We start from the raw sequence: 57,671 nt of genomic DNA, 5'->3' as shown, positions 1-57,671 counted from the left end.
ATGAACCCCCAAATCGTTGTGACAATCAACACGGTAACCACGAATATGCCGAAGTAGGTAGCACGTCGCCCACGCTGACCGCCCTTGGTCTTAACATCGTAGAGTGGAATTAGAAACCAGAGAACAAGTCCCAGTGTAAAGAGCGTCATCCCTAACGCCTCTCCTGCATAACCAGGAACCAACTTACCGACAATCTTCAGCGTTTGGAACTGGCTCATGAAGTACCACTCTGGGTGGATTCCAACTGGCGCTGACTTAAGCGCGTCGGCAGGAGGACCCAGCTGCATTGGGAATAGCGCCGACAAAACGGCAATCACATTGAGTGTGATCAGCCACATTGCAAGATCCTTGGCCAAGAAGTTCGGGAAGAACGGCATCGATTTGCGTTCAGCAATAGGAGTCTCTTCCTCTTTAGGAGGGAGAGCATTACCGTGAACCTGAACCAACCAGAGGTGAAGGCCCAGTAACGGAATATAGATCAACGGAAGGATAACAACGTGAAGAGCGAAGAATCTTTGAACGGTGAATTCAGAGACATCTAGTCCACCACGAAGCAAGTTTGCAATCGGAGGTCCAATTACGGGGATCGTGTTGGGAATCTCCATTCCGACCTTGGTCGCAAAGTAGGAGAGGTCGTCCATCGGGAGCAGATAGCCGCTGAAACCGAAGGTTAAACCCAGAAGTAGCAGTACGATTCCTGAATACCAACCCAGCTCTCTAGGTGCCCGGTACGCCTTCATGAAGAACACCGAGAACATGTGAACAAACACTGAGAGAAGGAAGATCGTGGCCGACCAGTTGTGGACGGATCGGACCAACCAACCGAAGTGGATCACATTAGTGATCTGCCTAACGGACTCATACGACTCGGAGCCCGACCGATAGTAGATCATTAGGAGAATGCCTGTGACCGCTTGGATGATGAAGGCGAAGAGGGATATGCCACCCCAGTAATACCAGCCGCTTTGGCTGTGGAGTGGAACGGTCTTCTTCTTTGCAACCTTGATGATCTCGGCAGCGCCGAGTCGATCGATGAGGAAATTGCTGATCTTCGACATGGCTAAGCTCTCTTCACCGTAACCCCGCCCGCTGCGACCGTCACAGCAAACTTCTGAAGTGGTCTAGGAGGTGGACCCGATACGTTCTCGCCAGTCTTCGCGTCGTAAACACCGCCATGACACTCGCAAACGATTGCGGATTTGACAGGGTTATAGGCCACCGTGCATCCCATATGTGTGCAGACAGCAGTCATTGCAACCCAAGTGTTGTCGGCGTGATGAATCAGAAGTGCTGGCGAAACTCCAAACTTGAAGATCAGGGCAGATCCTGGCGGAATCTTCTCTGCATCCTTGAGATTCACTTCCTTAACAGCGGCGGCTGCCATTGCTGTCTCGACGGGAGAGTTCAGGTACCGATAGATCGGATACCCAATTGCGGCTGCATACGCAAGTCCACTCCCGCCAATCGCAATCTTGACAAAGCTTCGACGAGAGACATCCTCGGTTTCTGGTTCGTGAGTGATGACTTCATTGGATAGTTCATGTTCGCTCATTGAGGTATCTGCTCCTGTGGTGGTGTGGCCTGTCTCATGACCGAAAGCAACCAAACAATGGCGCCGATCATGACCACGAATAAGAAGAGGAAGATGCCGATGACTCCCCAGTTGCTCACTTCGGTTCGGTCCCAAACATTGAAGCCCTTGGGCTTGAGCGTTAAGTCTCGAATACCGTCGCGAACGATCACTGCGCCTGCATTCCCAAGGAACGCGAACAGTGCTCCAATTAGCGACAGTCCGAAGGTTGCTCGTGACCGTACTCCCTGATACCCGCCGATCACAGCAGCCAAAGCTAGCCCAGCAAGGCACAAGTAAGAGCTGATCTTCAGCAGCGGTGAGTCTCCCAATCCTGCCTGCACTTGGGCTGGTTGCGCGTTTACCACCATGTACCCACACGCGAGTTGAATCATCCCGCCGATTGCCGCCATGAGTCCGCCCGACTTGGCAAGCTTCTGCTTAATGGCCAGGTCCAGATGCTTCATGTTTGAGTGCATCACTGCCCAAGTTCCCCCAAAGACAAGTCCTCCGGTAAGAACAAACATGAGCCGTGGCCCCATCGTGGGATCTCCCTTGGCTCCTTGCAATCCGCTAGGGCTGTGCGCGTACATTGCCTGCCAGACTTCGGGCCTCAACATGAGGGTCATGTTCATGGAGTAGATTTGCCCGATGCTCATGACGACCAGGAGGGAAATGAGAGCCGGTATCCAAGCTGCTTTGCCCTTCTCAAGCCATGCTTGCGTTCGGTAGATGAGCCAGTAGGCCAGCATGAGCTGGAAAATCACGGAAATCCACAACGCACCGATGAGCACGCTACTTGAGTAGATTGCTCGTCCATAAAGCACTTGCGCGAACAACAGAGGCGGCACGCCCAGGTTGATCACGAACGTCATGGTTGTGGGGAGCCTCCGAGCCAGAACCGATGCCACAGCTCGGTCGACCGGAGTCTTCTTAAACGCATGAATGACGACGAGCAAAAGGCTGCCAACCAGAATCATAACCGCCGCAAAATGCAGTGCTAGCGTGACGAGACTCAGAAGCTTCATCAGCCAAACCGGGGCGGGGATAGGGATTGGATCTACATGGGGAAATTTCATCCGATGTTTTGTCTCCCTGAAAAAGAAAAAGACCCGGTTGATCGGAGTCGATTCAACCGGGATGGCAAGGCAAAACGTGCGGAATGACAGCTAAACCAACAACTGCTTAGGGCTAGAAGTACCCGCAGCGACTGTGCTTGCCTGCTTCTCTTCATAGGTCAAAGCTACCTATGAGCGGGCTGGGCTGTCTGTGGTCTTTTTTCTGGACACGGGACTCAGGACTAAGCAGTCTTGATGAGCAGCAAAAGGCTTAGGGCGATTCGAATCGTGGTGTCTAAGTGATTCAAAACGACACGAATAATCGTAGCGATCTTGCAAGAGTTCTCTGGTTTGCGTTAGTTCGAGGAAACTAGGTGGTAGCGGGCTTACCCATCAAAAATCAAGGCATTAAATTCACGCGAGTTTGGGGGCACCAGGAAGTGCCCCGACGTTACTTCAACCCTTCTTCAACTTTGCGGAAAGTTCTTTCTGGATCTTTACCAATTCATCCTTCAAACCAGTGTTGCTTTTGAACTCAGAATCAGGAAGAACCGCGAGTGCCTTGGTTACCAAGTCCAAGGATCGCTTTTCGTCTCCGAGATTTTTAGCAATCATTTGACCGTAAAACAGAACCACGACATCCTTCTCTTCTGTAATGGTCAGTGCTTTATCGAGAGCACTTTTAGCGAGCGGCTGATCATCTTTGGATGTAGAAAGTCGCTGTGCGAACATCATCACTTGAAAGATCTTCTGAAGATCTTTGCTCTTCAATAGCTCCGTAGTTTTTGTATCCCAAGCTGCAGGATCCTCTTTTGCAAGCCACTCATACTGTAAACCCTCAGCATCTCGAGCCAATTCAGGGTGCTTAGTTACGAGATCTGCAAGCTTAGCCTTGGCCTCTACTCGCTTTCCGGTGCTGAATAACTTTGCGCAAGATTGAAGCTCCTTAGCGGCTTCCTGCTGAGCTTTTGCTTGCTGCGCATCTTTTTCAAACTTGGCCTTGAATTTCTTAAGATCGAACTTGCCGCTCTTTACTTCCGCTAGAGGCGTCTCAAGCTCCATCGGATGACCAATCCACTGAATCTGATTGTTCTTGACGATGAAGGCACTTGGAATACCGTTTTGTCCAGCAGCTTCCATCCAAGTTTTGGACATGCCATCTTTGTTTCCACCATAGGCAACGGTGTAATCCATCTTGCCGCCCATCTCTTTGACGAACTTTGCAACAGAGTTATTGGTGTCGTCTTCCCAAATGCTAACACCGACGAATTGAACATCTTTGTTTTTCTTTGCAAGCTCTGTGAGGTGAGGAATGCTCTGCTTGCAAGGTCCACACCACGTTGCCCAGAACTCGACAACGTAGATCTTGTCTTTTGCGAAGGACTTAACAGGCGTGCCCTTGATCCAGCTTTTAACCGTGAGCGCTGGGGCTGGTAAACCTGGACCAAGATCTGCAGCAAAAGCCGACGCGCCCAGCTGGAGAGCAAGGGCTGTTAGAAGAAGAATTCTGGTGTATTTCACCCAGCAATTATAGGCAGGTTCAGGACCTCAAGGAAGAAAATCTCATCACATCCGAAGTTTTGCTTCAAGTTCTTGCCGCATTCTCTGTAGGTTTTCTGTGTTGAATTGATCGAACTTGTTGTTCGATTTTGGAAAAACCTCTAAGCACTTATTCACTATGTGAAGAGCTCGCTTATCATCTCCCGATCTCAAAAAGATATTAAGTGCGGTAGCTAACACTTCCTTGTCTTTCTCCTCCGTAGACTTCAATGCAAACTCCACGATGCGAAAAGAAAGAGTTCTATTCGACTTAAAGAGGGTTTGAGCCAGCACTGTTAGACGTGGAAATACAAGCGCATCTTTGGACTTAAGCCAAACAGCTGCCTTCATCTGATAAGCAGACCTATCCTCTCTGGCCAGCCACTCATCGGACAGCAGATCCACCTCGTAGTGATCTCGCGGATACTTCCTCCTAAATGTCTCTAGTTGTCGCTTAGCTTCCGCAGTCTTACCTGCGTTGAAGAGCAAGCGGCAGTTCTCGAACGATTTCCGTCGCACGAGATCCTCGCGATCGGCCGCCCTATTTTTATCGAACTCAGCCTTATGCTTGGTGAAATAGAACTTGCCAGAACTTATTTCCTTCAGAGATCGGTCAACGTCCCGCTCAGGGCCAATCCATAAGATTCTCCCGCTTTTTACGACGAAATAGCTGATATCCTCTTCGCCTGCAGCCTTGAGCCACGTATTGCCCATCACCGATCGTCTCCCTCCGAATCCGACTATGAAGACGACTTTGGATCCAAGGCTGTGCACAACACCTCGGACTTCGTTTTCACTATCCGGGGACCACACATTTACCGCAATGAACCTTGCCGGTCTATTCTTTCGGGCTAGTTCAGATATGTCAAGGAGAACACGTTTGGTGTTGCTCGGTCTGAAGCTACTCTAAAAGCAGACGACATAGGTCTTGTGATCGTCCAAGCGGGAGACAGGAGGCCCCTTTATCCAACTTTCAACTTCAACAAGCGGCGCCTTCGATCCAGGACTCAGATCTTCAGCCCTTCCAACCCCTTGCAATAAAACACAGAAGACCTAACAGAAAAGGAGCCTAGAAACAGTCACTGGTCGATTATAGAATAGTGAAGGTCAAGGGGGTCTAAATAGGACCGTTAGGCTCAGTGTGTGCCGCTAAAACATCACTCTTGGGCCCACGGAATTTGGGTTGGCGATTGATCAGATGCAAATCAATCCAAACTAACGAACGTGCACCGAGTTCTCGCAGGTAGGTTTTCGGAGAAACAGAAGGTGCAAGAGGCGCTGTCTGGTAGCCGATCGCCTCAATGTTCCTTTCGGATGCAATATAGAGAGCTCTTGGTAGGTGGAAGTCGTCTGTGATGATGGTGCACTTTTGCACGCCAAACACTTCCCTTGCTCTCACAACTGAATCCAGGGTGCGAAATCCAGCAAAGTCAGAAACGATGCAACGCTCTGGCACTCCGCGGCCTACAAGCGCTTTTCTCATGGCATTCGGCTCATTGTAGTAGGCCGAACTGTTGGCTCCGCTTACGAGGAGCTTTTTTACTTTCCCCGCCTTGAAAAGAGCAGCAGCAGCGTCCATCCTGCGCTCGAAGAAGAGATTTTTTTGACCGTGTGTACGTGGCGAAGTCCCTAAAACGAGACCGATTGGCTCTTCTGGGATACCACTAAGGTTGGTATATATCTTCCCTTGCGCCTGGCTTAAGATAAGCCCGTTTGTGGCGACCAAGAACAACGGGCCGGCAGCGAGGCAAGCAACGATTATCCGCTTCCACCTCTTAGCTCGCCCCTTGTTTTTCACAGGGACAGTGTACGTCCATACAAGCCATTACTTGGGGCCATTGGCACGAATATGATGTAAAAATATCACTTTGGGAACAGATGGCTTGCGAGTTCTAAAGCCACTTCCTCTTTATCTCGTTTGCGATTCCCTTGCACCCAGTTTTGAGCAATTCCAAAGACACTCCAACTGATCAGAACAGCATGCGTCTCCGAGGCGGTTTTGTTTTTTAGCGCGTGACGAACGAGATCAAAAATTTCAGACTGTAGCGAGCTCACCAACAGATGCTCAAACTCCTTCGCAGCTGCGGGACATTTGCCATTCACGTCGGCTAAGAAGTCACACAATCCCACCGTAAGAGCCACCGCAAATTGGGCGTTCATCTCGCCTTCGGCTGGCAGGCGGCTGCATAGAAACTTTCTGAGATCGCTCTTGAGAACAGCGACCATGATCGCCTGCTTATCTGGATAGTGCGCGTAAAACGTGGCTCGATTCACAGTTGCCCTTTCGGCAATATCCAGAACCGAGATGGAATTGAATCTCTTCTCACGCATCAACTCGCGCATCGCTTCTTCTAGGAGAAGGCGCGTTCGTTTGACACGCGGGTCAATATGCTCGTCAGAATTTTTCATCGCTCACACTTTTCCGCAACACATCAAAGGTTCTGTTGTCTACACAACGGATCGTCTTGTTTGCCTATTGACTCACTGCACTACAGATGGTAAGTATACAACATCTGTCGCTTACACATCAAGTGACATCCAGGCAACCACTCATGAGAAAAATTCTATTAATCACTTCCAGCCCCAGAGCCGACGCGTCCTACTCAAAGAAAGTTGGCCACAAGATTGCCGAGAAGCTCTTGGCCCTTCACCCCAGCTCAACCCTGACGGTTCGGGACTTGAACAGCGAGCCACTTCATCAGATCAACGAGAAATTCGTCCAAGCAGTCTATACACCAATCGCTGAAAGAACGTCAGAGCAGAGTAAGACACTGGAGGCATCGGCCAAGCTTATCGAGGAGCTGGTTGAGGCTGACTTCGTCGTGATCGCTTCAGGAATGATCAATTTCAGCATTCCATCGACTCTTAAGACTTGGATCGACCACATCTGCAGAGCAGGAGTCACGTTCAAAGTCAGCCCAGCTGGATACGAAGGATTGGTTAAAGGAAAGAAGGTCTATCTGGCACTAGCGTCGGGCGGAGTGTATTCCACCCCCGAGATGCAGTCTTACAACTTCCAAGAGCCATATCTCCGCGCCGTTCTCGGATTTCTTGGGATGACCGATGTGGATTCGATTGTTGTCGAAGGCGTATCTTACGGAGCTGAAGCTGCTGAGAAGGCCTATGCAGCCGCTCTGGAACAAGTCGAAGCCCTGGGCTAATACTTCTATCAGGCCGTTATTGGCCCAAACCAGGAAGGACAATTCTATGCAAGTAGAGAATCCATACACGTCCTTCCTGGACAAGATCCTCTCCTCCGTCTTCGCTCCTCTGATTCACTGGTTTGAAGCGATCGTCCGATGACCCGCAGGCAGGAGCTGAATCGTGGACCTCGATAGTCCACTCATGATCTTCCTCAACGTATTCCTCTCGGCAGCTTGCTTTGCGCTGGTTCGCTGGGCAAAGAAATCTAGGGAGTAAACGCAAAAAAACGCCGTGTGGGAAAACCCACACGGCTTTTTCAGTAGTTTTGAAACTACTCTTAGTAGTCCATACCGCCCATGCCGTCCATGCCGTGGCTGTGTCCGGCACCGCCGGCAGCCTTCTTCTCTGGCTTCTCTACCACGAGAGTCTCGGTGGTGAGAACCAGGCTTGCGATGGATGCAGCGTTCTGGATGGTGCTTCGGGTTACCTTAGCTGGGTCGACGATACCGGCCTTGACCATATCGACGATCTCTCCGGTTACCGCGTTGAGGCCGAAGCCCTTCTTGGCTTCCTTAACCTTTCCGACGATAACTGAACCTTCGAGGCCAGCGTTCTTAGCGATCTGTCGCATTGGCTCTTCGAGCGCGCGCTTCACAATGAGAAGGCCAGTGAGCTCGTCGCCCGTGAATCCTTCTGTCTTGAGAGCTTCTGCTGCTCGAAGAAGAGTGCTTCCGCCGCCAGGGACGATGCCCTCTTCGACAGCCGCACGAGTTGCGCTGAGAGCGTCCTCGTATCGGTGCTTCTTCTCTTTGAGCTCGGTCTCGGTGCTTGCGCCGACCTTGATCACTGCAACGCCGCCGCTAAGCTTAGCAAGTCGCTCCTGGAGCTTTTCCTTGTCGTAGTTGCTGTCTGTCTTGTCGATCTGCGCTCGGATGAGGTTGATTCGGCCAAGAACTTCTTCCTTGCTTCCTGCACCTTCGATGATGGTGGTCTCTTCCTTGGAAATGACAACCTTCTTTGCGGTACCCAGCATGTCGACCGTTACGTTGTCCAGCTTAACGCCGAGGTCTTCGCTAACGAACTGCCCCTTGGTGAGGATAGCGATATCCTCGAGCATGGCCTTTCGTCGATCGCCAAAGCCTGGAGCCTTAACTGCTGCGATCTGAAGAACGCCACGGATCTTGTTAACAACGATGGTGGCAAGTGCTTCGCCTTCGATATCCTCTGCGATGAGCAGGACTGGTCTGCGAGCTGCAGCAGCCTTCTCAAGGAATGGAAGGAACTCTTGTGCGTTGCTGATCTTCTTCTCGAAGATGAGGATGAGCGGGTTGTCGAAAATGACTTCCATGCGCTCTGGATCGGTTACGAAGTAAGGGGAGATGTAACCGCGGTCGAACTGCATACCCTCGACAACATCAAGCTGTGTGTCGCGGCCCTTGCTCTCTTCGACGGTGATAACTCCGTCCTTGCCAACCTTGTCCATTGCCTCGGCAACGTGCTTGCCGATCTCGTTGTCGTTACCTGCGATGGTAGCAACGAACTCGACCTGCTCTTTATCCTTAATTGGCTGCGCAGTTGCCTTGATGGTGGCGATGACCTGCTCAACTGCGAGGTCGATGCCGCGCTTCACTGCGATTGGGTTACCGCCTGCTGCTACGTATCGAAGGCCTTCGTTAACGATTGCCTGTGCGAGTACGGTTGCAGTGGTGGTGCCGTCGCCAGCAACGTCGTTTGTTTTGCTAGCAACTTCTTTGCAGAGCTGAGCGCCCATGTTCTCGTATGGATCTTCGAGCTCGATTTCCTTAGCAACGGTTACGCCGTCCTTGGTAATGGTTGGGCTGCCCCACTTCTTATCAAGTACAACGTTTCGGCCCTTGGGTCCGAGGGTTACCTTAACGGCGTCTGCGACCTTGTTGACGCCACGCTCTAGTGCACGACGTGCGTTCTCATCGTAAAGTAGGTTCTTTGCTGCCATGTTTTTTAGTTTCCTGTTTGCTTTGAAGCGGATCTCGCTTCAGTAATTCGTGTGGTGGTTTAGCTGAGGATTGCGTAGATCTGGTCTTCGTCGAGGATGGTGTATTCCTCGGTACCGACCATTACTTCGTTTCCGCCGTACTTGCTGAAGAGCACCTTGTCTCCAACCTTTACGTTGAGAGTGTTGCGCTGACCATTGTCAAGAACGCGGCCCTCGCCAATAGCGATGACTTTGCCTTCTTGTGGCTTCTTCTTAGCTGTGTCTGGTAGGTAGATGCCGGAAGCGGTCTTCTCTTCCTGCTCCAGAACCTGAACAACGACCTTGTCGCCGAGTGGCTTGATGTTTGCCATAAGTTTTTTCTCCGATCACGCGTTATGTGTGATTAGCAGTCTTTCGACTGGTTTGCTAAATTGTACTGCGCAAGAGCGTGCGGATGTCAACCGAAATTAGCAGACTAGGGCCAAGAGTGCCAAAAACGTTCTGGGAATGCCTCGTGTTCTAACCCCGAAGCCGGCCTAATACTTCCTGGATCTCGTTGCGCGAGCTAATGCGAGTTGCTGGAAGTCTGTTCAAGAGCCTTTCAAACCGATCAATCCATGCAGGATACGATTCAGGAACCAGCCCGGATGGGATTGCAGCTAAATAGCTCACCTCTATGTCCAATATCGAAGACGACGAGTCAATGAGCTTATCCATGGCAGATTCTAATTCGGGACTGAGTTCAATCTGGAGGTCCTCGTCATTGGAACCGTGACTGATCCAGGACAACGCCAACAGAGCGGTCCACCGATCAGCCCCATACAAAAGATGACACAGCCCATCGAAGGTGATTTACGGACGCTGATACATCCACTCCACCAAAACGACGGCCCATGCATATTTTCTATCTTTACGATCCATATCATTATCAACATCAATCCCCTGCTCCCATGGTCGGAGCGCAAGGAGATCGGCTAGCACTTGATCTGAAGATTCTCGTACGTGATTTTTTAGCCAAGCCCTGCACCAGTAAATTGCTTCTTCGTCCCAACCAGCGATCGAAGGTGGAGTTGCAAATAGCGCGACATACTCAAATACAAATTGCCACTCCTCCACTGCTCTACACATCATTTTCACCGCACTTCAGGTCCGTATTCGGCAACAGTGATTGTCACTTTTGCTGGCTTCTGAAGAAGCAAATATTGGCTCCGTGCAAGTATGCGACATTACTTGCTCTGGGTAGGAGACACGAGCTCAGGTGCAGGAACGCTTTTCCTCTCGCTTCGGAACGGTCAGGGTAACGGTCTCGTCGCACTCTAAGTCTTGAAGAGTCTAGAGGCTCGGATAAAGGAAAGCGATATGAGTATCTTCACCACAAAAGACGGAACCGACATTTTCTACAAAGACTGGGGCACTGGGCCTGCCGTTGTGTTCTCTCACGGTTGGCCATTAAGCGCCGATGCATGGGATGCGCAAATGCTATTTCTCGGTCAGCACGGCTACCGAGTGATCGCACACGACCGACGGGGTCATGGACGATCCAGCCAGACATGGTTCGGCAACGACATGGACACGTATGCAGACGACCTAGCGCAGCTGATCGAAGAACTGGATCTCAAGGACATCGTCATGGTCGGTCACTCGACAGGTGGTGGAGAGGTCACTCGCTACATCGGCCGACATGGCACGAGCCGTGTAGCCAAGGCTGTTCTGCTTGGCGCAATCCCCCCGATCATGCTGAAGACCGAAAACTATCCAGGTGGTCTACCGATTGAGGTGTTTGATGACATTCGAAAGAACACGTTTGATGACAGGTCTCAGTTCTTTAAAGATCTCACGATGCCGTTCTATGGTTATAACCGCGAGGGTGCAAAGATATCGGAAGGTGCGCGGGATTCGTTCTGGCTCCAGGGCATGATGGCTGGAATCAAGAGCGTGTACGACTGCATCAAGCAGTTCTCAGAGACTGACTTCACGGAAGATCTTAAGAAGTTCGATATCCCAACGTTGATCGCGCATGGCGATGACGACCAGATCGTTCCAATCGATGCGTCGGCGAAGCTCTCTGCGAAGCTGATCCCTGGTGCGACTCTCAAGATCTACCCAGGCGGCCCACATGGACTTGCAACGACGATGCAAGACGAATTTAACGCGGATCTCCTCGCGTTCATAAAATCTTGATCGACTAATACAGAAAGCCGTTGACCTCATGGTCAACGGCTTTCCCCTTCTAAAGTAGAACCACCTAGCTTTAGCGGATGTAGTGAATTTGTGGCTTCTCGTAGTCATCGAGAAGCATGAGGGAAACGACAGGCAGAGGCCGGTCCTTAGCCACTTCTCGGGCTTCCTCAAAAGAAAGCTCCCTTGTGCACATGCCACTGAGGTCGATCCATTCTGCGAAACGGAATGCACCGGACTCAGAGCTGAAGCAAGCAAGGCCGTGAACGCCCTCGTGGCAGAAGCACCCGTATCGGTTGCTGGCTGCATGATGTAGCACAAACAACCGATCTGGAAATGTCTCGTCTAGTCCTAGAATCGGGGTTGTTAGCGTCTGGTTCATATCTGGTTCCTTTTGGCTCGAATACTTATAACTAGATCGTTGGCATTCCCTGCCGTCTATTAAGGCTGATTCTTGACGTTTTGAGCACACGAAACCCTAGCCAGCAAAAGGAATGGCACGTAATTTCCGCATTGTTTTCCCTGAAACCACGTCAAGAGCCGTCAGACTGTAGCCTAAACCGAGATTCCTTGGGGTATAGTTTTAACCCGTAACCGGACGTAGCTCAATGGATAGAGCATCAGTCTTCGGAACTGAGGGTTGGGGGTTCGAATCCCTTCGTCCGGGCCAAATCCCCGCCATGATACGTGTGTGGCATTCTCCGTCCACCTCCGAATATTAAGGACATGGAGTCCCTCTGGCCCCTCGGATACATCAGCTTTGCTGCCTTTTTCTATGCGTTCAGCATGCGTAATGCGCCTGTGATGAACCATATGGAAGACGAACTGGCGCCCCTTCAGCTTAGTTCAGCAGAGATTATTGAACTCTTCCCTGCTGTTGCTGAAGAGCGAAAAGCTGCTTAGCGCTGAATTTTGACGGTGCCCTTACGCTCAAGCTTGCCCCACCCTTGCCGACCGCCACGCAATGCACGGCCAATGGATTTGTAGATGACTCCGTACATCATCTGGCGATAAGCAAATCGCTGGAAGAAGAGCCACCAGAGAAGCTTAAGTGAACGACCTTCAAGCTTAAGGGCAATTGCACTGCTCAGCAGCTCCACGCCAAAGAACAGAAGGTAGAAGGCTCCCACTGAAACGAACGTTGCATTGGCATTGGCAAATGCTTGGGACGCGTTCTCTCCACCACCTGCGCCCGTAATCAATGAGAAGAGGAAGGCGAGCAAGGATAGGAAGATCTGGAGATCTACCATTGGTGCGATCGCTTGAAAAACGATCTGGAAGAGCCACAGGGTTGGAAGCGCAAACCAACCAAACCATCCCGATGAAAATAACGCACGCTTGTGCTTGCACAAGCACTGCAAGGTTCCATATGCCCATCGGAACCGCTGGTTGAAGAATCCTCTAAAAGAGTCTGGGGCTTCGGTAAAGGCAAGGGCCCTTGGTTCGTTGACCTGTCTGAACCCAGCACGCCGTAAGCGCCATGTGAGATCCATATCCTCTGCCAGTGTGTCAGTCAAATAGCCACCGACTTCGCTGACGGCAGTACGCCTCCAGGCTCCGATGGCTCCTGGCACAACTGTAATTGCATTCACCAAAGAGTAGGCCCGTCGGTCGAGGTTCTGACTTGTGGCGTACTCAAGTGACTGCCATCGAGTGATGATGTTGACTTCGTTTCCAACACGCACACTTCCTGCAACGGCTCCCACCTTAGGATCTGCGAAATGGTGGACCAAGTGCTTCAGGGAATCAGGATGAAGCTGAGTGTCAGCATCGATGCACAGGAGTATTTCCCCAACCGAGAGAGAGATCCCGTTATTTAATGCCGATGCTTTGCCACCATTTGGCTGATCGACAATTCGGACAATCGGATTATGGTTGAATGCCTCAACCAGAACCCTACCAGTCTCATCTTGCGACCCATCATTGACAACGATAATCTCCGTGATTGGATATGACATTTCGAGGATTGACTCGATGGTCCGAACGATCACGTTCTGTTCGTTGTAAGCGGCAATGATGACGGACACGGTAGGGCTGAATTCCGCATCCACAACTTTTCCTTCTTCACGACGTTGTAAGAGCGCCAACGGCACCATGAGCGCTACACGTGCGACGCCAAGATAGATTGCCAATGTGAAGCAGGTTGCTATAACGGAGAGAGCGGTATAGGCCGTGCCCATCACTGCCTTGCTGACGTAGTACATCAGCCGATCCTGCGGGCGGATCTCCGGCATCAGCTTGTCGCGGGTCGTGTCCATGAGGTCGGAAACTTGGACGAATTCGTACCCTCTATCTCGCAGCCTCGGGACCATCATCTTAAGCGCGTCAACGGTGGCCGAACGGTCTCCGCCTGCGTCGTGCAATAGGATGACGTTGCCTTCCTCTTCCGTACCCTGTCTGGTCTCAATGTCGTTTATAACATAGTCGGCAATGTCCTGTGCAGTCTTCCTACGATATAAACCGTCACCTACCGGCACCTTTAGATCCCAGTCAGTCGGATCAATGTTCTCAGCCACCGTGACATAGCCCATCTCATCCGCCAGAATGACAGGACGAACTTGGACATCCGTTTCTGGCTGGCTGTCGGCGTTGTAAGGCGGACGAAAAAGTATCGTGGAGCGACCAATGATGCTCTCGATCGCCATCTGGGTTAAATTTAGTTCGAGCTTGGCGCGCGTTGTCGAGATCGTTCCCATGTTTGGGTGCAGGAACGAATGGCTGCCAACTTCATGTCCCTCTCGATACATGCGAGCCACCAAGCCAGGGTGCTGCTCCGCGGCGTCGCCCAATACGAAAAAGGTGGCTTTGACGTTTAGCTCCTTCAGTGTGTCCAAGATCTTCGGACTCCACTGCGGATCCGGGCCATCGTCCAGAGTTAGACAAAGCTTTTTCGGCTTGAAGCCTCTTTTTTGAAGCACGTAAGGAAAGGCGTATTTGTCATAAATGCAATCCCCTATCAGCCCAGAAGCCGGATCCACCTGAATCGTGCGCTGTCCTTCCTGGGGGGTGCTCTTTACCGTTAGGATCTCACCCTTTCCAGTAAAACTAATTTGATACGGGAACTGAATCGTCTCAAGCCGTTTGGGATCGTAATCTCGTGGTTTAGCAGAGTGATCTAGAAAGGTCCATACGCTTGGATCTTCTGCTCCTAGCACCCACAGCGCGCTTCCCCTTACGCCAAATTCCTGACCAATCCGCCATTGGTTGAATGCAGACACCCCATCGAGCATCCATACCACATGCCGTTTTTCGTCATCGTCGTCGTACTCAAACCAGTTGTTGAAGCTTTCCGGATCGAACTGAATCACCTTCCGAGGCTCGTCGTTTCGGTACCCGTGAGCAGCGGTTAGTGCGTCCTGGTAGCTAAGATTCTCGGCCCCTGGCTTCCCTTCTATCCAGTCATAGGCATAACTTCCGATGCCCATGACCAGCTTCTCTTTCGGCAGGCGAGAAAGAGATTGCCGCACTGTCTTTTCGCCCCAACTGGCAGGAGAGATGGGGCCAGGCATACCATCTTCAGAATGATAGTCATACACCATCAAGACGATCAGATCACAGATACTCCCGATCTCTTTGATGGGCAGTTCATCGTTGGTGGCTTCGATGTCGATACTGATCTCTAACTTACTAGACCGGAACTGTTTTTGGAGGATCTCTAGAAATCCACCCAGCTTCTTAGACGCATCCCCATCCAGATTCTCAAAATCTAGATTGATGCCCGAAAAGCCATGATCAAGCACCCACTTTTTAAGTGCCGTAGCCACCTTGGTCTGACGTTCGACTGATGAAAACATCTTTTTGAGTCGAACAAGGTCAAATTTGCCGTTTTCACCGTTACTAAAAATGGGGATGATCTTGACGCCGTTTTGTCGCGCAATCTCGATGACCTCTACGTTTTTCGGATTCTTTGAAAGGTCAAAATCCGAGAAATCGAGACCTTCTCCCGTTGAAGTTAGGTGGAGCCACTCTGGAGCAACATGGGTCATCTTGCTCGCGTTTTGGCGTAACGAGCTGAGTCCAGCTTCCTCCCAGGGTGCGTAGAACCCCATCACGATGTTCTGAGAATTGGAAGATGGCACCTTCGTCGCTAGGCGATCTTTGGCTATTTGCTCGTTGAGAAGTTTCCTATTTGACGCGGCAAGCAGGTTTGCCCTGCGGGTGTCTTGTTTTGTGATGAACGGCGTAGGACTGGGTCGCCGCTTGTCCTGTAGATCGGGTGTTGATAGGAGTGCTCCCAAGAAGAAAACAGTCGCCAGAATGGAAAAGATAATTCCGATTACGGCTCCCCAACGGGCTATCCGAGGGCCACGACGCCCCTCGGGATCGTAAAAGACAGGTTGGGAATCCGGTTGTTTGTTCACTTGAGAGCCACTTATATACTGTCAAAAATCCGGTTATCCCTTAGACGGTTCTTTGAAATTTATTCAAAAGCGCAACCGGAGGTCTTCTTCTGAGGGGAATACTGCGGATCGAACTTCGTCTCTTTGACATCAGCGGCCTTGCTAATCAGAGCATTCATCTCTTTTATCATGTCTGACGAGTAACCTGGCCACATTTTGACGATATGGCCATTTCTGGCTACTAAGACGCTGTAGACGGATGCCAAAGCCTCGTATTTGTGAACGATGGCAAGCTTTTTATCTGGCACGATTGGGAAGGCTGCCAGAAATTGAGTCGAATAATCGTTGACCTTTGATGGAATCTGATCCATTACACCAACAAAATCCACCTTCCCAGCGAACTTCCTCGACAGAGAGTTAAAGATAGGTTGCGCATCAATACTACAGGGACAACCATCCTTTATGAAAAGAATGAACTGTGGATGAGGTGCGTTAGGTGATCCGAGGACGATCTTCTTTCCAACAGAATCCTCCGTCTCAAAAAAGGGCGCAACACGGTTGGACATAACCGATGTCTCAAGCTCCATCTGCTTCGTCACTGGGTGCTTGGGCTGTTCGAAATCGATTCCTAGATCTTCTTTTGACTTACCCGAACTCGGCTTGAACGCCACTAGCAGCGCGCAGGCAATCAAGGCGGCGACAAGTGGATAAACAAACCGAAACTTGTGATTCATCAACTTTAAATTGTATTCGATTGACCGCCTTGGAAGTTTGTCGGCTTCGCCTGCGTCCTAATAAAACCCTTCACTGGGTCCAATCCGGTTCGGTGTATCCTCTACTCATGATTGAGGGCACCTTCCCTGCACTGGAACACGACCTAGAACAGCTGATCGCAAAACATCAGCGTGAACAACATGGTCATGCACCTGAATCTTGCGAGGCCACCCTTCTGCCAGACAAGGCCATTATTATTAGCCGAGGAATATTCACTCCAACAGAACGACACCTTTGCGAGACGAACGAAGGCCGAAAGCTGGTCCAAGGAGCCCGACGAGAACTGCGCGCACTGACTCGTAAACAGATTGAGTCGGACGTTTCAAAGTGCATCAACCGACAAGTATTGAGAAGCTATTACGACCTCGATGTGCGCTCCGGTGAGCAGTGCGAAGTCTACATGCTGGCCTAACTCATGCGAAGCCTGCGTACACAGCTCTTTCTCAGTCACCTGTTTCTTGTATTGCTAATGGCTGCCGTTACCGGTGCAGCCATCTATAATTTCGTGTTTCTTGGGCGTAGCATCGGCATTTCGTTAGAAGGCAATTTCGCCACCGTCGATGGAGCTCACGAACTTAAAATCGCAACCCAAGAACAACGGACCGCGTTTTCTTTGCTACTTGCCGGCGAAGGTCCAGCCGCAATCTCAAACTATAAGCAAAGTTGGAGGCGCTGGGATGCCGCCTTTCTGGAAATAGAGCGTACGGTAACCGAGCCGGACGAAAGAAACGTTGCCGCAACGTTGCAGAAGCGTGCCTCTGCATACCGGACAATAGCCGGCCGAGCGATGAACACACAACCTTCTCCTAATCGAGAAGAGGTTCGGCGATTCATCAAGCAACAGATCGAACCTTCGCTTCTCGAAATAGAAGGTGAAGCCAATCACTTGGCGGCTATCAATCAAACAGCTATCTTTCAAGATCACGAAACGGCCAGATTAGACGCCCAAAACGCGATCAAGAGGACAATTTTCGTAACGGCAATCTCAATTGTTCTTGCGATCTTGCTCGCTATCAGAATCGTTCGAATGGCACTTCTGCCATTAGCTGCGTTAGCCAAGCGCGCGGAAACTATAGCCGGCGGCGATCTCACGCCGGGCCCAGTAGCAACTCGCAACGACGAAATAGGACGCCTTGTTGACTCGTTCGAAGAAATGGCCGCGAAATTGGCGGAATCTAGGAGAAGTTCTGTCCGGCGCTTGCAACGTGCAGAAAGAATGTCCGACGCAGCTCTTGAACATCTTTATGATCCGGTGATTGTGGTGGATGCCAAGAACCGCATTGTGCATCTTAATCAAGCAGCCATCCAGGTCCTTGGCCCAATTCCCGACGGGCGAAGGGTGCCCATTCAGGACCACATCAAGGACCATAGGCTCCTGGCTGCACTCGAAAAGTCGACTCATAGTGAAGAAATAGCAGCGTCTGAGGATGAAAATGCGTTCGTGCAGATCAACGTGGGCGGGTCTCAAAAGACCTATAGACTTCGAGCAACGCCAATGCGTTCAGACGACGGAAGCATGCTGGGTAGTGTTGCAATCTTAGAGGACATCACCCACATGCGCGAGGTGGACGCCCTTAAAACAGAATTCATTGGCGTTGCGTCTCATGAGCTTCGCACACCTGTCAGCAGCTTGCTTTTAAGTGCACAACTGCTTCAAGAAGGAGCCGCTGGACCACTTACAGAAGCTCAGGCACATGTAGTCGATTTGCAACTGCAAGACCTTATTCGTTTGGAGAAGCTCATGCAGGATCTTCTTGACGTAACTAAACTTGAGGCCGGTTCAAATAGACCGCGACTTGAACGGGTACAGGCAGAAGTCCTCACTAGAGGAGCAACCGAGGGTTTAAGGGCCCAAGCAAGCAAAAAGAACATCCAATTAATCGTCGAGGACAGTCATAAAGATGTAGAGGTCCGCGTAGATCGAGGACAAGTTGGACGTGTGCTTACAAACCTGATTTCTAACGCAATTCGCCATACACCTTCGGGTGGAAAGGTCACAGTCAGAGCAATGCCAACGCCCAATGAAGTAACCTTTTTTGTGGAAGATACGGGAGAGGGAATTCCTAAGGAATACATCGACCGAATCTTCGACCGCTTCGTTCAAGTGCCCGGAGCCACCCAGGGGGGTGCAGGCCTAGGTCTCTCGATAGCGAACAACATTGTGCGTGCGCATGGTGGAAGAATGCATGTAGAGAGTGAATTAGGTAAAGGCAGCGTGTTTAGCTTCACGCTTCCAAGGGAAACTAAGGCGCACGACGGGGATAAAACAGTTTGAGTGCTCGAATTCTTGTAATCGACGACGAAACGAATGTCCGCACCATGGTCAAATTGGCCTTGGAACACGCTGGATATTACGTAGACGCAGCAGCAGACGGACACGAGGGTCTGGAGAAATACGGAACAGGTTCCGGATACGACCTCGTTCTTCTTGATCAGCGAATGCCAGGTATGCCAGGAATCGAAGTTCAAAAAGAGATTTACAATCGCCGATCCGATGCTCGTTTGATTTTGATCACCGCATTTGGAACGATCGACCTTGCCCTTGAAGCAATTCAGGCAGGTGCATCAGATTTCTTAAGAAAGCCATTCACGGCAGAAACTTTGCGACTCGCTGCAAAGTCTGCACTTGAACGGCCTGTCACGCACGAAGCAGCCGTCCCTGTGAAGATGGTTTGCCGTGAATTCACTAGAACTACCTTCAACGGCTTTAGTTTTGAACTAGAGCATGAAGAGACCGAGGAAAAGACAGGCGAAGTCATCTGTATCTTCGTTGTCCACCGCGCAACGGAGCGGACGGGAACGGTCAAGGTTCTGTTACCTGCGTACGTGCAGGAACTTGTAAAAGCTTACACTGACTCGGAATGTGTCCCCGGAGGACGCAGTTTCTGGGTAGCCATGTGCGAAGAAGCTCTGGCAAACTACCTTTGGCAACACGCTACACCACCGAGTGAAGGCTTGTTGCGAATTGAAGACCTTAGCTCGGGACTCCAGCGCTGGCTCGATTCAGTGCTGACTGTCTCTACTACTCAAAACGATCATGGCCGATAGCCAATCTTCATCAACCCAACCGGCCACTAAGCCGAACCCTGAAAAGGGCACACTTAAGATTTTCTTAGGCTTTGCACCTGGCGTTGGCAAAACGTTTGCCATGCTAGACGAAGCTCATCGCCGAAGACGACGTGGACAAGACGTCGTCATTGGAGTCGTTGACACACGAAACCGACCCGACACTGCGGCAGAAATTGGTGATCTCGAAGTCATTCCCGCCAAAAATGGAGGGATTGATGTTGAAGCCATCATTTCTAGAAACCCGAGCGCTGTGCTTGTGGATGACCTTGAAGCGGCGAACCCAGAAGGCTCCCGTAGAGAGAAGCGATGGATGGAAGTGCAAGACCTTCTCCAAGCTGGCATTAGCGTTATCACCACAGTCAACGTCCAAAATCTGGAAAGCCTCAACGACAAGATTCGTGACATTACTGGAGTGACTGTTCAGGAGACTGTTCCCGATCAGATCCTACACGGCGCTGACGAAATCGAGTTAGTTGACCTTACTCCAAGGGCTCTGATTAACCGACTTGAACGTGGTGCGGTCTATCCAGGAGAAGAAATTGACCAGGAGAAGTCCGACTTCTTCCGCGAAGGAAATCTAAATGCACTCCGTGAAATCGCGATGCGTGAAGCAGCCGGACGCGTTGATGAGGACCTTACCGAGTATCGCCGCGAAAAGAATATTGAAAAGCCGTGGGCAACTTCTGACCGCGTCATGATCTGTATCTCACCAAACCGCAACTCTCTGCGACTCATCCGAAAGGGTTGGAGAATCGGACAGCGACTCCGTGGTGACGTGGTCGCAGTTCATGTTGAAGAAGGTCACTTGTCGGACGCTGAGAAGAAGATTCTAAAAGATGACTTTGCTCTCGCCGAGCGCCTCGGTATCAAAACGGTCATTCTGAAGGGTGAGGTTAGCCAGCAGATCATTCGATATGCGACTGAAAACAACATCACTCAAGTTCTCTTGGGACACCCAGAACGAAGTAGATTCCAAGAGATCCTCAAGGCCAGTCTTGTGAGTGAGCTCGCCCGAGCCCTCAAGACGGTCGATATTCTGCTCATTGCCGCAGAACCTCCGACAGGTGGACACTAACTAGAGGCATCAAGCCTGATAACGGCTATTCGCGTGTCAAATATGGTGGATTCTCCTGGAATCCACCTCGTTCGATGCGCAAAGCCGTCAGAATTCTGATGAATAATAGCCAAGCAGATTCTGTCTGAGGGCAGTCCCACGCATAGCCATGAGCGCACTTAAAGCAGTATCACCATTTCAGCGAGCCAAGCGACTCCTTCTAGGCGCTCCCATTCCAAGTTCAAAGGCTCACCATGAGAGACTTTCGCCTTGGCTTGGTCTCCCCGTTTTTAGCTCAGATGCGCTCAGCTCGGTCGCTTATGCAACTGAAGCCATCCTCCAGGTCCTGATTCGCAAATCCTCTGCTGTCCTTATGGACCAGATCTGGATCTCGGCAGCGATTGTTGCGCTGATCATCATTATCACGTTCTCATACAAGCAGACAATTACGGCATACCCGAGCGGTGGTGGCTCTTACATTGTTGCTAGCGAGAACTTAGGTGAAACTCCGGGGTTGATTGCAGGTGCAGCACTCCTGATCGACTACATCCTAACGGTGTCGGTCTCGATTGCGGCGGGTGTTCAAGCAATTATTTCTGCCTTACCATCGCTCAAAGACCACATTCCCAACGCGCCAGTTTCGCTGTCCCTACTTTTCATCGGACTCGTGGCCTTTGCAAACCTAAGAGGCATGAGAGAATCTGGAGTTCTGTTCGCAATCCCAACATACGGATTTATTTTCTCGATGTTCGCGGTGATTGCGTTTGGAATCTGGAAAGTAGCCACAACACCCGTTATCGGCCACCACGTCTATGCAGAAGGGCTCCTCGAAACAGAAAAAAACTTCGCGATGACATTTATCGTGCTAAGAGCCTTTGCAGCAGGCTGTACAGCGCTCACTGGCATTGAGGCGGTTAGTAACGGTGTGCAGGCATTTAAAGCTCCAGAAGCAAAAAATGCCACGAAGACTCTCTTCATCATGTCGGCTCTTTTGACCTTCATGTTCTTGGGGCTCGGCTACCTCGCTCTGCAGCTTCCGCAGCATTATTCAAACTTCAGCATCTTAGAAGGCACCAACCCTCAGTACATCACACTGACCGCGCAAGTCGCCGCGTTTGCATTTGGCCCAGGCTCCGTTCCCTTCTACATAGTTCAGGGATCGGTCGCTGCAATCTTGATCTTGGCTGCTAACACTGCTTTTGCCGACTTCCCACGCCTAGCAAGTCTTATCGCTCGCGATGGATACCTTCCACGCTATCTTTCAAGACAAGGAGACCGCTTAGTCTTCCACAACGGAATCATCGTTCTCGCTTTCGCAGCAGGACTGTTGATCGTGAAGTACAACGGGCTTCTGGATAACCTGCTGCCACTGTATGCGGTCGGTGTGTTTACTGCCTTCTCCCTTTCCCAGGGTGGAATGGTGAAGCACTGGATCAAGGAACAAGGACCAGGCTGGAAGCAAAGTGCAGTTATCAACTTCATCGGCATGCTGCTCTGCATCGGTGTTCTAGGAATCATCGGAGTTACCAAGTTCGCTGAAGGTGCATGGTTGGTAATGATCCTGATCCCCATGATCTATGCCTTGTTCATGGCGATCAAGCTTCGATATCGTTCAATGGCTGCCCAGCTTGAAGTCACAAGTGCACTTCCCAAGCACGAGAGTTCCGAACATTTTGTTCTTGTTTTGGTACCGCGCGTCCACCGTGGAATCCTCTCAGCCGTCGAGTACGCAAAGCAGCTCACCGGGACATACCAGGCAGTCCATGTGACGATCAACGAGAAAGCACTGCCAGATCTTCAACGAAACTGGGAGAACTTCGGCTCAGATGTGCCTCTGGTCGTCTTGCCTTCTCCCTATCGCTCTCTGATCGCTCCAGTATTGGACTATGTCGATAAAATCCGGGCGGAAAACCCAGGGGCTACGATCACAGTCATTGTCACGGAGGCCGTTAGCACGAAGTGGTACCAGAAGCTTCTCACGGAGAACGTAGCTCAGCAGCTAAAAATGTCACTTGCTCGACGAAGTCGCGTTGTCGTGGCAAATGTTCGCTACTTCCTTAACTAACGTTATCAAGTGGGCTAATCTAGATATCCATGCCCGCTTTTGCAAGATATGGATGATCCGCAATCCGAAGTCGGGGAGAGGTGCTGGAACAAGGCTCTGGTCCGAACTTGCACCTCGACTTCAGCCTAAGAGAGACACAATCCACGTTGTTTCGACAGAGTATCCCGGGCATGCCACCTTGCTCGCCAAAGAAGCCGTAGGTGCAGGGGCGGAGATTGTTGTCGCATGTGGAGGTGACGGGACGATAACAGAAGTCCTCAATGGAATCGTTGGGACAGATGCAACTCTTGGCATCGTTCCAATGGGAACCGGAAATGACATCAGCCGCCATCTTGGGATAGGCCAAGACATCCAGAAGGCCTGGGACACGATCGAGGGTGGAACCACCGCTCTCGTGGACGTCGGAGTTTGGAACTGCTCGGGACGTGAGGGCTTTTTCATCAATGTCCTAGGGTGCGGGTTCGATGCAGTTGTAGCGAGGCGAATCAACGAAGGCTTCAGGGCCCTGCGAGGGACATACGCTTACATCGCAGCAGTCATCGTAACCCTGCTCAAGCACAAAGCGGTTACGATGTTCATCCAAGTAGATCAAGAGAAGCATGAGACCTCAGCAATGCTCTGCTCCGTTGCAAACTCTTCCAGCTACGGAGGCGGAATGCTCATCTCACCTCACTCCTCGCTCACAGATGAGCATCTTGACGTCGTCGTCGTAGGAAACGTATCAAGACTCGAGTTCCTACGAACCTTTCCAAAGGTATTCAAAGGAACTCACTTATCTCATCCAAAGGTTACGCACGCGAAAGGCTCTACGATTTCTATCGATTGTCAAACGGCTCAACCTGTTTTGGCTGACGGAGAAATCGTAGGGGAGACGCCAGTCCGATGCCACATACTTCCCCATCACCTCAAGCTCCTAGTGCCGTTAGAGCAACTCGAGCGTTTATGATCAATTCGTCCAGTCCGAGATAAGTTGGACCTCGTTTTGATGGACGCGTGTGGGATACTTCTCAGATCCGTGATGACGTACGACGTAATTTTGCCTGCTGGTGGGCGAATCGACCCTAAACTGGCAAACGAAGCCGGTACCGATATCAAGGCACTCATCAAGTTTGGGGATCAAACCATCCTTGAACGAACCCTAAATGCATTGCAGGCCTCGGGCAGAGTCCGCCGGACAGTCGTGATTGGGGCCGAAGAAGTAAGAAGCAGTAGGGGTGGCCAAATGGCAACGATGACTCTGCATGAAGGCAAGAGCGGTCCAGAGAACATCCTGAACGGCTTGAAGGCACTATTGAACACTGAGGATCCCCCTTCCAAAGTAATTGTCGCAACCAGCGACCTACCATTCCTCACTCCTGAGATCATTCAGAACTTTATCGATCTGTGCCCTCAAGATCGGGACATAGCAGTGCCTCTGATCAGCCGTAAGGAGTGGAATGCAACCTACCCCAACTCATCGGCAACGTTTGTAAAATTAGCTGATGATGAGTGGACCACAGGTTGTGTTTACATTCTCGACGCGATAGCACTGCAAAAGGCGATGCCCCAAATTGAGCAGGTTTTCAACAATCGAAAGAGCCCGCTCGGCATGGCAAAATTGCTTGGACCCAAGTTCCTCTATCTCTTCTTGACAAAACGACTCACCGTGGCCGACATAGAAGTTAAAATCGAGGGGATGCTGGGGGTGACCGGCGCAGCAGTAAGACACTCTCCTCCTGAACTTGCTTACGATATCGACTTTCTCGACGACTACCAATACGCTGTCCAACACGTGCTGAAAACTTCATGAGCGACGCATCTAACTATCCGCGCCCCCACATGCCATCTCCATACGGAGACAGCAAAATAACTACAGGGCAACACCTTGCAATCAGTGCTTTCTGGTTCGCCACGAACTTCCTCTGGGGAGCTTTGTTGACCATCATGTTGCCGCATGAGATTGCATTACTTGCCCCAAAGTACAAGGTGCCAGCACTAAGTCTTTTCACTGGTTTGGCAGCGATTGTGGCCCTCACCGTCCCGCTCGTATCGGGAGCACTCAGTGATCGGTGCACACACAGACTTGGTCGTCGACGCCCGTTCATGATCGTTGGACTCATCATCAACGTGGTGGGACTGCTTCTTATGGGCCTGGCCGTCAGTGTTGGAAAGCCTATTCCAGCGATGACCGATCCAGATCCAGGATTCTTCGCAATTGTTCTGTATCTCATCGCCAGCCCAGCATTTCTCACCTTCCTTTTTGCGTACATCGTGGTTCAGCTTGGTAACAACATCGCGACGGCCGCCTATAGTGGAATCATTCCTGACCTGGTTCCCCACGAGCAACGAGGAACGGCCAGCGGATTCATGGCGCTCATGTCTCAAATGGGCACGCTATTCGGCGCCATCGGTTGCGGCGTGCTTCTCGGCCATTTCTCCGAGTTTGTCAAATACCTGGTGCTTCTCGTGGTACTCGTTGGCGTAGGTCTCATCACTATCCTGGGCATTCGTGAGACACCACTCACCATCAAACCCGAGCCGATAAACTGGCTAACCTATCTCAAGAGCTTGTGGATCGACCCCAAGAAATATCCGGACTTTGCCTGGGTATGGATCACGCGAGCGCTCGTGATGCTTGGGTTCTACGCAGTGCTTCCCTACATCAACTACTTCTTGGGCGATGTCATCGGCGTAAAGAACCCCGAAGGCGACGCGGCCATGCTAATTGGGATCATCCTGATCTTCTCATCTATTAGCGGAATCTATGGTGGCCACCTTTCGGACAAGATTGGAAGAAAGAAGGTTGTGTACGCCGCAAACGCTCTCATCGCCGTGATGGCGCTTTCGTTTGTCTTCTGCCACACACTTATTCAAGTTATTCTCTGTGGTGTACTCTTCGGCATTGGCTTGGGTGCCTACACCAGTGTCGACTGGGCTCTAGGAACGGATGTTCTTCCAAGCAAAGACGATGCTGCAAAAGAGATGGCAGTGTGGCACATCGCCATGACACTCCCCCAGACACTGGCAGCGCCAATCGCTGGCATTCTAATCGCTAGCTACGGGGTGACGACAAGCTTTAAGGATGGCGAGAAGGTCTACCACTATTCGCACACTGGCTATGCAGCAGTATTCATCCTCTGCTCAGTGTGCTTCGCACTAGGTGCTTATCTGTTAAAGAATGTCCGCGGCGTGAAGTAAATCTGTTAAGCGATTGTAAAGTTGGTCCAAAGTAGGGAGATGCAACTCTCCCGCCGCCAACTGCTCGCGGCATCTGCAGCCACAGGGCTTACTAGCCTTCTAAAACCTGCAGATGCCATCATCAGTCCGTTCAAAAAGAGGTTCCGATTTGTGCACCTCACAGACTTGCATATCCAGCCAGAGCTGGGGGCCGCAGATGGGGTCTCCGCCGCAATCAAGAAGATCTTGTCCCTGAAGCAAAGACCAGACTTCATCTTGACGGGAGGCGACCATTACATGGATCTGCTCAATGTCAACCGAGGGCGGGCGGACCTGCAAACCAGCCTCTTGACTGAGAGATTTAAACAGCTAGAGATGCCTGTTCGCTGTGCGATTGGCAATCATGATGTCTTCGGGTGGGGCAAAAGGGATGCAGACCAGAAGGATGCTCTTTACGGTAAAGGCATGATCGAAGAACGGCTCATCAAAGATAAAAGCTATCGCTCCTTCGACTTTCTCGGCTGGCACTTCATCACACTGGACTCAATCCAACCTAAGGAAGGAGGTTGGCATGGCAGGATTGATGACGATCAGATGAACTGGCTAAGTTCAGACCTGGAAAAGGTGGGCAAGTCCCCTACTGTCATCGTAACGCACATGCCGATTGTCACCGCATTCAACCAATACAACGAGTCAAGCACTTCTGCAGCGTCCGACACATTGATTCTAGGAAATGGAAAAGAAGTTGTCGACCTGATTGCAAAACACAATGTAAAAGCCGTTCTTCAAGGACATACCCATGTGATCGAGAACTGCATTTACAACGGGACCGAATACATGACTTGTGGAGCCATTTGTGGCGATTGGTGGAAGGGACCTCGACTGGGCATTCACCCTGAAGGTTTCACCGTCTTTGATATAGACGGTGATAAGATCTCCCACCAATACGTCACGTACGGTTGGACAGCCCGTAAGTAACTTAACGAACGATGACACCACTGAGTGTCTTCTCGGAAGGAAGAAGACACTCAGAATCGGTGCAGGGCTGGTAACTCACCTTGACTTCAAACTCTGCTCCACTCTCGCCTTTAGGCAAGCTGACCGTAAAAGGAATTGTGAGATTGCCGGTGTAAGCGTAATTTTCGCCGAGTGGATAATCCACCTTTGCCTCCAGCGGTTTCACGACAACCTGTGTTGCCGTAAGCCATCTGGCTGGTGGATCAAAGCTATTTAAGTGAACACCTTCTGGGATGGAGAAAAGCACATTAAACGTCGCTTTGCCTGAAGCGTCGGCGACTAGTTCCTTCTTATCTAAGTGAATCGAGACTTCCGTGGATATAGGCTTAGCAACTTCTGGAGCTGCTTCTTCCAGCTGTACGTACGGCATTGCTGAAAGATAGATCGCTTCAGTGGCCTGAGGCGCCCGTTCCATCCATCCTACAAGCGACTGAACGCTTTTCATGGCTCGCTCGTGATCCCCAAGTGCGGTCAGTGAGCGAATAGCGATGGCGTTAGCACTCGGCGCTGGTTGATCAAAGACCGGCTTGGTCTTACCAAAGAGGAACTCGTGGTTATCAGACGTGCCATAGAAGCCACCCTGTTCATCGTCATAAAACAGCTCCACCATCCGTTCTTTTAGTCGGATTGCCTGTCCTACCCATTCTTCGGCAGTAATAGGTCCTGGGACCTCCGTGCCCTGGTTGCTCTCAATGAAACTTCTAAATCGGGCTATCTTGATGAGACCATCAATGAAATATGCGTAGTCCTCTAAGAATCCTTTGCCGCTTATCACGCCTTGGGCTATCTGGTGAGGCAGTTCGCCGAAGCGCGCTTCAGCCTCCAGCAAAGCCATAGCAGCTCTCTCAGCCAAGTTAAGAATTCCAGCGTCCGCCAACGCTCCGATCATGAGGCCGTTCCATCCAATGAGAGCCTTATTGTCCAGCCCAGGATGAGTGCGCGGCGTTCGTGCCTCTAGCAACTTATGAAGGTGTGCGTCGAACTGGTCTCCTTGATCTTCTTTGAGATGAAGGATGTTGCTGCCAGTTCTTTGCTGGGTAGCTTCGTCAAGGAAATTCCCTTCCTCAGTCACGCCATAAATGGCGCAAAATCTTCCAGATTCTTCTCCTAAAACTGCATCGATTTCGGCTTTGGTCCAGACGTAGAACTTCCCTTCTTCCCCTTCACTATCCGCGTCCAGAGCTGAGTAGAAGTAGCCTTCTGGAGCGGTCATCTCACGCTCTAGCCAATTGACGATTCCGCTTGCTGCGCTGACAAAAAGACTCTCCAGTTGCGGTTCAACACTATGAGCCATCGCAGCTGCACGCGAGAAATTAGTTAGCAGGAGCGCGTTGTCGTACAACATTTTCTCGAAGTGAGGAACAAGCCACTCACGATCAGTGCTGTAGCGATGGAAGCCGCCGCCAACATGATCGTGAATACCGCCTAACGCCATGCGCTGCAAAGTGAAGAGCACCATGCCAAGTGCCGCTTCTCTCACTTCAAGTTCGGCATCATCGGCGTAGACGTACGCCGTGAGCATTTCTATCGCAGTATGTGGCGGAAACTTGGGTGCACCACCAAAACCACCGAATTCGCTGTCAAAGCTCTGGGCTTGAACCTGGATGCCCTGCCGAATCAAAGCGCCATCCAATTTAGTGAAGGTGTTTGGGGCACGCGTTCCACGTGCTTCGCCAAGCGCCGTGGCATACTTCTCGCCGCTCTCAATAATGTCTGCTTTCTTAGACTTCCATGCATCAGCGAGCCGCGCACAAATAGTCATAAATCCGAAATGGTTGTCACGATCATCCTTGGGCCAGTAAGTGCCACCAAAGAAGGGCTTCTTGTCTGGGGTTAAGAAGACACTCATCGGCCAGCCACCACGCCCAGAGGAGAGTTGCACGAAGGTCATATACGCTTCGTCGATGTCCGGACGCTCTTCCCGATCAACCTTCACGCATATGAAGTTGTCGTTGAGCACTTTTGCAACTTCATCACTCTCAAAGCTCTCATGAGCCATCACGTGACACCAGTGACACGAGCTATACCCGACGCTTAGGAAAACAGGTTTGTTTTCGGACTTGGCTTTTTCAAACGCCTCTTCCCCCCACGGATACCATTCGACAGGATTATCTTGGTGCTGAAGGAGATAAGGACTCGTCTCACTTGAGAGGCGGTTAGGCATACTACAGTGTAGAAGGTTTTGCTACACCATGATTCGTCTACCGTTTTGGTCATTCGACCTGGCGATGGAATGTGTGTAGCGCAATCTTTTACCTAGCTAATCTGTATCGGAGTTGGAAGCAGTGTTTGAACTATTGTTCTTGGTTGGATTCTTTGGATTTCTTGGGATGGTTGGGCTTAGTTTTTCTGACTCAGGCCACCATCGAATCTCGGCTGGAAATTCGGGCGGACACTCCCATACTGGACATGGTCCGCATGCACATGGACCCGCTCACTATAGCGGCGGCATCAAGGGCTTCAAACTTCCGAACGTCCGATCCTTGCTTATCCTCACGCCACTTGACATCTTTTCCATCTGCCTCGGCGCCGGCGCAGCAGGCATTTTGACAAAGGGTGGCCCGTACGCTGCCTATGCAATCTACTTTGCAGTGCTAGGTGGAATCGTCTTGAACTACGGGATTATCAAACCACTCATGTCCCAATTACTGAAATTTGCTAGCAACCCTAGTGAGGGACTGGAGGGCACCATTGCAAAGCAGGCTGTCGCAACCTCACGCTTTGATTCTCATGGCCAAGGAATAGTCCAGATCGAAATGGATGGGCAAATCGTTCAAGTTCTCGCTACCCTCGAGCAGGACGAGTGTCTTCGAGGTGTTGAAGTCAAAAAGGGGGACATGCTCCTCATCATCGACGTTGACTCGAAACGCAACCAGTGCCGGGTCACTCGCGAATTGAGTTCATGAAACCTCACTTCGTCACTCTCCGTATCGTTAGAACCAGCTTCTAGAGGCCAAATTAAATATGTTAGAGAATGGATTCGTCTTACCGATCATCATCGTTGTTGTTGTACTCTTCATTCCGATCCTTGTAAGCCGCTTACTTCGGACCGTGGATGCCGGAACTATCCGCATCGTGAGTTGGCTAACAGGTGGTACCAAGATCTACAAGGGCCCTGGTAAATCGATGGAATTGCCGCTCCTCACAACCGGAACAACTCTTCCAAGCAAGGCCATCAACATCGATCTGGACATTTCTGACCAAACTGCGGACGTCGATCGATCGGGGCAACCTCGCCCCATCAAGGTTCGAGTGCTAGCCAGCGCGATCGTCTCCGTCGGAGACAGCAATGAGTCAATTCGAACCGCGGCAAACCGGTTCTTCGCAATGCCTCAACCGGTCCAAAATTCCACGCTCACGGACCTCTTAACGTCAACAGGGCGTCGTGCCATCAACCTGTTGCACCACGACGAACTTTTCAACGCAAAGGCAAACATTCAGCCCAGTCCGGGTGAAGAAGCCGCTCTAGCTAAGGCGATGAGCGCTTATCCTTCTATTCCGGTGGAAGATGACGACCGCCTAGCCATCATTATCAAGAGCGCATGTTCTCGTGAGCTCCAAGACCTTGGCTTAGTGTTCAACTCTTTGAACATCAAGGAAGTACAAAGCGAAGTCGCGGATGCGCGCCGAAGACAGTCGGCCGTCGAAGCGAAAGCAAATGCGGACATTGTTCAAGCTGATCAAGAGCGACGCTCTAAGGAAGCTCAGTTAGGCGCCGAGCAAGCAGTCAACGACAAACAACGTGACCTAGAGCAAAGACGTGCGGAGAACGCTGCGGTCATTGCAGAAGCAGAGGCCAAGAAACAACAAGCTCTACAATCATTACGAGAAGCTGAGTTACGAGCAACACAAATTGCTCAGTCGCTTGCCGATGCCGAAAAGCTCAAGATCAACGCCGAGGCGCAAGCGGAAGCGGAAGCAATTCGGCTTCGAAAAGTCGCATCAGCACAAGCAGAAGCGATTCGCGAAGTTAACTCCGCCATCGCAGAAGGTGGAGATGCCTACCTGGCACTACGTCAGTTGGAGATGTTGCCCCAAATCGCACCAGTCATTGCCAACGCGCTAGCCAACGCAAAGATGGTGAATATATCAAGTGACGGACGTGGCGCAGCGGGTGGTACCACGGACCAGATCGTCTCGGTGATCCAAACGGTGATGGCAGCGCAACTCGTGAACAACTCAGTTCATCTCGGCCCGGACAACTCTAAGCCGGTGATTACTCAAGCGCCAGCCCCCGCACCAACGCCAACACCGGCTTCTAGCACTTTCGAGACAACAGCACCAAGAGTCATCAAGCCGCCGAAACAGCAGTAGCATCGATGCGGTTATTGATATAACGAAGCGACTCGTCGATCTTCTTAAGCTCCACTTCCTTCTCAGCGAGAATGGAGTGGAGCCCTTCGATCTGTTCTTTATAGGTCGCGTCGGCTGAAGCCACAGCCTCGTCAAATACTCGCTTGGCTTCTGCCACCTCAACTCCAATCTGCGCATCAATTGCCGATCGACGCATATGGTAGGTCAGCTGAATACATAGACCGATAAAGACTGGAATCGCCGTTCCGATGAGTGCAATTTTGCCAAAGAACGTCTCAACTCCCAGTTTCAGGCCGTTGAATCCCAAAACCACGAATGCAACAACATAGAGGGTAAACGCGCCACAGCCTGTTCCGACCCCCATTAGGCAGCCTCTCTGAGCAACTTCCCCCTTCCCTTCCTCTTGCACCATAGATTGTCTGGCCAGGTTAACGGTTTGCTGCTGAATTGCTCGAGCTTGTCTTACAAGATCTTGGCGCGCTTCCCAAGCTGCCTCTACCGACTTTCGTGCGTTCACAAGCGCTTCATGACGCCTTTTGTGCTCCGACTTGATCGACTTCGCTGAACTCGTGAGGAGGTTGGCTCGTGAGTGGTCCGCCAACCAGGTTGCATATGAAGAGATGATCAAATCCGCTTTGTCTAAATACGCTAGAGTTGGCTGAGCATCGTCGATAAGTCCGCGATCGATATGAAGCTCCATGTCTCCAAGAGATTCTGCCTCTAAAACTTTCTTAGTATCCTGAACCCAAAGTTCACACTTTTTGAAGGCACTCTTTCTTTCGCGAAGTTGAAGCTTTACAACAACGTCAAGCAAGTCCAATCCAATGCTAAGAATGATCGGATTGTTTAGCATGGATATGATCGAGGAAGGACGAACATTCAAGGCAGATTCAATATGCCGCTTAGCGGATTCAAAATCTCCTATTGCAACTGCGTACGTCGCAGCTTCAACATGGGTTGAAGCTGTCTTCTTGATATCAAGTGCCGCTTGGACCAGTTTGTAAGACTCATTGTAAACGCCATCTAATGAGTAGAGATGGGCCAACATTCGACAAGTGAAATGCGTGCAGTTAGGCTGTCTATGAGTGCAGTCATTTGCGCGCCGAAGAAGAATGACAGTTTCATCACGGCTACCCGTCAGTGCCCATGTGGTCATCGCATAGGCAAGCAGCGAACTCGGGAAGTTCAAACCAGACTCATTGTTGATGTCCACGAACTGGTGACGTACCTCTCTGAGGAGGGAGCCGCGTTCCGTGTCCTCTTCTCTCATGGCATGGATTAGGTTTGGTAGAACGGCAACCAGTCGCCGCGCAAGAAAGTCATCCAAACCTTGCGTGCAGAAGGAAAATTCTCTCTTGAATCCCGCCCTTTCGTCCAAGATTTCCGAGGTCTCGTCATCCAACTCGTCCCAAATGGCATCTGAAGGATGTATGTGGACGTCAGATCGGGCTTGCTTATCCTTTGGAGCCTTGAGAAGGTTCAAACTATCTTCAAGACATTGAATTTCGGCCCGAAAAGCTGCAGGACGTTCTGCTGCTAAGTCCTTGAGGTGCTTTAGATTAACAAGGGCATTGGGTGCTAAGCTGCGTAGCCGTTCCATCTCGAACCGAACGGTATCGTGCTTATTGGTCTCCAAGAACAATAGGGCGAGCCGGTACTGTATCCCGACCATCCACTCATTGGGTTCAGGCTGTTTACCAAAAATTTGGTGACTAATAATATGTTCTGGCTTTTCGACCGAATCCATGTAGGCGAGAAACTCCTATGAGGGTTATTGGCAAATTTTGCTGGGATAACAACCCTAAAGACATGGAAGTGCTGATTTCCCACTAATCCACCGCTCCGAACCCACTCTTAAACGTTTAATAACAGTGGGCAAAACTCTAGTACAAATGCCTATTTAGTCAAATCTTCGGATGGTCTGCTTTTCTCCTCGAAGCCAATCAGGTTCAAAGAACACCTAAGTTCTCCTGCGAGCCGCCTCCCAACCGGAAGCACCAAGGAGGATAGATTCAGTACTTTTGCTAGACTGGATGTAATTGACTGAATACAAGCCTTGTTGTAACGCCATTTCTACAAGTAAAGTTGAGTGGTATTTGGAGAAAAGGATGATTCGAAAATCTTGTTTCACACTCGCACTTGCTCTGGTTGGCACCAGTTCAGTGTTTGCAATCGGCCTGCCAAACGTATTGAAGGGTCAGCCAGTTACCGGGTTCGGTACCGTCACCGGGACACTTCCAAGCGTCACTGACGAAGTATTCGGTGCTCGTGGGAGCGATCCTATGCAGGGAACAGCTTGCTGGACCGACCTTCGGTCTGGCGTGGAGATCACCTTGGATAGAAGCTACGAGATCTCATCAATGATCTTCCAAGGCGAAGGGACTTCAGGGTTCCACATTAGCTACCTGGGAAGCGACCTAAACTGGCACACCGCTTGGGATATCGCTCCGTCAACGGAGACCGGACTGATCACACGACCCGACGCTTCCGATAACACGGCAAAGTACCTCTTGCCTTCCCCCATCACGACCAACTTGATCCGAATCACTGGCATTACGGGTAACGATTTCTGCGTTTCAGAACTGCAGGGATTCGGTAAACCAACCCCAGAGCCAGCAACAATGGCTGCTCTAGGGTTGGGTGCTCTGGCCCTCGTGCGACGACGACGAGCCAGCAAGTAATACCAAGAACAGCTTAGGCGCTGTGTATCACGAACCTGGAGCATAGAGCGACTACATCGCTCTTTACTGCCTCCAGGTTCTTTTCGTTTTGAGGGTCAACAAGCACTCGATTGATTAGCGATGCGACTTCCTTCATTTCAGGCTCCTGCATTCCGCGTGTCGTCAGTGCAGCTGTTCCAAGTCGAATGCCACTCGTAATGAGGGGCGATTTATCATCAAACGGAACAGAGTTCTTGTTACAGGTGATATTGGCAAGATCCAAGGTGAGTTGAGCTTGCTTGCCGCTTAACCCTTTGTTCCTAAGATCGATCAACATGAGGTGATTTTCCGTTCCGCCAGAAACAATGTGGTATCCCAGATCCATCATTGCGCCCGCTAGCGCCTGCGCATTAAGAATCACCTGTTTAGCGTAATCTCCAAACTCCGGTCTCAAGTTCTCTGCAAAGCCTACAGCCTTTGCTGCAATCACGTGCATGAGCGGGCCGCCCTGGATTCCAGGAATTACCATGGAGTCCAGGAGTTCCGACATCATCTTAGTTCGTCCGCTCTTGGGAGCAACAATCCCAAATGTATTCTCGAAGTCCTTGCCGAGCATGATCATTCCTCCTCGGGGACCCCGGAGAGTCTTGTGCGTGGTAGTCGTCACGACGTGAGCATAAGGAATGGGACTTGGCAATAGTCCCTTTGCGATGAGGCCAGCTGGGTGGGCAATATCTGCAAATAGAAAAGCGCCGACCGAGTCGGCGATCTCACGGAAGATCTTAAAATCGATCGGGCGTGAGTAAGCGCTTGCGCCAACCGTGATCATCTTGGGCTTGACCTTCTTAGCTGTATCAGCCACAAGGTCGTAGTCTAATCGCTCAGTCTTCGGATCAATGCCATAGGAGGTGAAATTGTATAGCTGCCCGGAGAAGTTCACCGGAGATCCGTGAGTAAGGTGACCACCGTGAGATAGGTCCATACCCATAACCGTGTCACCTGGTTTAAGGAAAGTGAAGTAGACAGCCATGTTGGCGGTACTGCCGGAATGAGCCTGAACATTCACATACTCCGCCCCAAATAGCTCCTTGGCACGATCTCTGGCCAAGTTTTCCACTTCATCAACAACCTCACAGCCTCCGTAATAGCGTGCGCCAGGATATCCTTCCGCATACTTATCGGTGAGAACACTTCCCATCGCTTCGCGCACAGCAGTGCTGGCAATGTTCTCGCTTGCGATGAGTTCTAGGTTGTGCTCCTGTCGCGCCTCTTCTTCCTTCAGGAGATCAAAGAGGACCGGATCCGATTGGCCTAAGGCAACTCGGTGTTTTGCGACAGAGGACTGAGCAGTAGTCATATGAGATTATAGAACGTCAGAAAGCCACTGAATCCAGTTACAGAAGCCATAGCCTAGGAACCTCACACCGTTTGGCTAAGTTTGGGTATTTCCTTTTAAGCTGAAGCACTATGGGTTCTTGGACGCGACACTCGCTGCTACCGGATTTGCAACGACGTCCACCGGATTTGGCAACTCTTTCAGGAACTCGGCCGAGGTCTTAAAATCGTAACCTTCTGCCTTGGCCCTCCTGATGATCTCAGGGAGTGCCTTCGTGGTAATCGGGTTGTCGTGGAGGAGAATAATGACGCCGTTCTGAAGCTGCTTCATAACACGCTCAACGATGATTTCAGGCGTCAGCTTGGAGAGCTGACGCATCTGCTCCTCATTCATGTCGGTTACTTTGCCCGTGCTGATGAAATCTTTGGCTCCGGCGTTCCAACCAATCATCACGTAGCCCATCTTCTTAACTTCGGCTAAAACAGCGTCGTTGAATTGCATCCCAGGAGGGCGCAAGAACGTCATTCTCCTACCTGTCGCCTTCTGAACATTCAGCTCACAGTTGTGAATTTCGTTATAAACCTGCGTGTTCGTAAGTTTGGTGAGCCGCAAGTGATCCTGTGTGTGGTTTCCGACCTCGTGCCCCTCATCAATCATCCTTCGGACAAGGTCAGGGCGTTCTTTCACACGCAGACCAACCACGAAAAACGTCGCTGGAACCTTCTCTGCCTTTAAAATGTCGAGAATGGTTGTCATGCCAGCATGAGGTCCATCATCTATGGTCAGCAAGAGTGACTTGTGAGCCCGACTTCCCCGCTTGAGATAGCGCTCATTTGCGTTATAAAGATCCTTACCAGCAGACCGGTTCCTCCAGTAGTTAAGGCTAAAGGCATTCTTCAGACCATCAGTGGCGGAGCGCAGTTTAACCAATCCAAACCCAATGAGGGCTAGAACGACAATACTGATAACTGAAAAACGGACGAGCTTCTTAGGGGAACTTGTGGTCATGGAAGAACTTCAAACGTGACTTGTTAAATTGTTATACATAAAAAACGGGAATCTGCCTCTGCAGATTCCCGTTTTGTTGCTATTGCAGGAGCGAATAGGCTCAGCTCTTGGAAGGTGCGCCCTGCTGACCATAACGTCGCATAAACTTCTCGACGCGTCCGGCCGTATCCACAAGTCGCTTCTGACCCGTGTAGAAAGGATGAGTGTAGGCACTGATTTCAACGTTTACAACGCTGTACTCCACGCCATCGATCACTCGAGTGTTGTTCGTCTTAGTGGTGGAAATACCAGTCCACTCGTGCTCTCCGTCAACAAAGAGAACTGGATAAATGTTAGGATGGATAGCGGTCTTCATGGTTGCAACTTTCAGATTTCCCTCTATTTTGGCTTATCGGCGTCGTTTTTCGCAACCCACCTGTAATTGTCCTAAATCTTTCAGAAAACACTCTGTTGAGACGTGAAACTAGCCGATCTTATGTCTGTGGTTTCACCAATCTCATGATAGGGATGTTCACAGATTGAAATGAAAAGTACGCTCGATTTCTCAATATTGGAGAAGAAGTTCTCGAATCCGACTGCCTTTCCAGAACTTCCTTCTGCAGCCTTACGTTTGACGGAGATGCTTGATACAGGCGATGCAAGTGCAAATGAGTTGGAGAGGGTGATTCTAGGCGACCCATCTCTAACGGTCAGTCTGCTACGAGCGGCTACATCCGTCAGTTATGGAGTCGCCACGAGACCAGTGACGACCATCAAACAGGCGATTATGGTTCTCGGCCAAAAGAGCGTTCGAAACATCGCGGTTTCGATGTGGGTTCAGTCCATGATGTGCTCGTCATTTGCACGAACACCGCTTGATCCCAAACGATTCAGTCAGCACGGAATTTTTGTAGGATTCTTCAGTCGCTATCTGTTTTCTATTTGCCGACAAAAGGAGAAGTTCCCAACAAACCTCAATCCCGACGAGCTCTTCGCGGCAGGAGTGTTGCACGAAGTTGGGACAGGCCTCCTAGCAACGATCGATCCAGAAGTTTTTGACAAAACGCTGAGACTCGCAACCGCAGGCGAAGTCACGTTGGCTTCTAGCTTCAAATATCTAACAGGACACTCGATCTATGAGTTAGGTTCGTATGCCATCAAGTCTTGGGGGCTGCCTGGCCTGTTTTCCGATACATGCGACTACTTGGACCACCCTAAGGATCATCAAACGGAGAGCGTTGCCATGATGTGCATGCACTATGCAAATTACATTTCGAACACTCTGGGATACGGCCTGCTTCCACGAAGGGCAAAAATGGAAATCGATCCTGAGATTCTTGAGCGAGTTAAGATTCCCGACGAGGATCTCCCCGGCGTCGTAATGCTAGTTGCAAACCACACAAGAGACTATATCGGTCAGAAAGCAGCTTAGGATCAACGCCCAACTTTGAAGAGGACAAATGGCACGGATACCCGGAAACGGTATCCGTGCCATTTGTGTTATGCAGACCCAATATTGGTTATGAATGAACGGGAAAGGTAGAACCTCCTAGGGGTAGACTTCGGCTCTGCTCGTACGGCCCGCCAACGACGACGATGCCCGCAGCACACCAGGAGACCAGAAAACCCAATGAGCAATAAGCGCGTCTATCTATTCCGCGAAGGCGACAAAAGCATGCGCGACCTACTCGGCGGCAAAGGTGCAAACCTAGCCGAGATGACCAACATCGGCCTACCCGTGCCCCCCGGCTTCACCATTACCACTGAAGTCTGCACGGAATACTACACGGCCGGTCGCAAACTGCCAGATGGCCTGCTTGATGAAATCAAGACCGCTGTCGCCGACGTCGAAAAGCAGATGGGACGAACCTTCGGTGGTTCAACCAAGCCTTTGCTCGTTTCTGTACGCTCGGGTGCCAAGTTCTCAATGCCAGGCATGATGGACACAGTCCTCAACCTCGGCCTTAACGAGACCACTTTAAAGGCGCTCATCGAAGAGACACAAAACGAGCGATTCGTATACGACAGCTACCGCCGATTCATCATGATGTTCTCAGATGTATCGTTCGGCCTGAGCAAGCACACATTTGACGAAGAGATTTTCGGACAGTACAAGGCCAAGGTTGGAGCAAAGAACGACCTCGACCTCAACGCAGAGCACCTGAAAGAGATCTGCGGTCTGTTCCTTGAGCATGTTCGCAAGAACGCAGGTCGCGAGTTCCCCAGCGATCCATTTGAGCAGCTTGCTCTTTCCACAGAAGCAGTCTTCCGCAGCTGGAACAACGACCGAGCCATCTACTACCGACGAACCGAGAAGATCCCCGACGAGATCGGTACTGCTGTTAATATCCAGTCGATGGTTTACGGCAACGCTGGTGACGACTGCGGAACGGGCGTTGCATTCACTCGCGACCCATCCACAGGCGAGAAAGCTCTCTTCGGCGAGTATTTGATGAACGCACAGGGCGAAGACGTTGTTGCTGGTGTTCGAACTCCAGTACCCATCAGCGAGCTTCAGAAGCAGAACGAAGCCGTTTACAACGAGTTTGTTAAGACTTGCGATGTACTTGAGCACCACTACAAGGACATGCAGGACCTCGAGTTCACCATTGAGCACGGCAAGCTGTATATGCTTCAGTGCCGATCTGGTAAGCGAACCGGACCTGCAGCGGTTAACATCGCTGTCCAGATGGTGCATGAAGGACTCATCACCAAGGAAGAAGCTGTCCTTCGAGTAACCGGCTCTCACCTCGACCAACTTCTCCACCCACGTATCGACCCAGAGAGCTTTGAGGGCGCTACCCTCCTTGCCACTGGTCTTGCAGCATCACCGGGTGCAGCTGTTGGTGAAGTTGTATTCGATGCAGACACTGCAGCTGAGCGTGGAACGCACGGCGGACTCAACCATAAGGTCCTTCTCGTTCGCGATGAGACCAACCCAGACGACGTGCACGGCATGATGGCTGCTCAAGGCGTTCTCACAGCACGTGGCGGAAAGACCTCGCACGCAGCAGTTGTTGCTCGTGGCTTTGGTATTCCTTGCGTCGCTGGCGCCGAGGCTATCCATGTAGATGTCAACTCCAAGCACTTCAAAGTCGGCGGTCACGTCGTCAAAGAAGGCCAGGTCATCACGATGGATGGCAGCACTGGAAACGTCTACCTTGGCGAGCTCAAGCTGATTGCTCCTGAAGTAACTGGCTCCTTTGGCGAGCTCATGGGCTGGGCAGATGGCTTCCGAACTATGAAGGTTCGCGCTAACGCGGATAACCCACGAGACGCTCACCAGGCTCTTGAGTTTGGCGCAGAAGGTATTGGTCTCTGCCGAACCGAGCATATGTTCTTCGAAGCAGATCGACTTCCTATCGTTCAAGAAATGATCTTGACCAAGGATGAGGCTGTTCGACAGGCATGTCTCGACAAGCTTCAGGTTGTCCAGCAAACCGACTTCGAAGGCATCTTCGAGGCCATGGTTGGCAAGCCCGTAACCGTCCGACTCATCGACCCACCTCTCCACGAGTTCCTCCCCTCACACGAGACTCTCGTTCGCGAGACCACCGAGCTGAAGACTCGATTGCAGCTTCAACCAGCAAACGACGCCGACAAGGCCAAGTACGAAGAGAAACTGAAGCTTCTTGCTGAAGTTGAGTCGATGAAAGAAGCCAACCCGATGCTTGGTCTTCGTGGTGTTCGACTTTCGATCGTCATGCCAGGCTTGGTTATCATGCAGACTCGCGCTATCCTTCAGGCAGCCGCAAAGCTGATCAAGCAGGGCAAGAGCGTGATGCCTGAGATCATGATTCCGCTTGTATCCACTGTGAACGAGCTTCGAGTTGTCCAAGGACAGCTTGAGTCTGAAGCGAAGAAGATTGTCGAAGAGCAAGGCGTTGAAATTCCTTACTCCTTCGGAACCATGATCGAAATCCCGCGTGCTGCTCTTACAGCCGGTGAAATCGCTCAGTACGCTCAATTCTTCTCCTTTGGAACCAACGACCTTACACAGACCACCTTTGGCTACTCGCGAGACGACGCCGAAGGCAAGTTCCTTCAGAAGTACGTTGAGAACAAGATCCTTCCTCGTAACCCATTCGAGACTATCGACACTATCGGTGTTGGTCGCTTGATGAAGTTGGCTGTCGAAGAGGGTCGAGCTGCTCGACCAGGCATGAAGTGCGGTATCTGCGGCGAGCACGGCGGCGATCCAGAGTCGATCTACTTCTGCCAGGAAGTCGGCCTAGACTATGTAAGCTGCTCACCTTTCCGAGTGCCTATCGCTCGATTGGCATCTGCTCAGGCTGCTCTCCAACAGGGCAAGACCCGAGTTACTGCTGATAAGTAAGCGGTAGCTTGAAAAGGCCCTTCCTATTGTAGGAGGGGCCTTTTTCATTTTGCATACAAGCGCTGGTGCGCCGCCAAGACCCTACCCCAGGCCGCGTCGAAATAGTCGTGCACTTGGCTCCACTCATCACCTGGTTGCCATCCTAAGTGGGTCAAGGTCATTCTGGTCTGACCAGCTGCCCGCTCGAATTCAAGCACAACCCAGGTGCGTTCTTTGCGTACATTAGGAAATTGGGGCGGAGCGCTCCAGGAGAAGGAGAGCATTCGGGTTGGCAGATAGCTCAAGACCACACAGTCTTCACTGCCTCTCTGGCCCACTTCCCCGTCCACCAAAAAGATGAGTTCGTAGGCACCACCGATTCGTAGATCGATGGTTGCTACAGGGCTGAAAAACTTCACAATCCGATTCGAATCGGTCCAGTCTGCCCATGCTTCCTCTGGGGTCGTGTTGATAAGGACCGACTTCTCGATAGGCTTAAGTCCATATTCGTATTCCACATGCTCATTGTAGGGGTAAGTACATGTCACTCCCAAACCTAGCAGGACGGAAAGCCATCTGAAATTTCAAAGCTCCGAACGCCACCTTATCTTGATTCCGTCAAAAGAGATGTAAATCAATGGAGTACATCAAACGATCCCTGGGATCTTTTACGGCATCTGCAATCAACAACTGTGGTGACGTCACTGGCTACAATACGCGGGGACAGGGTGTCGTTATGTCCAACGAAGGAGTCGTAGTTTTCGGAAACTTGCAAACTCAACCGCTAGACATCAATGACCACGGTCTCGTAGTTGGCCGAACAGGAAACACAGCCTTTGTATGGGACGGTAACAACCTCACCGACCTCGGACCAGGATGCGCTCACAGCGTCAACAATTTGGGTGAAGTGTGCGGTGTAACCGTTGATGCTACTGGCCAATCCTTCGCCACTATTTGGAAACTAGGAGAGGTCATGTGGCAGAGTGATCAACCAAGTGTCGCACTCAGCATCAATGACAATTCGATCACCGTTGGTTGGCAAAAGGATGTCTCCGGCATAATGGTTCCTACACTATGGGAATCTGGTACATCCCACTACTTACCAATGCCACCAGGAATAACATCTGGTGTTGCAACCGGGATAAACGCTCGAGGGGTAATCATCGGTCACACTCAACGCCAGACACATTTCACAGGACTCACCTGGACCTCAGAAGGGGTTCAAATGCTGACCAACCCTAAGTGGATGCTCTCCTGTATGCCTCGGCAGATTAACAACAAAGGTCTCATTGTCGGCACAACCGACAAAGAAGACCTGTTTCTGCCCGGAAAGCGACGAGACAATGGTGCTTTTGTTTTAAGAGACGGTGTGATGTTTGACTTAGACACCCTATGCATGGAACTGAGCTTCTTACAAGGCGTTGTCGGCGTAAATGATGAGGGAGCCATTTTGTCCAACGAGAACGGATTCGCCTCAATGCTCGTCCCAGCAGAGACCAGTTACTCCAGGTTTACATTCGAAAACAATGGCCCGTTGACAACACTCAAGGGTCGGATTGCAACACTTTTCGGGATGTCCTAGTGATGCGTGCGTTAAGGCTTGGTTAAGCGTGTAGGTATCTGTCAACCTAATAGAGTGAATCGCCGAAAAGCACTCATCTTCAGCGCCATCTTTATCTCAACTTCAGGTTGGGCGACTTGGACAATCCTTAGACCCCAGCAGGTTGGGGAGGATCGAGGCAACGGCATTCTTGTTTCCACTGGGCAACTCATCCATCCAGTAGGTGAAACAACTACATTGAAGGCAAGGCCTATCGATCTTGCCGTAGACCCAAACGGTAAGTACGTCGTCGCTAAGACCCACAACGGTCTGGCTCTCTTGGAGGCGCAATCGAGAAAACTACTGCAAGAAATCCAAGTGGATGGATCCTGCTCATACTACGGTGTCCAGTTCAATAAGACAGGCGATGAAGTCTTTGTGACGAATGCGGGGAGCGGTCTTGCCGTCTACAGCCTGGCAAATGGAAACCTAAAGCACCTTAAAACGATCGCTCTGCCTGGCTCAACAATCAAAGGTGCCAGCTTCCCCTGTGGCCTTGCGTTAAGCACTAACGGAAAGCAAGCTTATGTCTGCCTAAGCCGAGACAACTCCATAGCAGTTGTCGATCTCCAAACCGGAAAGCTATCCAAGACGATTCCGACGGACGTTGCCCCCTATCAGATCGTGACCGATGGGAGCTCTTCAAACGCCTATGTAACGTGCTGGTCCGCAAAGACAGATAAAGACAAACCCTCAGCCGAATCATCGGGAACACCGGTACCTGTCGATGTTCGGGGCATCGCTGGGAACGGCACGCTCTGTAAGATTGATCTGGGAACAGGCACCATGGTTGACAGCGTGAATGTCGGAGCGCAGCCTACTGAGATCGCGATTAGCAATGACGTAGCTTGGGTGGTGAACGCCAATAGTGATTCCCTCGATAAGATCGATCTGAAGGCTTTCAAAAGACTCACCACCTTCCCCCTAAGAGTGAACGGCAATCTCGGTCAATCCCCGAACTCGCTGACCGTAGATGAGAAAGCAAAAAGGATCTACGTCGCTTGCGGCGGACGTAATACAGTAATGGTCTTGGACCAGACGAGTGGCAAGCCGATAGGAGAGTTCCCGACCGGATACTATCCTTCTTCCGTCAAGCTCATCCAAGGGCAACTTTGGATTGCCAATGCCAAGGGATATGGTTCCAGAAACCAGGCAGCAACCTCAGAAGGGCACAATGTTTACGACTTCACAGGGACCATACAGGTTGTCAAACCAGAAACACAACTGCAACGAGTCTCGTTAGATGCCAAGCCCTCAAAACCACGCGAAAACCTCGCCGCGCAACCCGTACCAGACCGAGTCGGCGAGAAGACACCTATCCAGCACGTGGTTTACATCATTAAGGAAAACAGAACCTACGACCAGGTCTTCGGTGATGTCAAGGAAGGAAATGGCGATCCAAAACTTGCAATCTACGGCGAGCAAGTCACTCCAAATCATCACGCATTGGCCAAGCAGTTTGTCTTGTTAGACAACTACTACTGTAATGGCGTGCTATCAGCAGACGGCCATGCATGGACAACGGAAGGCAACGCAAGCACGCACTACGAGAGGTCATTTGGAGGCTGGACCCGAAGCTATCCATTTGGCGACGACCCACTGGCGACCTCCCAGAGTGGCTATTTCTGGGACAACCTCATTGCTCATGGCAAAACGTTCAGAAACTACGGGGAGTTTGACTATGCAAGTCCTAGCCCGTCCCAGAGCTATACAAAGCTGCTTCAAGATTTTAAAGCCGGTAAGCCCCTCGCGTTCAAGCACAACATTGGCGTTGAGCGTGTTCGGAAACACTCAAATCCAGACTTCCCAGGCTGGAATATGGGCATCCCAGATGTGGTACGAGCAGACATCTTCAAGAAGGACCTGCAAAAGACGAACTCACTGGCGGACTTCACCATCGTATACCTGCCACAAGACCACACATCAGGACTGTCGAAAGGTTCCCCCACCCCGAAATCTCATGTAGCCGACAATGATCTCGCATTGGGGCACGTCGTTGAGGCAATCAGCCACAGCAAGTTCTGGTCTAGCACATGCATCTTTGTGGTGGAGGATGACCCACAAGATGGGTTCGATCACGTTGATGGTCATCGCAGTGTTTGTTTGGTCATCAGTCCGTATACCAAACATGGTGAAGTAATCTCCGAGTTCTACAACCAAACGTCGGTCATCAGAACCATGGAGCATATGCTTGGACTACCGCCAATGAACCAACATGTTGCCGACTCTCCGCTGATGACGGCGTGCTTCCAACGAAAACCAGATCTGACCGCCTATGTCGCAAGAGCAAACAATATTCCCCTTGACACTCTCAATACTGGAAAGAGCACGATGCGTCTCCATCTTGAAAAGCCCGACATGGTCAATGAGGATATCTTCAATCGGCAGCTATGGCTGGAGGCCAAAGGACCAAGTGTTCCCTACCCCAAACCATTTGCAGGCGCCCATGGCAAGGGGCTCTTAGCTCGCGGTTTAGCTAAGATTGACTCAAAAGATGAGGACTAGCGACAGTCCTCATCAAACTCATGCAATGATATAAGTGCAGATGTCCGAACTCGACGCACGCAAACAGACCATTCTTCAAGCCGTAGTAGTCGAGTACGTGACCGGTGCTGAACCGGTTGCTTCGGAACAGATAGTTCAGAAGTATCAACTAGGAGTGAAATCCGCCACCGTTCGCAACGCAATGGCAGAGCTCTCCGAGATGGGTTACCTCGAACAGCCGCACACATCTGCCGGCAGAATCCCCAGCGACCTTGGATACCGCTATTACGTGGATCGTCTCATTGTCGAGCACCTGCTCAACGAGGAAGATAAGCAAAAGGTGCTAGGCACATCCGATGAAGGTGATGCACTTCAGGTTCTGCTCCGAGATACTGCAAAGGTTCTGAGCCGTCTTACACACCTTCTAAGTGTTGCAACAACTGTGCGAGACAGTGGCCTTGCAATTAAAACCGCAGTTGTAAGTGCTTTAGGCCCCGCGCAGGCGCTTCTGGTTCTAGTGCTCTCCAATGGTCACGTCGAAAACCGAATGATCGAATGCCCACCTGGGCTTACTCTGGAAGATGTTGGACGGGCAAATGAGCTGCTGGCCACTGCGGTGGTAAACAAATCTCTTAGGTCACTCAATAAATCAAAAGCTCCAACCGCCGGAAACGTCGCAATTGACAAACTACTGACCACGCTTTGGACCTCAATCCGGACAATCAGCCAAGAACTCACCCGAGGCGTCGTCATAACGGAAGGTGAAGAGTTCATGTTCGGCCAACCAGAATTTCGCCGAGATGCTTCCGCATTCAATGACTTAATTTCCCAATTGACTGACACCGACGTCCTGTACGAAGCCGTGACAGGCTCCGAACAAGCGAAGCACGTGACGATTGGTCGGGAGAACAAGCAGGAAGAAATGCGCCAGTTCTCGGTCATTAGAAGGAGTTTCTACGTCGGCAACACGGAAGCCGGCGTCATCGCCCTCATTGGCCCGACTCGCATGAAGTACGAGTCGGGCATCCCATTGGTGAGCTTCACCGCTCAAGCTCTAAGTGATTCACTCACCAAATATTTTGGCTAGCCACCTGTGACGAAGATGTCCTCTGAAAGACCAGTGTTGACTTCAATGCTGTCGTAACGCGTAACTCCAGCCACTTTGTCGTCCACATTTTTCACGGTAAGTCTGGTCGGCATCCAAACACCGTTCTGAAGTTTCGGATTCTCATAGTAGAACGTTGCCGCTTGCTCACCATTCTGCCGGTACCACTCGCGCTTTCTAACGATCTTCTTTACAGGGTCGATCCACACTCTGAAACGAGTGGTGTCGTCGAGTTTGGCTGGGAAAGTGATGTCGAAAACAGCGTCACCTGTTGCACGGTCCGTTCGCACGAACTTGGCTTCGAAAAGACTGCGGAACAGCGAGGGAGTCAATATTCCAAAGTCAAGAAGCGTTTGTCTTCTACCCGGAGCTCGGCTAAGATCTTCTTTCTTCTTGACGCCGAGACGTGGAACCTTAAAGAACTGAGTGGTTCCATTTACAACGTACAACGCCTTTGTATCTTCCACCTGAGCCTCAAGTCGGAGCTTAAAAGGCTCCTTCACGCGAATGGTGATCGTGTCAAATCGATACGACTGCCCAAAGTCTTTGTTGATTTTGAGAAGTTCTCTCTGATCCGCTCGTACTTTTCGAGCAACAAAGGTCGCGTCCGTAAACGACGTCTGAACAAATTGCTCAATCCTCGGTGTCTCGAAAGATGGGACCAAGCCAACCAATGCAAGTGCTGTTATCATGGTTACAGTTTAGCTAGTTTGAAGAATCGTATTCCGACAGTCCTACCATTCCGGTAATTGCCGGATACACTACTGAGAGTGACGTCTGATCCTGTCGCTCGGTATCTATCAACACGCGGTTCCAAGCTGGGACAGCGAACACGCCTGCGCCTGATGACTTCAAGTGAGGTGCTTGACACGGCACTTAGGGCCTACCGGCTGATGGGCAGCACGTTCCTAAAACTGACAATTACACCCACACTGCTGTGTCTTGCTTCAGTTGCATTTGTAGAGCAATACCTAGTTCCTGCGCTTACAACCACTCAAAACGCAAACAACGTCAACGCCCAGTTAGGAGAGACTCTTGTAGCGTTGCTCATAGGTCTATTCATAGGTGGGCCACTGTTCCTCATGGGGACCGCCTATACCAGCGCTCTCGTGGTACAGCTCGTGTCAGACTTCATGGTCGGTAACACAGTAGACGCCTCCAGAGCAATGGAGACTGCCCGCTCTACCATGGGCCGGATGCTGATGCTGACCTTCCGGGAGGTGCTCCTGGCTCTGTCTGGCGTAGGTGTTTCGCTTGGCTTTATGATGCTTGGCGGGTTTCTGACGACAAAAACCGCGGAAACAGATGCAACCGCCGCCATTGTCAGCGTCATCGGAATCTTAGGGCTTGTTGTCGGAGGGCTCATCTTTCTGTGGGTGATTTCAGTACATGCACTATCACCAGCAGTTTGCGTCATCGAGCGGGTGGGCTCCAAGGCAGCCGCAAAACGCAGTAAGGAACTTCTCAAATCCTACAAATTCCATCCGTCTGGCACCTCAACCGTGTGGTCCGTGTATATCGTAATGGGGTTTGCAGCGCTCGCAGAAGGCCTTGGGCTCCTCATTGTGTTCGGGGCATTTGACATAGAAGGTCACCTGAAATCGATCTTGGCTGGAGTCCCTTTCCAGGGTGTTCTCCTCGCGATGTTTGACCTAATCCCCAGTTTCCTCGTCCTCTGGACTATCATCCCCGTGTGGGCCGTTACCATTACCATCATCTACTATGAGCGACGCATCCGTTTGGAAGGCTATGACATCGAAGCACTTGCTGCCGACATCGGTAAAGATCATCGCACGAATCGCTTTCAGCTTTAGCTTTCTGGCGTTGGTCTTTGGGTCCGCGATTGCCGGCCCCATGAGTGAGCTCGACAAGGAGCTTTCGAAGGCCAATGACAGCAACGCTGAAATCATCCTCATGACCGCGGAGCTTCCCAAGTATGCAGGAAGACTTTCAGATGAGATTTCCCAGCTAGCGGACCCGGACCTAGACCAAAAGCAAAAGCACGAAGCCATTGCTCGTTTAAAAAAGAAGGTCAACTCGTACGCTCAAGTGGAAGAGATCCCAGCTGCATCAGGGTCTGCAAAAACCATAAAGCAGATCAAATCATCTCCCCTTTATCACGAAAGAGGCGGTGAAAGCAGCAACTGGCTCGGACGAGCACTTGAGCGTCTGCGAAATATCAAACTAGACCTTCCAGAACGTAAGCCAGTCAACGCTCCAAACCTTTCCGGACTAGCGAGCGGTGTCACTTATCTTATGTGGACCCTTCTTGCGCTGGGTGTAGCCGTGTTCGCATGGTTTGTGTTCAAACATGTCGCATGGCGTGCTTCCCTCAAACGCAAAGCTAAGGCACTCCTAGAGGATGATGAGCCGGAGCGAACACTTGATGAGTGGCTTCAGCAAGCTGACCTGCTGGAATCCCAAGGCAGGTTTCGAGAAGCGGTTCGCTGTCTCTTTCTAGCCTGCCTGCTCAGGTTTGATGAGGGGGGAGTTGCTCGATTTGATCGCGGCCAAACTAACTGGGAACATTTGGCCCGAATCCAACAAAGCCCCAAACTGCCTGACGGACTGAATTTCTTGCCCGCTACTCAGCTATTTGACCAAGTTTGGTACGGGCACCGAGTCCGTGGCAAAGAGGATCTTGACGCCTTTAGGCGCTATTACACGGAGATTACTGACACCATTGCCAGGAGGGCTGCATGAAGATCCCTCTCATGAGGGTCGCGATTGTGTTAGTAGGTCTACTAGCTATTGCGGCTCTAACCCTCTCTTTGGGCCAAGCTGATTCAGAAATTAAACCCAGCGTCGATTCTTACGCACCCAGCGGCGTTGCGGCTCTGTTTTCACTTCTAAAAGCAGAAGGGTATGAAGTAACCGTCGATCATTCACTCAATCCTACTCTCGAAAAAAATGAGGTCGGCATCGTGTTTTCGAAACCGGCGGTCCTCTTTGACACCGAAGCAACGGGACAGGACACATTCCTTGAGAACGTCCGAAAAATGGTTGAAAGCGGTGGTTCGATTATCAATGTTCCAATTGACAAAACATTCGATTTACTCCCACGGACAACGGCGACAGAAGCAATCCAAGTGGGTCGACTGGGAACGCGTCAGCTGTCTATTTCAGGCCCTCTGAAAACGGAGGACGGTCTGGACCTTGACGACAACAGTGATGGTGTCCCAGTTTGGGAACTCTCCAACGGTATCGCGTATGCGAAGTTAATCAACTTTGGCAAGGGTTCTGTCCTGCAGTTTTCTTCTGGAAACCAGTTCACAAATCGGTACATCGACAAATTTGATAATGCAACCGTACTCGTGGAATCACTGCCAGTTGTTGCCAAACGAGGAACCCGTATCGTTTTTCTGGAAGGGGGCCTTGGAGGCGCAACAGAGAATGGTCTTCTGCGGACAATTGGTCGGTGGGCAGAAGCTGCTTGGTATCAACTGATCTTCCTCTTTTGCGTTATGTGCTACACCCTGGGTAAGAGATTTGGGCTTCCCGAAGAGATCCGCCCACCCCAGAGAGGATCGCGAGAACTTCTTGATGCGGTTGCCGACACTTACAAGCGAGCACGCGCCTCCAAAGGAGCATTGAAGTACCTGTATCGAGCGAAAGAGGCACAACTTAGACGCGACGTTCGTGTTTCAAGAGATGCCAGCATTCTAGAACGCAATCGCAAGTTAGCGGATGAAGATGCACTGGTGTTAGCCGAGATTGAGCAAGCTCTTGCCGAACGCAAACTTCCTGCCAAGATGGCCACGGAGTATGCAATCAAACTTGAAAAAGTTTGCGACAACTACGGTTCTTCCAAGCGCAAAGCAGGAACAAAACATTGAATCGGAGTAATCTGGATGCTATGAGACGATCTCTGTTAGCCATTCTCTTGGCCGTAACTGCCATCAGCAGCGCATTCGCACAGTCTGGCGGCCTCTCACCAGCAGAGGATAAGAAACAGCTTTCCCAGTTCTCCGCCGGTTATAAGACAGCCAAAGCGAACTTTGCAAAGAAGCCAAAGGATAGCAAGACCAAACAGGCCTACATCGCGGCGACCAATCGACTCGCTACAGCTTCAATGTACTCCTCAACCCTTGATCGAAAAGTGAAGTATGTTCAGGCACTTCGTCTTTACCGTGAGGTTCTAAAAGTCGATCCAAAGAATCACGAAGCCTACACGAATTCCCACATGATCGAATCTATCTATAAGCAGATGGGCCGACCAATCCCCAAGTAATCATTGAGTTCACAACCAGGAAACGAGCGTTCTTACCCGGAACGGAAATTTGTCATTTGCCTGGCTCTAGCAGCGTGCTTTGCCGCGCTGCTACCAGCCATTTACGCCTTTTTGGCGGGCCCACCGGGGAACGTTTATATTGGTTACCAGACAAACACGGATGACCATATGGTCTATGCCGCTTGGATGCGGCAGGCCATGGATGGTCATTTCCTCTTCGACAATCGATTCACCACGGACTCGCAGCCGGGCCTTACGATCCACGTTTACTTCCTTTTGTTAGGCTGGATAGCAAAGGGAGTTGGCATACCATTTGCAACCGGATTGGCTCGCATAGCGTTTGGGTACCTCTTCATCGTTCTGGCTTTCCGTTTTATCCGGAAGTTGAAGATGGACACATATGCCAACAAACTGGCGCTCGCGCTCGTTGTGTTGGGTGGCGGCACAGGATTCCTTGTGTGGCATAACTACGGCGACACGTTCAAACGGCCGTATCCAGACATTTTCTCGACGCTCATGCTTGGCAAGTTGCCGACCGACGTGTGGCAACCAGAAGGGTTTGTCTTCCCTTCCCTCCTCACGAACAGCCTGTTTATGGTGAGCCTTTGCCTGATTACATGGGTGTTCTTAGGCGTCCTTCGGGCTCAGGAAGGGTGGAAACCTGTCGGGCTGAGTGCTTTGGCTTTTGGAATCCTGATGAACATCCACAGTTACGATGTTCTTCTCATCGCCTTTGTCTTGATCGGATTTCTCTTAGCTTGCATTCACCGCAGGACAGCTACCGTCCCATGGGTTATCCGAGCGCTTGTGATCGCCGCAGGAGCTGTCATACCTGCGCTCTGGTTCGCCCATGTGTTCCGCTCAGACCCAGTGTTCCAGGCCCGTGCAGCTACACCGACTTTCTCACCCAACTTTGTTCAAGTGCTGTTCGGGTACCTCCCAATGTTAGCGCTCGGACTAAATGGGCTTTATGTGCGCGCCAAGCAAGACGTCAAGAACTTCAGGCTCCGTAAAGCTGGGCTAGGCTTGTTTGGAATCATCCTCATCGCACTGACTGGCGCGTCGACAAAATACGAATCGGGATACTTGCTATCGGCTCCTGTCTGGGGATTGATCTTCTTATTGGCACTCGTTTCGGTCTACTTAATGAGCGATGAAGAACCAGCCTGGAACCTGATCACCAGTTGGGCAGTTCTCGGCGTCGTAGCGATCTATTTCCCTGGCCTCTTCCAAAGAAAACTCTCGATGGGAATGAGCATTCCTTGGGCTATCCTCACCGCCTTTGCAGTGTCCAGCTATTTGGAGCGACGCGAGCGGAGTGCTCGAAACCTTGCAACTACTCTGGTGATACTTCTACTCAGTTCAACATCGTTCCGATGGTTAGCTCGAGAGACCACCTATATCCGGAATAACGTAGCCAGCACAACTCGCCATAGCGTCTACCTGAGTCCAGATGTACAACAGATTCTTGCATACCTGAACAAAGACCATGACAAGAAGGTTGTGCTTGCACTCCCGGGCGCAGGACTCCCCTTGATGGATGACCACGGTCAGGCCGTTCCAGATGAATTTCAAGCCCCCGCTTTGCCAGATGTTGCACCAATCGTGACCGGATTCACGGGTGCCTACACCTATGCAGGGCACTGGAGCGAGACACCAAACTACGGACAACGTTGCGCTGAAATGTACCGCTTCTTCCTCAGCACGCCCTTTCAGTCAGTTCATACCGTGATGTCTAGTGAGGATCGCAAAGAGTTCATCCATAGCACCGGAGCGAACTATGCGATCTTCCCGGTGCAAGAGACTTATACTCTCTTTCCCCTCATCAAGCCGGAGACTGTCGGGAAAGTAGTCGTAGCTGGAAGCCAATTCCAGCTAGTTCGACTTAGTGACTACTAGGAATGCCAGCAGGACGCGTCCCCACTGTTCTATTGGGTGAAGGTGTGGACGGTGCTGGCGAGGCTCCACCAGGTCCTACAGCAATAATCCTCTCACCGCCATTGTAGAAGCTCGTTCCCAGGGATTCTTTGCGGATCAGGACACCGTTCTTGTACACGTATCGGAAGGTGTTTACTTTATGGCCACGGGAGCCTTTCTCGACAACCTTTTTTGCGCCAGGCTTGAGCGCACGGTCTACGATCGTCCGCGTTCCCTTATCCCAAGAAGTTTCTTTACCTTGCGCGATTTTGACCGAAAGGCCCGGCTCCTTCTTTCCGAGCACTCGAAAAGTCAATTTCCCTGGCTGATACTGAGAACAGATCGCGATAGCAGATGGACTGTTATTCTCAAAGCTAAGATCTAGTGAACCATAGTCAACTGTTGCGTCCCGACCAACCGGCACATAGGCAACAGGCATCGAATGGTTCGTTCGCCTATTAACCTTCAAGTTGGCAAAGAGTGCGGCATTGTAAAGCGTGGTGCTTACCTGGCATATCCCACCGCCAATTCCCGTATCGTGCTTGCCGTTCTTGTACACGCCTGCAAGTTTAAAACCCTGTTCTAATGTTCGACGGCCAACAGTCCCGTTAAAACTGAACTTCTCACCAGGGAGCAAGATCAATCCATTAATCCGACTGCTTGCTAACTTAATGTTGGCGTTTCTACTCGTTTGATGTGCAGGAAACCGAGTCGTAAATTCGCTGACAACTTCCTTTATATTCGCAAGCTGTTCGTCTGAAATACGCTTGGGAGCAATCTTTACTGGAAGCTTAACAATGTGATCTGATTCAAGAGCGGCTACAACAGCGGACTGAATGGATGATGTTTCCAACTCATAAGTCGTTACCTCTGGCTTCTTAATGATGTTGCCCGCTTGAAATGCAACTTTTGCGGGTTGTGGTGTTCCACCTAGAGTTTTGACAGTAAGCGAAAGAGGTTTCCAGTCTACAGGCATTACTTTATAGACCGGTTTGCCTTCAAATCGATCCGTCGGGGGATTTCCGACAGCCGAGCCCAGCTTGTCCTTTATTTCAAGCAAAGGGAGCTTCGCAACGGTAGCTTGATCGTCCAACGTAACGCCAAATTTGCCAGGTGTCTCTTCGGGCAAGTCTTTCTTTATGGCTGGGATTTGAACTTTGAGCGGAAGAATTCTCTCTGATTCCCACCAAACGCGTAGCCGCTTTGCAGCTTCTTCCTTTGTAAGACCACCTAACGCGATCGTTCCTACATAGGTATTCGGTTTGATAGTTGGCTCTTGCCTAATGACGAAAACGCAAAACCCTGCAGCAACGCTGGCGGGCATAGCGACTAGCCCAAAGAATATCTTCTTCATTCGAGACGGAGACCTAGGCTCCAAATTAGTCCTAATTATGGCTCATTTGACCCAAATTCCAGACATCGCTTTCCAGAAGTTTGTTCCATAAACGAGTAATATTTCAGCCATGCCGAAGTTGGTCTGGCTCAATGGTCAAGTTATGCCCCTCGAAACTGCAACCACGAGTGTTGCAGATCACGCTCACCTGTACGGCGATGGCCTCTTTGAGGGCATTCGTATCTACAGCAGCAAGGTCTTCAAACTTGATGAGCACCTCAAGCGCCTTTACCACGGAATGGCATTTCTCGGATTCGAGATGCACATTCCAATCAACGAGTTGAGAGCACTCGTTCTTGATGTCTGCAAGCAAGCACAGATCGAGAACGGTTACATTCGCCTCAACGTCACACGTGGAACTGGCCTCGGACTCGATCCGAAGAACATCGACAGAACGCCTAACGTGATGATCATGGTTTCTACACTGGCTCTCTACCCAGACGAAGCGTACGAAACTGGGCTTGATGTGGTTACGAGCTCTATCAGAGTCATCTCCGCAGACGCGTTGGACCCTCGTGTAAAGTGCATCGGTCGCTATGCATCAAACATCATGGCAAAGGCGGAAGCCAACCGCGCGGGTGCAGGAGAAGGCCTTATGCTCAACGCTGCCGGGCAAATTGCTGAGTGCACAGGAGACAACATTTTCCTGATCACGGGCAAGACGATTCGCACCCCGCACCCATCATGCGGAATTCTCCAAGGCATCACGCGAGATACTGTCATCGAACTGGCTCGTGAAGCTGGATACACCGTGGAAGAGACTTTCCTAACGCTCTACGATGTGTTCACCTCAGAAGAAGCGTTCTTGACCGGAACAGCGGCAGAGGTTATCCCTATGATCTCCCTGGATACCAAGCCCATTGGCACTGGAAAACCTGGCGCGGTCACAAAGGATCTCATTTCCCGCTTCAAAGCACACACTCAGTCTTCGGGTGCCGCTTTTTGAGAAAAAATTGTGCGGAGTGCGGTAGAACCGGTTTCGTGACGATCATTCGCGACGGAGTATCTGGTTGGCAGTGCTCTGTCTGCACGGATCGAAACACACGAATGCCAGGACTCTCGCGGTTCGTGTCCTCCTTCCAGAGGACACGAAGACTCCGCAACATCTGTCCTAACTGTGGGACAACATCGGAAGAGGTTGCGTCTTCCGGTTTGGCAGGCTGTCCGCTGTGCTATGAAGCACTTGAAGGCGTATGGGCTGTGTTTGGTGTCGCCAAGACGGCGTCCTCGGCAACATCATTGGGTTGAGATCATGAAAACATTTCTAAAAAGGACATTAGGAGTTCTCGGGCTTGTCTGCTCGCTCGTCGGTTGCGGTGGCGGCGGGTCATCCTCTTCACTACCCGACCCTACGGTCCGCTTTGTCAATAGTTCCCCGGACTCAACCGGACTCGACTTCGTCCTAACGGACGAGGTGAAAGCGAGCAACGTTCCCTACGCTGCAGCGAATCCTAGCTTGATCTCAGTCTCCGTCAAAGACTACGATGTGGCTGTACGCACACCGGGGTCGACTGTGGATCAGTGGTCTGAATCTCAAACACTCAGCACCGATCATGACTACGCGATTATCGGCATCGGCCTCCAGAACTTCGGTACGGAGCCACTCAAAAGACTCCGAGTCATGCAGGTGGATTACGATCGGCACAAGCCGAATGCAAATAAGGCACGTCTAATCGTCTGCCACACATTCCTCAGGTCCACTGGCTTTGAAACACCAGACATTGACTTCCGGAACCCAGGCGATAACCCTCAGTTCTCTATCACAGATATCGCGTACGGTTCTTTTAAGTCAATTGATGTCGATAGCGGCGTACAGACATTCCAGGCCCGCAGAAATGGCGCAGAGCAAGTCTACGTTGAGAAGTCACTGACTCTTGAGTCAGGCAAGATCTACCTTGTCTTGTTCAATGGAGTCGAGGGAGCAAGTAACTCCACTGCTCCCGATTTGAAGCTGATTGAACTCGCTTCACGTAGCGGCTAGCCCCAATGAGCCTCCCCGACTGGGGAGGCATTCATCAGTCCATCCCTATCGGCGCTTTGCTGCCTTGTTTGGGTCAACTTCTGCCTCTGAATCGGAAGGAACCCAGCAAAAATAGCCATGTCGGTGTTAAACTAGCAACCCGCGCATCATTCTGGATGTTGCGCTCGTCCTTCACTATGCCGAATGACGCACTACAAGATTCACTGGCCGAAAGACGCTGGCTCATCGCACTCTCTGAGGGCGACCCCAACGCCCTCGGTGGGATCTACGAATTGTACGGAGAGCGAATCTTCCGATACACTTTTCGTATGCTTGGCAACCGCACGGATGCGGAAGACGCGACCGCAGAGACGTTCTTGCGGGTTCTTCGGCGATCAGCCGAACTGCGTGCCGACGGTGCCTTTCGGACATGGTTGTTCCGTATCGCACGGAACCTCTGTATCGACAAACTCCGGCAACACAAGCTCATGGAGCTACCGCCGGACGCTCAGTATTCGGGAGCAGAAGAGAAAGCTGCCTTGCGGGTCACCGTACAGCAAGCTCTCGCCGAACTCCCCGTTGAGTACCGTGAGCCGCTCGTCCTCTGTGATTTGGAGGATATGGCGGCAAGAGAGGCTGCGGAAATCTTGAAGATTAGCGTTCCAGCATTGAAATCGCGACTCTATCGAGGCAGACGCGCCCTACGAGATAAGCTAGGAAGCGCAATAGAGAGGACGTCTTGAGTAACGAACTATATAAAAAGTTAGTCGACCTTTATGCAGGCCATGATCTGCCAACCGAGTTGGAAGATGAAATGGAACTCGCTGCATTCAACGACCCATCACTCAGCCACGAAATGTCCACGTTAAGGAAGACTGTGGACTCACTCAGAAAATCTCCGGAACCCAATTTTACGGAAGAGTCGTACCAGCGCATACTGATGAAGCTGTACGCAAGAGGTGCCAACGTGCAACCTCGCTCTCCAGAACCTGCACACCTGCAATACCACCTGCCTATCCAGGGCTAAACACATTTGACCTATGAAGCTTGACGTTCCCCGTAAGGAGTTTTTTGAGGCAGTCACTGCCGCACATGCCGCGAGTAGCGCACGTACATCAGTGAGCATCCTCCAGAACCTGAAGATCGAAACCCGCGAGGGCGGAATTCGGGTTCTTGGTTGCGATGGAGAAATGTGGGTGGAGCGAACCGTTCCTTGCATGGTCTCGGAAACCGGTTCTATCTGCTTGCAAGCAAAACTCTTGCACGACCTTGTATCCCAACTCCCCGACGGAGATATTCAGATTCGCACCCTCGACGGCCAAGGTGTACTGCTTGTACAAGGGGCTTCGGAATACCGAATGCTTTCCTTAGATGCAGCAGACTTCCCTGAGCCTCCTGAGTTTGGCGGAGACGGTGAACTGAAGCTCAAAATGGGCGTGCTGAAAAATGCCGTCGATTCTGTAGCCTATGCAGTCTCAACCGACACACACCGCCAAGTCCTAACCGGCGTTCTGTTCACTTACAATGGTCAAACGCTGACCCTCGTAGCCACAGACACTCACCGGCTGGCAGTGCGCAAGCTTGATCAAGCAGGTATCGGAACTTCCATCAACGCCGTGGTGCCAGAAAAGGCACTCAAGTCCATCAAATCCCTTCCAATCCCCGAAGACCAAGAGGTTCAGATCCTCTTTGGCAACGGACGGCTGGGTGTTGAAGCAAACGGCGCTAAGGTAGTTTCCCAACTTCTTGCAGGAACTTATCCCAACTGGGAAAGAGTGGTCCCATCGGAAAGCACCCGATCATGGAGCGTCGAATCAGACCAGCTTCTAGAGAAAGTGCGCCGAACCATGATCCTGGCTCGGGATAACGCAAACCGCGTTCGATTCAAGGGAATGGATGGCCAAATCCTCATCTCTGCCCGTTCGGAAGAGAAAGGTGAAGCCAAGGAAGAAGTCCCGATGGTCGATAACAATGGCGACGTTGAAATCGCCTTCAACGGTAAGTATGTTCAAGACGCACTTGGGCCAATCGATGGTCTAGGCGTGCGAATCGAGATGACTGAGTCTTCAAGGCCAGCTATCTTCAGGCCAGCGGATGATGAGACAGGCTATATCTGTGTAATCATGCCCATGGCACTTGCCTAAGAGACAGGGTTCTAAAAATCAAAAGCTCCCGTGCAGAATGCACCGGGAGCTTTTTTGTTACTGCCCAGTCTGACAGTGGCAGCAGTCACACTTGTGTTGCATCCGCAGATTGACCGCATGAAACAGAACGAGACAGATACCACCAAGCACTGAAAACAGCGTCCCAAATGGACCATGTGCATGCTGTAGAGGTTGCTTGTCGCCGTCGCCGAACACGAAGTGGCTTATGAGCCAACACACTAAGCCGGTGACAAAGATCAGCGCCGGAATAATAGAGTGATGCTTTCTACGACCATGAACAACGGCA

52 protein-coding genes and 1 tRNA gene (2 of these 53 running past the window's edge) are annotated in these 57,671 nt (G+C 51.1%); 31 read left to right on the top strand and 22 right to left on the bottom strand.

Annotated elements, in window-relative coordinates:
• The 7 genes from ACZ51B_RS20340 to ACZ51B_RS20310 all read right to left on the bottom strand — a co-directional run.
• Positions 1–1,058, bottom strand: partial view of a cytochrome b gene (locus ACZ51B_RS20340; protein WP_464295177.1) — the 5' portion only. Its footprint begins 10 nt before the window's first position; 1,058 of the gene's 1,068 nt are visible here — the first part of the coding sequence; the start codon lies at positions 1,056–1,058; its stop codon lies off the left edge, out of view.
• Between the two features lie 2 nt (positions 1,059–1,060).
• Entirely contained in the window at positions 1,061–1,552 is a 492-nt protein-coding gene (locus tag ACZ51B_RS20335; protein WP_464295176.1) for a QcrA and Rieske domain-containing protein, read from the bottom strand.
• Positions 1,549–2,649, bottom strand: coding sequence for a hypothetical protein (locus ACZ51B_RS20330; protein ID WP_464295175.1), 1,101 nt, complete (start codon positions 2,647–2,649; stop codon positions 1,549–1,551). Before ACZ51B_RS20330 ends, ACZ51B_RS20335 begins: the two co-directional genes overlap by 4 nt.
• Before the next feature lie 435 nt (positions 2,650–3,084).
• Positions 3,085–4,149, bottom strand: coding sequence for a TlpA family protein disulfide reductase (locus tag ACZ51B_RS20325; protein ID WP_464295174.1), 1,065 nt, complete (start codon positions 4,147–4,149; stop codon positions 3,085–3,087).
• A 45-nt stretch (positions 4,150–4,194) separates the two neighbouring features.
• On the bottom strand, positions 4,195–4,881 hold the full coding sequence (locus tag ACZ51B_RS20320) for a hypothetical protein (RefSeq protein WP_464295173.1): 687 nt from the start codon (positions 4,879–4,881) through the stop codon (positions 4,195–4,197).
• A 403-nt stretch (positions 4,882–5,284) separates the two neighbouring features.
• Positions 5,285–5,965 carry a SanA/YdcF family protein gene (locus tag ACZ51B_RS20315; protein ID WP_464295172.1) on the bottom strand — a complete coding sequence of 227 codons (681 nt, stop codon included), beginning with the start codon at positions 5,963–5,965 and terminating at the stop codon, positions 5,285–5,287.
• A gap of 65 nt (positions 5,966–6,030) precedes the next feature.
• Entirely contained in the window at positions 6,031–6,576 is a 546-nt protein-coding gene (locus ACZ51B_RS20310; protein WP_464295171.1) for a TetR/AcrR family transcriptional regulator, read from the bottom strand.
• A gap of 143 nt (positions 6,577–6,719) precedes the next feature.
• Here ACZ51B_RS20310 and ACZ51B_RS20305 point away from each other — a divergent pair, with 143 nt between their 5' ends.
• On the top strand, positions 6,720–7,328 hold the full coding sequence (locus ACZ51B_RS20305) for an FMN-dependent NADH-azoreductase (protein WP_464295170.1): 609 nt from the start codon (positions 6,720–6,722) through the stop codon (positions 7,326–7,328).
• Positions 7,329–7,648: 320 nt separating this feature from the next.
• Here the strand turns inward: ACZ51B_RS20305 and groL are convergent, their stop codons facing one another.
• The 3 genes from groL to ACZ51B_RS20290 all read right to left on the bottom strand — a co-directional run bounded on the left by groL (position 7,649) and on the right by ACZ51B_RS20290 (position 10,396).
• Complete coding sequence (groL, locus tag ACZ51B_RS20300) at positions 7,649–9,286, bottom strand: chaperonin GroEL (protein ID WP_464295169.1); 1,638 nt, start codon at positions 9,284–9,286, stop codon at positions 7,649–7,651.
• Between the two features lie 59 nt (positions 9,287–9,345).
• Positions 9,346–9,636 (bottom strand): co-chaperone GroES, encoded by a 291-nt coding sequence (gene groES / locus ACZ51B_RS20295; protein ID WP_464295168.1) that lies wholly within the window; start codon positions 9,634–9,636, stop codon positions 9,346–9,348.
• A 481-nt stretch (positions 9,637–10,117) separates the two neighbouring features.
• A complete protein-coding gene (locus ACZ51B_RS20290) occupies positions 10,118–10,396 on the bottom strand; it encodes a hypothetical protein (RefSeq protein ID WP_464295167.1) in 279 nt (92 codons plus the stop codon).
• Between the two features lie 228 nt (positions 10,397–10,624).
• On the opposite strand from ACZ51B_RS20290, the gene ACZ51B_RS20285 reads away from it, so the two are divergent.
• Positions 10,625–11,446: an alpha/beta fold hydrolase gene (locus ACZ51B_RS20285; protein WP_464295166.1), complete on the top strand. Its 822-nt coding sequence runs from the start codon at positions 10,625–10,627 to the stop codon at positions 11,444–11,446.
• A 70-nt stretch (positions 11,447–11,516) separates the two neighbouring features.
• Here the strand turns inward: ACZ51B_RS20285 and ACZ51B_RS20280 are convergent, their stop codons facing one another.
• The gene (locus tag ACZ51B_RS20280) at positions 11,517–11,825 is read right to left on the bottom strand and encodes a hypothetical protein (protein ID WP_464295165.1); all 309 of its coding nucleotides are present in this window, start codon (positions 11,823–11,825) and stop codon (positions 11,517–11,519) included.
• Between the two features lie 212 nt (positions 11,826–12,037).
• On the opposite strand from ACZ51B_RS20280, the gene ACZ51B_RS20275 reads away from it, so the two are divergent.
• A tRNA-Arg gene (locus ACZ51B_RS20275) sits at positions 12,038–12,113 on the top strand.
• Positions 12,114–12,169: 56 nt separating this feature from the next.
• Complete coding sequence (locus tag ACZ51B_RS20270) at positions 12,170–12,346, top strand: hypothetical protein (protein ID WP_464295164.1); 177 nt, start codon at positions 12,170–12,172, stop codon at positions 12,344–12,346.
• Here the strand turns inward: ACZ51B_RS20270 and ACZ51B_RS20265 are convergent.
• A complete protein-coding gene (locus tag ACZ51B_RS20265) occupies positions 12,343–15,804 on the bottom strand; it encodes a glycosyltransferase (RefSeq protein WP_464295163.1) in 3,462 nt (1,153 codons plus the stop codon). The genes ACZ51B_RS20270 and ACZ51B_RS20265 overlap by 4 nt on opposite strands.
• Before the next feature lie 59 nt (positions 15,805–15,863).
• The gene (locus tag ACZ51B_RS20260) at positions 15,864–16,517 is read right to left on the bottom strand and encodes a peroxiredoxin family protein (protein ID WP_464295162.1); all 654 of its coding nucleotides are present in this window, start codon (positions 16,515–16,517) and stop codon (positions 15,864–15,866) included.
• Between the two features lie 107 nt (positions 16,518–16,624).
• Between ACZ51B_RS20260 and ACZ51B_RS20255 the strand changes: the two genes are divergently transcribed.
• The 9 genes from ACZ51B_RS20255 (at position 16,625) to ACZ51B_RS20215 (ending at position 26,879) form a co-directional block, all read left to right on the top strand.
• Positions 16,625–16,969: a Na-translocating system protein MpsC family protein gene (locus ACZ51B_RS20255; protein ID WP_464295161.1), complete on the top strand. Its 345-nt coding sequence runs from the start codon at positions 16,625–16,627 to the stop codon at positions 16,967–16,969.
• 3 nt (positions 16,970–16,972) lie between these two features.
• On the top strand, positions 16,973–18,832 hold the full coding sequence (locus tag ACZ51B_RS20250; protein ID WP_464295160.1) for a sensor histidine kinase: 1,860 nt from the start codon (positions 16,973–16,975) through the stop codon (positions 18,830–18,832).
• Positions 18,829–19,605, top strand: coding sequence for a response regulator (locus ACZ51B_RS20245; RefSeq protein ID WP_464295159.1), 777 nt, complete (start codon positions 18,829–18,831; stop codon positions 19,603–19,605). Before ACZ51B_RS20250 ends, ACZ51B_RS20245 begins: the two co-directional genes overlap by 4 nt.
• Entirely contained in the window at positions 19,595–20,701 is a 1,107-nt protein-coding gene (locus ACZ51B_RS20240; RefSeq protein WP_464295158.1) for a sensor histidine kinase KdpD, read from the top strand. Before ACZ51B_RS20245 ends, ACZ51B_RS20240 begins: the two co-directional genes overlap by 11 nt.
• Positions 20,702–20,849: 148 nt before the next feature.
• Positions 20,850–22,745: an APC family permease gene (locus ACZ51B_RS20235; protein ID WP_464295157.1), complete on the top strand. Its 1,896-nt coding sequence runs from the start codon at positions 20,850–20,852 to the stop codon at positions 22,743–22,745.
• A gap of 52 nt (positions 22,746–22,797) precedes the next feature.
• Positions 22,798–23,691: a diacylglycerol/lipid kinase family protein gene (locus ACZ51B_RS20230; protein ID WP_464295156.1), complete on the top strand. Its 894-nt coding sequence runs from the start codon at positions 22,798–22,800 to the stop codon at positions 23,689–23,691.
• Between the two features lie 72 nt (positions 23,692–23,763).
• Positions 23,764–24,534 carry a nucleotidyltransferase family protein gene (locus ACZ51B_RS20225; protein ID WP_464295155.1) on the top strand — a complete coding sequence of 257 codons (771 nt, stop codon included), beginning with the start codon at positions 23,764–23,766 and terminating at the stop codon, positions 24,532–24,534.
• Positions 24,531–25,922: an MFS transporter gene (locus ACZ51B_RS20220; RefSeq protein WP_464295154.1), complete on the top strand. Its 1,392-nt coding sequence runs from the start codon at positions 24,531–24,533 to the stop codon at positions 25,920–25,922. Before ACZ51B_RS20225 ends, ACZ51B_RS20220 begins: the two co-directional genes overlap by 4 nt.
• Positions 25,923–25,961: 39 nt before the next feature.
• On the top strand, positions 25,962–26,879 hold the full coding sequence (locus ACZ51B_RS20215; protein ID WP_464295153.1) for a metallophosphoesterase family protein: 918 nt from the start codon (positions 25,962–25,964) through the stop codon (positions 26,877–26,879).
• Position 26,880: 1 nt separating this feature from the next.
• Here ACZ51B_RS20215 and ACZ51B_RS20210 read toward each other — a convergent pair whose 3' ends face one another.
• The gene (locus tag ACZ51B_RS20210) at positions 26,881–29,082 is read right to left on the bottom strand and encodes a DUF255 domain-containing protein (protein WP_464295152.1); all 2,202 of its coding nucleotides are present in this window, start codon (positions 29,080–29,082) and stop codon (positions 26,881–26,883) included.
• A gap of 121 nt (positions 29,083–29,203) precedes the next feature.
• Here ACZ51B_RS20210 and ACZ51B_RS20205 point away from each other — a divergent pair, with 121 nt between their 5' ends.
• Both ACZ51B_RS20205 and ACZ51B_RS20200 read left to right on the top strand, forming a co-directional pair.
• Entirely contained in the window at positions 29,204–29,824 is a 621-nt protein-coding gene (locus ACZ51B_RS20205; protein ID WP_464295151.1) for a hypothetical protein, read from the top strand.
• Positions 29,825–29,882: 58 nt separating this feature from the next.
• Positions 29,883–31,232 carry a flotillin family protein gene (locus ACZ51B_RS20200; protein ID WP_464295150.1) on the top strand — a complete coding sequence of 450 codons (1,350 nt, stop codon included), beginning with the start codon at positions 29,883–29,885 and terminating at the stop codon, positions 31,230–31,232.
• Here the strand turns inward: ACZ51B_RS20200 and ACZ51B_RS20195 are convergent.
• Entirely contained in the window at positions 31,210–32,502 is a 1,293-nt protein-coding gene (locus ACZ51B_RS20195) for a hypothetical protein (RefSeq protein WP_464295149.1), read from the bottom strand. The two genes, ACZ51B_RS20200 and ACZ51B_RS20195, sit on opposite strands and share 23 nt — an antisense overlap.
• Positions 32,503–33,340: 838 nt before the next feature.
• Between ACZ51B_RS20195 and ACZ51B_RS20190 the strand changes: the two genes are divergently transcribed.
• The gene (locus tag ACZ51B_RS20190; protein WP_464295148.1) at positions 33,341–33,913 is read left to right on the top strand and encodes a PEP-CTERM sorting domain-containing protein; all 573 of its coding nucleotides are present in this window, start codon (positions 33,341–33,343) and stop codon (positions 33,911–33,913) included.
• Positions 33,914–33,926: 13 nt separating this feature from the next.
• Here ACZ51B_RS20190 and glyA read toward each other — a convergent pair whose 3' ends face one another.
• From glyA to ACZ51B_RS20175, 3 genes are all read right to left on the bottom strand, one after another.
• On the bottom strand, positions 33,927–35,249 hold the full coding sequence (glyA, locus tag ACZ51B_RS20185; protein WP_464295147.1) for a serine hydroxymethyltransferase: 1,323 nt from the start codon (positions 35,247–35,249) through the stop codon (positions 33,927–33,929).
• 108 nt (positions 35,250–35,357) lie between these two features.
• Entirely contained in the window at positions 35,358–36,236 is an 879-nt protein-coding gene (locus ACZ51B_RS20180) for a polysaccharide deacetylase family protein (RefSeq protein ID WP_464295146.1), read from the bottom strand.
• Between the two features lie 100 nt (positions 36,237–36,336).
• Positions 36,337–36,591, bottom strand: coding sequence for a type B 50S ribosomal protein L31 (locus ACZ51B_RS20175; protein WP_464295145.1), 255 nt, complete (start codon positions 36,589–36,591; stop codon positions 36,337–36,339).
• Positions 36,592–36,759: 168 nt separating this feature from the next.
• Between ACZ51B_RS20175 and ACZ51B_RS20170 the strand changes: the two genes are divergently transcribed.
• Together ACZ51B_RS20170 and ppdK are read left to right on the top strand one after the other, a co-directional pair.
• Positions 36,760–37,647, top strand: a complete 888-nt coding sequence (locus ACZ51B_RS20170; RefSeq protein WP_464295144.1) for an HDOD domain-containing protein — start codon at positions 36,760–36,762, stop codon at positions 37,645–37,647.
• Between the two features lie 198 nt (positions 37,648–37,845).
• Entirely contained in the window at positions 37,846–40,551 is a 2,706-nt protein-coding gene (gene ppdK, locus ACZ51B_RS20165) for a pyruvate, phosphate dikinase (RefSeq protein WP_464295143.1), read from the top strand.
• A gap of 44 nt (positions 40,552–40,595) precedes the next feature.
• Here ppdK and ACZ51B_RS20160 read toward each other — a convergent pair whose 3' ends face one another.
• Positions 40,596–41,048: an SRPBCC family protein gene (locus ACZ51B_RS20160; protein ID WP_464295142.1), complete on the bottom strand. Its 453-nt coding sequence runs from the start codon at positions 41,046–41,048 to the stop codon at positions 40,596–40,598.
• A gap of 119 nt (positions 41,049–41,167) precedes the next feature.
• Here ACZ51B_RS20160 and ACZ51B_RS20155 point away from each other — a divergent pair, with 119 nt between their 5' ends.
• From ACZ51B_RS20155 to hrcA, 3 genes are read left to right on the top strand one after another with little or no spacing between them, the layout of a single operon-like run.
• On the top strand, positions 41,168–42,112 hold the full coding sequence (locus ACZ51B_RS20155; RefSeq protein ID WP_464295141.1) for a hypothetical protein: 945 nt from the start codon (positions 41,168–41,170) through the stop codon (positions 42,110–42,112).
• Between the two features lie 54 nt (positions 42,113–42,166).
• A complete protein-coding gene (locus ACZ51B_RS20150; RefSeq protein WP_464295140.1) occupies positions 42,167–44,635 on the top strand; it encodes an alkaline phosphatase family protein in 2,469 nt (822 codons plus the stop codon).
• 40 nt (positions 44,636–44,675) lie between these two features.
• Positions 44,676–45,701: a heat-inducible transcriptional repressor HrcA gene (gene hrcA, locus ACZ51B_RS20145; protein WP_464295139.1), complete on the top strand. Its 1,026-nt coding sequence runs from the start codon at positions 44,676–44,678 to the stop codon at positions 45,699–45,701.
• Here the strand turns inward: hrcA and ACZ51B_RS20140 are convergent.
• Positions 45,698–46,411: an outer membrane lipoprotein-sorting protein gene (locus ACZ51B_RS20140; protein ID WP_464295138.1), complete on the bottom strand. Its 714-nt coding sequence runs from the start codon at positions 46,409–46,411 to the stop codon at positions 45,698–45,700. The genes hrcA and ACZ51B_RS20140 overlap by 4 nt on opposite strands.
• Before the next feature lie 153 nt (positions 46,412–46,564).
• Between ACZ51B_RS20140 and ACZ51B_RS20135 the strand changes: the two genes are divergently transcribed.
• The 5 genes from ACZ51B_RS20135 to ACZ51B_RS20115 all read left to right on the top strand — a co-directional run bounded on the left by ACZ51B_RS20135 (position 46,565) and on the right by ACZ51B_RS20115 (position 51,849).
• The gene (locus tag ACZ51B_RS20135) at positions 46,565–47,533 is read left to right on the top strand and encodes a hypothetical protein (protein ID WP_464295137.1); all 969 of its coding nucleotides are present in this window, start codon (positions 46,565–46,567) and stop codon (positions 47,531–47,533) included.
• Complete coding sequence (locus tag ACZ51B_RS20130; protein WP_464295136.1) at positions 47,469–48,422, top strand: DUF4129 domain-containing protein; 954 nt, start codon at positions 47,469–47,471, stop codon at positions 48,420–48,422. Before ACZ51B_RS20135 ends, ACZ51B_RS20130 begins: the two co-directional genes overlap by 65 nt.
• Positions 48,419–49,555 carry a DUF4350 domain-containing protein gene (locus tag ACZ51B_RS20125; protein ID WP_464295135.1) on the top strand — a complete coding sequence of 379 codons (1,137 nt, stop codon included), beginning with the start codon at positions 48,419–48,421 and terminating at the stop codon, positions 49,553–49,555. Before ACZ51B_RS20130 ends, ACZ51B_RS20125 begins: the two co-directional genes overlap by 4 nt.
• A gap of 20 nt (positions 49,556–49,575) precedes the next feature.
• On the top strand, positions 49,576–49,950 hold the full coding sequence (locus ACZ51B_RS20120; protein ID WP_464295134.1) for a hypothetical protein: 375 nt from the start codon (positions 49,576–49,578) through the stop codon (positions 49,948–49,950).
• Between the two features lie 168 nt (positions 49,951–50,118).
• Positions 50,119–51,849, top strand: a complete 1,731-nt coding sequence (locus tag ACZ51B_RS20115; protein ID WP_464295133.1) for a hypothetical protein — start codon at positions 50,119–50,121, stop codon at positions 51,847–51,849.
• Here the strand turns inward: ACZ51B_RS20115 and ACZ51B_RS20110 are convergent.
• The gene (locus tag ACZ51B_RS20110) at positions 51,836–53,221 is read right to left on the bottom strand and encodes a VanW family protein (protein WP_464295132.1); all 1,386 of its coding nucleotides are present in this window, start codon (positions 53,219–53,221) and stop codon (positions 51,836–51,838) included. The two genes, ACZ51B_RS20115 and ACZ51B_RS20110, sit on opposite strands and share 14 nt — an antisense overlap.
• Before the next feature lie 109 nt (positions 53,222–53,330).
• Between ACZ51B_RS20110 and ilvE the strand changes: the two genes are divergently transcribed.
• The 5 genes from ilvE to dnaN all read left to right on the top strand — a co-directional run bounded on the left by ilvE (position 53,331) and on the right by dnaN (position 57,364).
• On the top strand, positions 53,331–54,206 hold the full coding sequence (gene ilvE / locus ACZ51B_RS20105) for a branched-chain-amino-acid transaminase (protein WP_464295131.1): 876 nt from the start codon (positions 53,331–53,333) through the stop codon (positions 54,204–54,206).
• A gap of 306 nt (positions 54,207–54,512) precedes the next feature.
• Positions 54,513–55,241, top strand: coding sequence for a DUF4397 domain-containing protein (locus ACZ51B_RS20100; RefSeq protein WP_464295130.1), 729 nt, complete (start codon positions 54,513–54,515; stop codon positions 55,239–55,241).
• A gap of 5 nt (positions 55,242–55,246) precedes the next feature.
• Positions 55,247–55,963: an RNA polymerase sigma factor gene (locus ACZ51B_RS20095; protein ID WP_464295129.1), complete on the top strand. Its 717-nt coding sequence runs from the start codon at positions 55,247–55,249 to the stop codon at positions 55,961–55,963.
• Positions 55,960–56,247 (top strand): hypothetical protein, encoded by a 288-nt coding sequence (locus tag ACZ51B_RS20090; RefSeq protein ID WP_464295128.1) that lies wholly within the window; start codon positions 55,960–55,962, stop codon positions 56,245–56,247. The genes ACZ51B_RS20095 and ACZ51B_RS20090 overlap by 4 nt, the downstream gene beginning before the upstream one ends.
• Before the next feature lie 13 nt (positions 56,248–56,260).
• Complete coding sequence (gene dnaN / locus ACZ51B_RS20085; protein WP_464295127.1) at positions 56,261–57,364, top strand: DNA polymerase III subunit beta; 1,104 nt, start codon at positions 56,261–56,263, stop codon at positions 57,362–57,364.
• A gap of 57 nt (positions 57,365–57,421) precedes the next feature.
• On the opposite strand, the gene ACZ51B_RS20080 is transcribed toward dnaN, so the two are convergent.
• Positions 57,422–57,671, bottom strand: partial view of a MerC domain-containing protein gene (locus ACZ51B_RS20080; RefSeq protein ID WP_464295126.1) — the 3' portion only. It continues 164 nt past the right edge of the window; the window shows 250 of its 414 coding nt (coding positions 165–414); its start codon lies beyond the right edge, outside the window; the stop codon is at positions 57,422–57,424.

The organism is Fimbriimonas sp. LA-C6, assembly GCF_055398105.1.
Note: the sequence above shows the minus strand (reverse complement) of the source record. Positions and strands in the feature narration are given on the sequence as shown.

What these genes read in the sequence shown, in the direction of transcription:
- ACZ51B_RS20235 (WP_464295157.1), top strand. Translation starts at nt 20,850, where the DNA reads ATGAGCGCACTTAAAGCAGTATCACCATTTCAGCGAGCCAAGCGACTC.
- ACZ51B_RS20175 (WP_464295145.1), bottom strand. Translation starts at nt 36,591, where the DNA reads ATGAAGACCGCTATCCATCCTAACATTTATCCAGTTCTCTTTGTTGAC.
- ACZ51B_RS20250 (WP_464295160.1), top strand. Translation starts at nt 16,973, where the DNA reads ATGCGAAGCCTGCGTACACAGCTCTTTCTCAGTCACCTGTTTCTTGTA.
- ACZ51B_RS20180 (WP_464295146.1), bottom strand. Translation starts at nt 36,236, where the DNA reads ATGACCACAAGTTCCCCTAAGAAGCTCGTCCGTTTTTCAGTTATCAGT.
- ACZ51B_RS20255 (WP_464295161.1), top strand. Translation starts at nt 16,625, where the DNA reads ATGATTGAGGGCACCTTCCCTGCACTGGAACACGACCTAGAACAGCTG.
- ACZ51B_RS20290 (WP_464295167.1), bottom strand. Translation starts at nt 10,396, where the DNA reads ATGATGTGTAGAGCAGTGGAGGAGTGGCAATTTGTATTTGAGTATGTC.
- ACZ51B_RS20320 (WP_464295173.1), bottom strand. Translation starts at nt 4,881, where the DNA reads ATGGGCAATACGTGGCTCAAGGCTGCAGGCGAAGAGGATATCAGCTAT.
- ACZ51B_RS20330 (WP_464295175.1), bottom strand. Translation starts at nt 2,649, where the DNA reads ATGAAATTTCCCCATGTAGATCCAATCCCTATCCCCGCCCCGGTTTGG.
- groL (WP_464295169.1), bottom strand. Translation starts at nt 9,286, where the DNA reads ATGGCAGCAAAGAACCTACTTTACGATGAGAACGCACGTCGTGCACTA.
- ACZ51B_RS20195 (WP_464295149.1), bottom strand. Translation starts at nt 32,502, where the DNA reads ATGAGAGAAGAGGACACGGAACGCGGCTCCCTCCTCAGAGAGGTACGT.
- glyA (WP_464295147.1), bottom strand. Translation starts at nt 35,249, where the DNA reads ATGACTACTGCTCAGTCCTCTGTCGCAAAACACCGAGTTGCCTTAGGC.
- groES (WP_464295168.1), bottom strand. Translation starts at nt 9,636, where the DNA reads ATGGCAAACATCAAGCCACTCGGCGACAAGGTCGTTGTTCAGGTTCTG.
- ACZ51B_RS20260 (WP_464295162.1), bottom strand. Translation starts at nt 16,517, where the DNA reads ATGAATCACAAGTTTCGGTTTGTTTATCCACTTGTCGCCGCCTTGATT.
- ACZ51B_RS20100 (WP_464295130.1), top strand. Translation starts at nt 54,513, where the DNA reads ATGAAAACATTTCTAAAAAGGACATTAGGAGTTCTCGGGCTTGTCTGC.
- ACZ51B_RS20120 (WP_464295134.1), top strand. Translation starts at nt 49,576, where the DNA reads ATGAGACGATCTCTGTTAGCCATTCTCTTGGCCGTAACTGCCATCAGC.
- ACZ51B_RS20125 (WP_464295135.1), top strand. Translation starts at nt 48,419, where the DNA reads ATGAAGATCCCTCTCATGAGGGTCGCGATTGTGTTAGTAGGTCTACTA.
- ACZ51B_RS20220 (WP_464295154.1), top strand. Translation starts at nt 24,531, where the DNA reads ATGAGCGACGCATCTAACTATCCGCGCCCCCACATGCCATCTCCATAC.
- ppdK (WP_464295143.1), top strand. Translation starts at nt 37,846, where the DNA reads ATGAGCAATAAGCGCGTCTATCTATTCCGCGAAGGCGACAAAAGCATG.
- ACZ51B_RS20155 (WP_464295141.1), top strand. Translation starts at nt 41,168, where the DNA reads ATGGAGTACATCAAACGATCCCTGGGATCTTTTACGGCATCTGCAATC.
- hrcA (WP_464295139.1), top strand. Translation starts at nt 44,676, where the DNA reads ATGTCCGAACTCGACGCACGCAAACAGACCATTCTTCAAGCCGTAGTA.
- ACZ51B_RS20095 (WP_464295129.1), top strand. Translation starts at nt 55,247, where the DNA reads ATGAGCCTCCCCGACTGGGGAGGCATTCATCAGTCCATCCCTATCGGC.
- ACZ51B_RS20110 (WP_464295132.1), bottom strand. Translation starts at nt 53,221, where the DNA reads ATGAAGAAGATATTCTTTGGGCTAGTCGCTATGCCCGCCAGCGTTGCT.
- ACZ51B_RS20240 (WP_464295158.1), top strand. Translation starts at nt 19,595, where the DNA reads ATGGCCGATAGCCAATCTTCATCAACCCAACCGGCCACTAAGCCGAAC.
- ACZ51B_RS20215 (WP_464295153.1), top strand. Translation starts at nt 25,962, where the DNA reads ATGCAACTCTCCCGCCGCCAACTGCTCGCGGCATCTGCAGCCACAGGG.
- dnaN (WP_464295127.1), top strand. Translation starts at nt 56,261, where the DNA reads ATGAAGCTTGACGTTCCCCGTAAGGAGTTTTTTGAGGCAGTCACTGCC.
- ACZ51B_RS20270 (WP_464295164.1), top strand. Translation starts at nt 12,170, where the DNA reads ATGGAGTCCCTCTGGCCCCTCGGATACATCAGCTTTGCTGCCTTTTTC.
- ACZ51B_RS20140 (WP_464295138.1), bottom strand. Translation starts at nt 46,411, where the DNA reads ATGATAACAGCACTTGCATTGGTTGGCTTGGTCCCATCTTTCGAGACA.
- ACZ51B_RS20225 (WP_464295155.1), top strand. Translation starts at nt 23,764, where the DNA reads ATGACGTACGACGTAATTTTGCCTGCTGGTGGGCGAATCGACCCTAAA.
- ACZ51B_RS20190 (WP_464295148.1), top strand. Translation starts at nt 33,341, where the DNA reads ATGATTCGAAAATCTTGTTTCACACTCGCACTTGCTCTGGTTGGCACC.
- ACZ51B_RS20130 (WP_464295136.1), top strand. Translation starts at nt 47,469, where the DNA reads ATGACATCGAAGCACTTGCTGCCGACATCGGTAAAGATCATCGCACGA.
- ACZ51B_RS20170 (WP_464295144.1), top strand. Translation starts at nt 36,760, where the DNA reads ATGAAAAGTACGCTCGATTTCTCAATATTGGAGAAGAAGTTCTCGAAT.
- ACZ51B_RS20200 (WP_464295150.1), top strand. Translation starts at nt 29,883, where the DNA reads ATGTTAGAGAATGGATTCGTCTTACCGATCATCATCGTTGTTGTTGTA.
- ACZ51B_RS20310 (WP_464295171.1), bottom strand. Translation starts at nt 6,576, where the DNA reads ATGAAAAATTCTGACGAGCATATTGACCCGCGTGTCAAACGAACGCGC.
- ACZ51B_RS20230 (WP_464295156.1), top strand. Translation starts at nt 22,798, where the DNA reads ATGATCCGCAATCCGAAGTCGGGGAGAGGTGCTGGAACAAGGCTCTGG.
- ACZ51B_RS20285 (WP_464295166.1), top strand. Translation starts at nt 10,625, where the DNA reads ATGAGTATCTTCACCACAAAAGACGGAACCGACATTTTCTACAAAGAC.
- ACZ51B_RS20115 (WP_464295133.1), top strand. Translation starts at nt 50,119, where the DNA reads ATGGTCTATGCCGCTTGGATGCGGCAGGCCATGGATGGTCATTTCCTC.
- ACZ51B_RS20280 (WP_464295165.1), bottom strand. Translation starts at nt 11,825, where the DNA reads ATGAACCAGACGCTAACAACCCCGATTCTAGGACTAGACGAGACATTT.
- ACZ51B_RS20305 (WP_464295170.1), top strand. Translation starts at nt 6,720, where the DNA reads ATGAGAAAAATTCTATTAATCACTTCCAGCCCCAGAGCCGACGCGTCC.
- ACZ51B_RS20210 (WP_464295152.1), bottom strand. Translation starts at nt 29,082, where the DNA reads ATGCCTAACCGCCTCTCAAGTGAGACGAGTCCTTATCTCCTTCAGCAC.
- ACZ51B_RS20335 (WP_464295176.1), bottom strand. Translation starts at nt 1,552, where the DNA reads ATGAGCGAACATGAACTATCCAATGAAGTCATCACTCACGAACCAGAA.
- ilvE (WP_464295131.1), top strand. Translation starts at nt 53,331, where the DNA reads ATGCCGAAGTTGGTCTGGCTCAATGGTCAAGTTATGCCCCTCGAAACT.
- ACZ51B_RS20135 (WP_464295137.1), top strand. Translation starts at nt 46,565, where the DNA reads ATGACTTCAAGTGAGGTGCTTGACACGGCACTTAGGGCCTACCGGCTG.